At 66.0% G+C, this 56,250-nt stretch carries 53 protein-coding genes and 4 tRNA genes (1 of these 57 only partly in view); 32 read left to right on the top strand and 25 right to left on the bottom strand.

From position 1 onward, the window contains the following. Positions 1-507 carry the 5' portion of a response regulator transcription factor gene (locus J7367_RS19115; protein WP_057663547.1) on the bottom strand. 201 nt of this gene lie to the left of the window's left edge, so the window shows 507 of its 708 coding nt (coding positions 1-507); its start codon is at positions 505-507; its stop codon lies beyond the left edge, outside the window. A 123-nt stretch (positions 508-630) separates the two neighbouring features. Between J7367_RS19115 and J7367_RS19110 the strand changes: the two genes are divergently transcribed. Both J7367_RS19110 and msrA read left to right on the top strand, forming a co-directional pair. Further along, positions 631-1,146 (top strand): SgcJ/EcaC family oxidoreductase, encoded by a 516-nt coding sequence (locus J7367_RS19110; RefSeq protein WP_007965927.1) that lies wholly within the window; start codon positions 631-633, stop codon positions 1,144-1,146. A gap of 95 nt (positions 1,147-1,241) precedes the next feature. Next, the gene (gene msrA / locus J7367_RS19105; protein WP_007971463.1) at positions 1,242-1,892 is read left to right on the top strand and encodes a peptide-methionine (S)-S-oxide reductase MsrA; all 651 of its coding nucleotides are present in this window, start codon (positions 1,242-1,244) and stop codon (positions 1,890-1,892) included. 418 nt (positions 1,893-2,310) lie between these two features. Here the strand turns inward: msrA and J7367_RS19100 are convergent, their stop codons facing one another. The 6 genes from J7367_RS19100 to ahpC form a co-directional block, all read right to left on the bottom strand. Then, positions 2,311-2,880, bottom strand: coding sequence for a type 1 glutamine amidotransferase family protein (locus J7367_RS19100; RefSeq protein ID WP_022558385.1), 570 nt, complete (start codon positions 2,878-2,880; stop codon positions 2,311-2,313). A gap of 358 nt (positions 2,881-3,238) precedes the next feature. Further along, positions 3,239-4,207, bottom strand: coding sequence for a transaldolase (gene tal, locus J7367_RS19095; RefSeq protein WP_057662637.1), 969 nt, complete (start codon positions 4,205-4,207; stop codon positions 3,239-3,241). Positions 4,208-4,260: 53 nt separating this feature from the next. Then, positions 4,261-4,701 carry a nucleoside diphosphate kinase regulator gene (gene rnk / locus J7367_RS19090; protein WP_057662640.1) on the bottom strand — a complete coding sequence of 147 codons (441 nt, stop codon included), beginning with the start codon at positions 4,699-4,701 and terminating at the stop codon, positions 4,261-4,263. 497 nt (positions 4,702-5,198) lie between these two features. Beyond that, positions 5,199-6,140: a LysR substrate-binding domain-containing protein gene (locus J7367_RS19085; protein WP_057662643.1), complete on the bottom strand. Its 942-nt coding sequence runs from the start codon at positions 6,138-6,140 to the stop codon at positions 5,199-5,201. A 91-nt stretch (positions 6,141-6,231) separates the two neighbouring features. After that, on the bottom strand, positions 6,232-7,824 hold the full coding sequence (gene ahpF, locus J7367_RS19080; RefSeq protein ID WP_007965921.1) for an alkyl hydroperoxide reductase subunit F: 1,593 nt from the start codon (positions 7,822-7,824) through the stop codon (positions 6,232-6,234). 185 nt (positions 7,825-8,009) lie between these two features. Beyond that, complete coding sequence (ahpC, locus tag J7367_RS19075) at positions 8,010-8,573, bottom strand: alkyl hydroperoxide reductase subunit C (protein WP_003488826.1); 564 nt, start codon at positions 8,571-8,573, stop codon at positions 8,010-8,012. 200 nt (positions 8,574-8,773) lie between these two features. Here ahpC and prmC point away from each other — a divergent pair, with 200 nt between their 5' ends. Both prmC and pip read left to right on the top strand, forming a co-directional pair. Continuing rightward, on the top strand, positions 8,774-9,634 hold the full coding sequence (gene prmC / locus J7367_RS19070) for a peptide chain release factor N(5)-glutamine methyltransferase (protein WP_057662646.1): 861 nt from the start codon (positions 8,774-8,776) through the stop codon (positions 9,632-9,634). Between the two features lie 241 nt (positions 9,635-9,875). Beyond that, complete coding sequence (gene pip, locus J7367_RS19065; protein WP_007965913.1) at positions 9,876-10,817, top strand: prolyl aminopeptidase; 942 nt, start codon at positions 9,876-9,878, stop codon at positions 10,815-10,817. A 211-nt stretch (positions 10,818-11,028) separates the two neighbouring features. Here the strand turns inward: pip and J7367_RS19060 are convergent, their stop codons facing one another. Genes J7367_RS19060 through J7367_RS19045 form a run of 4 tightly spaced genes read right to left on the bottom strand, consistent with a single transcriptional unit; the run spans position 11,029 to position 13,913 of the window. Continuing rightward, the gene (locus J7367_RS19060; RefSeq protein WP_042675662.1) at positions 11,029-11,814 is read right to left on the bottom strand and encodes an N-formylglutamate amidohydrolase; all 786 of its coding nucleotides are present in this window, start codon (positions 11,812-11,814) and stop codon (positions 11,029-11,031) included. Further along, on the bottom strand, positions 11,807-12,358 hold the full coding sequence (locus tag J7367_RS19055; RefSeq protein WP_057662649.1) for an NUDIX hydrolase: 552 nt from the start codon (positions 12,356-12,358) through the stop codon (positions 11,807-11,809). Before J7367_RS19055 ends, J7367_RS19060 begins: the two co-directional genes overlap by 8 nt. Next, positions 12,355-13,341: a 5'-3' exonuclease H3TH domain-containing protein gene (locus tag J7367_RS19050; RefSeq protein ID WP_057662651.1), complete on the bottom strand. Its 987-nt coding sequence runs from the start codon at positions 13,339-13,341 to the stop codon at positions 12,355-12,357. The genes J7367_RS19055 and J7367_RS19050 overlap by 4 nt, the downstream gene beginning before the upstream one ends. Further along, entirely contained in the window at positions 13,338-13,913 is a 576-nt protein-coding gene (locus J7367_RS19045; protein ID WP_057662653.1) for a nitroreductase, read from the bottom strand. The genes J7367_RS19050 and J7367_RS19045 overlap by 4 nt, the downstream gene beginning before the upstream one ends. Before the next feature lie 130 nt (positions 13,914-14,043). Between J7367_RS19045 and J7367_RS19040 the strand changes: the two genes are divergently transcribed. Together J7367_RS19040 and J7367_RS19035 are read left to right on the top strand one after the other, a co-directional pair. Next, a complete protein-coding gene (locus tag J7367_RS19040; protein ID WP_057662656.1) occupies positions 14,044-16,275 on the top strand; it encodes a DUF1631 domain-containing protein in 2,232 nt (743 codons plus the stop codon). A gap of 222 nt (positions 16,276-16,497) precedes the next feature. Further along, complete coding sequence (locus J7367_RS19035; RefSeq protein WP_022558390.1) at positions 16,498-18,855, top strand: DUF1631 domain-containing protein; 2,358 nt, start codon at positions 16,498-16,500, stop codon at positions 18,853-18,855. 466 nt (positions 18,856-19,321) lie between these two features. Here the strand turns inward: J7367_RS19035 and J7367_RS19030 are convergent, their stop codons facing one another. Further along, the gene (locus tag J7367_RS19030; protein ID WP_007965900.1) at positions 19,322-20,179 is read right to left on the bottom strand and encodes an alpha/beta fold hydrolase; all 858 of its coding nucleotides are present in this window, start codon (positions 20,177-20,179) and stop codon (positions 19,322-19,324) included. Positions 20,180-20,304: 125 nt separating this feature from the next. Here J7367_RS19030 and J7367_RS19025 point away from each other — a divergent pair, with 125 nt between their 5' ends. Together J7367_RS19025 and J7367_RS19020 are read left to right on the top strand one after the other, a co-directional pair. Then, a complete protein-coding gene (locus J7367_RS19025; protein ID WP_022558392.1) occupies positions 20,305-20,904 on the top strand; it encodes a TetR/AcrR family transcriptional regulator in 600 nt (199 codons plus the stop codon). A 610-nt stretch (positions 20,905-21,514) separates the two neighbouring features. Further along, positions 21,515-22,612, top strand: a complete 1,098-nt coding sequence (locus J7367_RS19020) for an NAD(P) transhydrogenase subunit alpha (protein WP_057662659.1) — start codon at positions 21,515-21,517, stop codon at positions 22,610-22,612. 410 nt (positions 22,613-23,022) lie between these two features. On the opposite strand, the gene J7367_RS19015 is transcribed toward J7367_RS19020, so the two are convergent. The 3 genes from J7367_RS19015 to J7367_RS19005 are packed head-to-tail and all read right to left on the bottom strand — an operon-like array spanning position 23,023 to position 24,430. After that, the gene (locus tag J7367_RS19015) at positions 23,023-23,514 is read right to left on the bottom strand and encodes a DUF3106 domain-containing protein (protein WP_005925947.1); all 492 of its coding nucleotides are present in this window, start codon (positions 23,512-23,514) and stop codon (positions 23,023-23,025) included. A 5-nt stretch (positions 23,515-23,519) separates the two neighbouring features. Continuing rightward, a complete protein-coding gene (locus J7367_RS19010; RefSeq protein WP_022558394.1) occupies positions 23,520-23,870 on the bottom strand; it encodes a hypothetical protein in 351 nt (116 codons plus the stop codon). Further along, positions 23,867-24,430, bottom strand: coding sequence for an RNA polymerase sigma factor (locus J7367_RS19005; protein ID WP_003488792.1), 564 nt, complete (start codon positions 24,428-24,430; stop codon positions 23,867-23,869). Before J7367_RS19005 ends, J7367_RS19010 begins: the two co-directional genes overlap by 4 nt. Before the next feature lie 123 nt (positions 24,431-24,553). On the opposite strand from J7367_RS19005, the gene J7367_RS19000 reads away from it, so the two are divergent. Beyond that, entirely contained in the window at positions 24,554-24,859 is a 306-nt protein-coding gene (locus J7367_RS19000; protein ID WP_026006968.1) for an NAD(P) transhydrogenase subunit alpha, read from the top strand. Next, positions 24,856-26,313: an NAD(P)(+) transhydrogenase (Re/Si-specific) subunit beta gene (locus tag J7367_RS18995; protein ID WP_057662662.1), complete on the top strand. Its 1,458-nt coding sequence runs from the start codon at positions 24,856-24,858 to the stop codon at positions 26,311-26,313. Before J7367_RS19000 ends, J7367_RS18995 begins: the two co-directional genes overlap by 4 nt. A gap of 351 nt (positions 26,314-26,664) precedes the next feature. Here the strand turns inward: J7367_RS18995 and J7367_RS18990 are convergent, their stop codons facing one another. Beyond that, positions 26,665-27,084, bottom strand: coding sequence for a hypothetical protein (locus J7367_RS18990; protein WP_007965888.1), 420 nt, complete (start codon positions 27,082-27,084; stop codon positions 26,665-26,667). Between the two features lie 186 nt (positions 27,085-27,270). Here J7367_RS18990 and sufT point away from each other — a divergent pair, with 186 nt between their 5' ends. The 5 genes from sufT to J7367_RS18965 all read left to right on the top strand — a co-directional run bounded on the left by sufT (position 27,271) and on the right by J7367_RS18965 (position 34,726). Then, the gene (gene sufT / locus J7367_RS18985) at positions 27,271-27,825 is read left to right on the top strand and encodes a putative Fe-S cluster assembly protein SufT (RefSeq protein WP_057662664.1); all 555 of its coding nucleotides are present in this window, start codon (positions 27,271-27,273) and stop codon (positions 27,823-27,825) included. A 64-nt stretch (positions 27,826-27,889) separates the two neighbouring features. Then, a complete protein-coding gene (locus tag J7367_RS18980; RefSeq protein WP_007965884.1) occupies positions 27,890-28,975 on the top strand; it encodes a branched-chain amino acid aminotransferase in 1,086 nt (361 codons plus the stop codon). A 308-nt stretch (positions 28,976-29,283) separates the two neighbouring features. Beyond that, positions 29,284-31,017: a S8 family peptidase gene (locus J7367_RS18975; protein ID WP_057662669.1), complete on the top strand. Its 1,734-nt coding sequence runs from the start codon at positions 29,284-29,286 to the stop codon at positions 31,015-31,017. A gap of 260 nt (positions 31,018-31,277) precedes the next feature. Next, positions 31,278-32,687, top strand: a complete 1,410-nt coding sequence (locus J7367_RS18970; RefSeq protein ID WP_057662672.1) for a S8 family peptidase — start codon at positions 31,278-31,280, stop codon at positions 32,685-32,687. Positions 32,688-33,028: 341 nt separating this feature from the next. Then, complete coding sequence (locus J7367_RS18965; protein WP_057662675.1) at positions 33,029-34,726, top strand: S8 family peptidase; 1,698 nt, start codon at positions 33,029-33,031, stop codon at positions 34,724-34,726. A 208-nt stretch (positions 34,727-34,934) separates the two neighbouring features. On the opposite strand, the gene ybaK is transcribed toward J7367_RS18965, so the two are convergent. Together ybaK and J7367_RS18955 are read right to left on the bottom strand one after the other, a co-directional pair. Next, entirely contained in the window at positions 34,935-35,408 is a 474-nt protein-coding gene (ybaK, locus tag J7367_RS18960; RefSeq protein ID WP_057662678.1) for a Cys-tRNA(Pro) deacylase, read from the bottom strand. A gap of 4 nt (positions 35,409-35,412) precedes the next feature. Next, the gene (locus J7367_RS18955) at positions 35,413-35,898 is read right to left on the bottom strand and encodes an asparaginase domain-containing protein (protein WP_007965873.1); all 486 of its coding nucleotides are present in this window, start codon (positions 35,896-35,898) and stop codon (positions 35,413-35,415) included. Positions 35,899-36,411: 513 nt separating this feature from the next. Here J7367_RS18955 and J7367_RS18950 point away from each other — a divergent pair. After that, positions 36,412-37,632, top strand: a complete 1,221-nt coding sequence (locus J7367_RS18950; RefSeq protein ID WP_057662681.1) for a glycoside hydrolase family 30 beta sandwich domain-containing protein — start codon at positions 36,412-36,414, stop codon at positions 37,630-37,632. Between the two features lie 221 nt (positions 37,633-37,853). Here the strand turns inward: J7367_RS18950 and J7367_RS18945 are convergent, their stop codons facing one another. Both J7367_RS18945 and wrbA read right to left on the bottom strand, forming a co-directional pair. Further along, positions 37,854-38,198: a DUF2069 domain-containing protein gene (locus J7367_RS18945; RefSeq protein ID WP_042675653.1), complete on the bottom strand. Its 345-nt coding sequence runs from the start codon at positions 38,196-38,198 to the stop codon at positions 37,854-37,856. Further along, entirely contained in the window at positions 38,195-38,791 is a 597-nt protein-coding gene (gene wrbA, locus J7367_RS18940) for an NAD(P)H:quinone oxidoreductase (RefSeq protein ID WP_057662683.1), read from the bottom strand. The genes J7367_RS18945 and wrbA overlap by 4 nt, the downstream gene beginning before the upstream one ends. Positions 38,792-38,902: 111 nt before the next feature. Between wrbA and J7367_RS18935 the strand changes: the two genes are divergently transcribed. The 4 genes from J7367_RS18935 (at position 38,903) to J7367_RS18920 (ending at position 42,360) form a co-directional block, all read left to right on the top strand. Beyond that, positions 38,903-40,180, top strand: coding sequence for a YihY family inner membrane protein (locus J7367_RS18935; protein ID WP_007965865.1), 1,278 nt, complete (start codon positions 38,903-38,905; stop codon positions 40,178-40,180). Further along, positions 40,177-40,788 (top strand): TlpA disulfide reductase family protein, encoded by a 612-nt coding sequence (locus J7367_RS18930; RefSeq protein WP_007965863.1) that lies wholly within the window; start codon positions 40,177-40,179, stop codon positions 40,786-40,788. The genes J7367_RS18935 and J7367_RS18930 overlap by 4 nt, the downstream gene beginning before the upstream one ends. Further along, entirely contained in the window at positions 40,788-41,054 is a 267-nt protein-coding gene (locus tag J7367_RS18925) for an acylphosphatase (RefSeq protein WP_057662686.1), read from the top strand. Before J7367_RS18930 ends, J7367_RS18925 begins: the two co-directional genes overlap by 1 nt. An 85-nt stretch (positions 41,055-41,139) precedes the next feature. After that, positions 41,140-42,360, top strand: coding sequence for a hypothetical protein (locus J7367_RS18920; protein ID WP_007965861.1), 1,221 nt, complete (start codon positions 41,140-41,142; stop codon positions 42,358-42,360). On the opposite strand, the gene ppk2 is transcribed toward J7367_RS18920, so the two are convergent. The 5 genes from ppk2 to hemA form a co-directional block, all read right to left on the bottom strand. Then, on the bottom strand, positions 42,342-43,124 hold the full coding sequence (gene ppk2, locus J7367_RS18915; protein WP_057662689.1) for a polyphosphate kinase 2: 783 nt from the start codon (positions 43,122-43,124) through the stop codon (positions 42,342-42,344). The genes J7367_RS18920 and ppk2 overlap by 19 nt on opposite strands. 32 nt (positions 43,125-43,156) lie before the next feature. Next, on the bottom strand, positions 43,157-43,675 hold the full coding sequence (gene moaB, locus J7367_RS18910) for a molybdenum cofactor biosynthesis protein B (protein WP_007965858.1): 519 nt from the start codon (positions 43,673-43,675) through the stop codon (positions 43,157-43,159). A 403-nt stretch (positions 43,676-44,078) separates the two neighbouring features. After that, a complete protein-coding gene (locus J7367_RS18905; protein WP_057662690.1) occupies positions 44,079-45,785 on the bottom strand; it encodes a tetratricopeptide repeat protein in 1,707 nt (568 codons plus the stop codon). Beyond that, entirely contained in the window at positions 45,782-46,867 is a 1,086-nt protein-coding gene (prfA, locus tag J7367_RS18900; protein ID WP_017155005.1) for a peptide chain release factor 1, read from the bottom strand. Before prfA ends, J7367_RS18905 begins: the two co-directional genes overlap by 4 nt. After that, on the bottom strand, positions 46,845-48,143 hold the full coding sequence (hemA, locus tag J7367_RS18895) for a glutamyl-tRNA reductase (protein WP_057662692.1): 1,299 nt from the start codon (positions 48,141-48,143) through the stop codon (positions 46,845-46,847). The genes prfA and hemA overlap by 23 nt, the downstream gene beginning before the upstream one ends. Before the next feature lie 65 nt (positions 48,144-48,208). Here hemA and J7367_RS18890 point away from each other — a divergent pair, with 65 nt between their 5' ends. From J7367_RS18890 to J7367_RS18835, 12 genes are all read left to right on the top strand, one after another. Beyond that, a complete protein-coding gene (locus tag J7367_RS18890; RefSeq protein ID WP_057662696.1) occupies positions 48,209-49,897 on the top strand; it encodes a tetratricopeptide repeat protein in 1,689 nt (562 codons plus the stop codon). Further along, complete coding sequence (gene lolB, locus J7367_RS18885; RefSeq protein ID WP_057662699.1) at positions 49,894-50,547, top strand: lipoprotein insertase outer membrane protein LolB; 654 nt, start codon at positions 49,894-49,896, stop codon at positions 50,545-50,547. Before J7367_RS18890 ends, lolB begins: the two co-directional genes overlap by 4 nt. Next, on the top strand, positions 50,529-51,416 hold the full coding sequence (ispE, locus tag J7367_RS18880) for a 4-(cytidine 5'-diphospho)-2-C-methyl-D-erythritol kinase (protein WP_007965850.1): 888 nt from the start codon (positions 50,529-50,531) through the stop codon (positions 51,414-51,416). Before lolB ends, ispE begins: the two co-directional genes overlap by 19 nt. Positions 51,417-51,419: 3 nt before the next feature. Next, a tRNA-Gln gene (locus J7367_RS18875) sits at positions 51,420-51,496 on the top strand. 144 nt (positions 51,497-51,640) lie between these two features. Then, the gene (locus J7367_RS18870) at positions 51,641-52,600 is read left to right on the top strand and encodes a ribose-phosphate diphosphokinase (RefSeq protein WP_003486761.1); all 960 of its coding nucleotides are present in this window, start codon (positions 51,641-51,643) and stop codon (positions 52,598-52,600) included. Between the two features lie 107 nt (positions 52,601-52,707). Next, positions 52,708-53,343, top strand: a complete 636-nt coding sequence (locus tag J7367_RS18865) for a 50S ribosomal protein L25/general stress protein Ctc (RefSeq protein WP_003486759.1) — start codon at positions 52,708-52,710, stop codon at positions 53,341-53,343. A gap of 51 nt (positions 53,344-53,394) precedes the next feature. Continuing rightward, positions 53,395-53,979: an aminoacyl-tRNA hydrolase gene (gene pth, locus J7367_RS18860; protein ID WP_057662700.1), complete on the top strand. Its 585-nt coding sequence runs from the start codon at positions 53,395-53,397 to the stop codon at positions 53,977-53,979. Between the two features lie 74 nt (positions 53,980-54,053). Further along, positions 54,054-55,145, top strand: coding sequence for a redox-regulated ATPase YchF (gene ychF / locus J7367_RS18855; RefSeq protein WP_007968859.1), 1,092 nt, complete (start codon positions 54,054-54,056; stop codon positions 55,143-55,145). 154 nt (positions 55,146-55,299) lie between these two features. Beyond that, positions 55,300-55,385, top strand: a tRNA-Tyr gene (locus tag J7367_RS18850). 29 nt (positions 55,386-55,414) lie between these two features. Next, positions 55,415-55,488, top strand: a tRNA-Gly gene (locus J7367_RS18845). 33 nt (positions 55,489-55,521) lie between these two features. Next, a tRNA-Thr gene (locus tag J7367_RS18840) sits at positions 55,522-55,597 on the top strand. Between the two features lie 46 nt (positions 55,598-55,643). Beyond that, on the top strand, positions 55,644-56,250 hold a 607-nt coding region (locus J7367_RS18835), incomplete at its 3' end, for a GTP-binding protein (protein WP_209028970.1).

The following is a 56,250-nucleotide window of genomic DNA, read 5'->3' as shown; positions in this document are numbered from 1 at the left end:
GTCGTCCTGCAGCGGTTTGCGCCGCCGTGTGGCAACCGGTTTGGCAGGTTCCGCCACCATCGCCGGCAGCAGCAGCGCGAACGCCTGCAGCGCCTGCACGTCGTCATTGCCGGGGGCCGGGCGGCCTTCGCTCCAGGCCACGCACAGCATGCCGTGCGTGGTGCCCAGCGCGTGGATCGGCACCCTGGCTTCGCGGAGATCGGACGGGCGCGGTGGCATCAACCAGGCCGCCTCATGGCCGTCGCCGGCGGCGCTGGCCCCGGGCGGCAATGCACGGCCGCGGCTGGCCAACACTTGCGCGCGCGGGCCGCGCTGCGCCAGCACTGCGCCGTGTTCCAGGCCCAGTAACAGCAGCACCCGCCCGAGGACCGCATCGCAGGCCTGCTCGGGGCTCTGCACCTGGCGCAGCGCAACGGCAGCTTCCCAAAGCGCCTGCCAACGCGCGCTATCGGAGGCCTCGCGGCGCAAGGTCAGGCGCCAATCGCCAGCATTGGTGGGCGTCTCCATGGTTTCGCTCTAGGCCGATCAGCATATTTGAGTATATGCCACTCGGCAGCATTGTTGGGGCTGCTTGATTTCGATACTGAGCCTGCCCGATGAGGCACCCCATCAATCACACGGAGATTCCCCATGCGTCGCACACTCTTCTCTCTGGTTCTGGCTCTGGCTGCCACCCCGGCGCTGGCTGGCGGCGTGATGCATTACACCGACAAGGCCAAGCTGCCGGCCGGCGGCGAAGAGCGCGAAGTCGCTGCGCTGTTCGACACCTGGAACGCGGCGCTGGCCACCGGCAACCCGCACAAGGTGGCCGATCTGTACGCACCGGACGGCGTGTTGCTGCCGACGGTCTCCAATGAAGTGCGCGCCTCGCGCGAACAGATCGAAAACTACTTCGAGATGTTCCTGACCAAGAAGCCGCAGGGCGTGGTCAATTACCGCACCGTGCGCGTGCTCGATGACGACAGCGCCGTGGATGCCGGCGTGTATACCTTCACGCTGACCGACAAGGCCGGCAACAAGAGCAGCGTGCAGGCCCGCTACACCTTCGTGTACGAAAAGCGCGACGGCAAGTGGCTGATCATCAACCACCACAGCTCGGCGATGCCGGAAGTGGATACGCGCGCGGCGGTTGCCAAGGCCAAGTAATGCGGCTCGGGCGACAGGCGCTGGCCGGGCAGGCTTGAAAGTGGCTCTGGCCGGCGCCATCCAGCAGGCAATCCTGACGATTGCGGAGCTGCACCATGCTGGGAATCGGCGCCTTCAAACAACGTATGCCACGCCCGGGCGAAGCACTACCCGGGCGCGAGCAAGCGCTGCCGCTGCATAACACGCACCTGGTCAACGGCCATCCGTTGCGCGGGGAATTCACTGGTCTGGCCCAGGTGCAATTCGGGCTCGGCTGTTTCTGGGGCGCGGAACGCAAGTTCTGGAACGTGCCAGGGGTCTACACCACAGCAGTGGGTTACGCCGGCGGACAGACGCCGAACGCGACCTATTCGGAAGTGTGTTCCGGGCAGACCGGCCACACCGAAGCGGTGCTGGTGGTGTTCGACGAACATGCGGTGTCGTTCGCACAATTGCTGCGCACGTTCTGGGAAAGCCACGACCCCACCCAGGGCATGCAGCAAGGTAACGATGTGGGGACGCAATACCGTTCGGCGATTTACTGCACCACGCAGGCGCAGTACGACGCCGCGCTTGCCAGCCGCGATGCGTATCAGCAACAACTGACCGCAGCCGGTTATGGCGAAATCACCACGGAGATTCGTTTCCCGGCGCCCACGTTCTACTACGCCGAAGACGATCACCAGCAATATCTCGCCAAACACCCCAACGGTTATTGCGGGCTTGGCGGCACGGGAGTGAGCTGCCCGATCGGGCTGGATGCCTGACGGAAAGGCGGGCCGGATTGAAACGCTGTCATCCACAAGATCGTGGCAGCGTGCCGATGGCCGACAGTGACCGGCAGCGTTATCACGATCAGGCACCGCATGGGAGTGCGTGCTAGGCAACTTGAATGGCTGCGTCGGAGACGGCGCGGCCATCTTTTTTGCGGAGGTCGCAACACACGCGGGTGAGGGGGCGATACGTCTGTCAGGTGAATCGGCTCGGCGACGCCGTACAGCGAACCAGTGGTGTGAGTTGTTGCAGCGAGCGCCGCAGAAGACCGGGGCAGCAACTCATCGGAGGCTGCTCAGCGCGGGCAATTACTCCTCGTGATTCGCCGCGAACGGTATGGAGACTCGATACAAGCAATCAACACGGCGAGCCAGGACAGCGCATCCGCCGTACCGGCTTGAATCGGTTGGATTAAACGAATTCTCCGGCAAACATGCCGCGCAACTGAGCAAGCATGTCGGTGCGCTCTGGATGCAATTGCCGCATGCACGCCAATGCGAAACCCACCGGGCTGGTGCCGGGTGCGGTGATGACGCCGTCAGCGCTGACGACCTTTTCGTGGCGATAGTGCGCAGCGCCTGCGTACGGCACGACGTGCTCCTGCAAAAATGCCAGCGCGTTGCTGGTGTGCGCGCGCTCATCGAGCAGGCCGGCATAGGCGAAGGCGAGGGTGGCGCCGCAAATCGCCGCGACCGGGCGCTGCTGCTGCACGCGCTCGACCAGCAAACCGCTCAGCCCTGGAATTTCGCCGGCCTGCCAGCGTTCGCTGCCGGGCAGGATCCACAGGTCGGCCTGCAGTGGCGCCAGATCGGAAAGGGCAAATTCCGGCGTGATGCGCAGGCCACCGATGGACTGCAGCGGTTGCCCGTCGATACTGGCAATGGCGACCTGGTCGCCGAACCATTCGCGTGCTGCCGGCAGCACCACGCCGATTTCCCAATCGGCCACGCCGTCGACCATCACCACTGCAATGTTTGCCATTGTCCGTTACGCCAGTTGAGGGAATCCGGATTCTAGGCAGTGCGCGCGCCGCGGGTGTAAGCGATATGTGGAGAGCAGGGCGTTTGGTCCAAGCGGCACACGGCGCAGGTGTGGCTTTGCTGGGCCGCGGTCTTCTGTCTGTCGTACAGACGCGCTGATATGCGGCCGCCGTTGATCCCCGGCAAAGCCGGCTGCGGAAGCGAAAATTCCCACATTCACGAGCTGCCCGCATCCGTACCCGTTATCGCGACGTAGACCCGCTTGGCCGCACATCCCCATCTAAACCAAGCTCCAAAAACAACACCGCCCGCAGCCGAGCAGCTGCAGGCGGTGCGTGCAGAACAGGCTCGCTGCGTGATCAGCCAGTGAGTTTGTCGGCAATGGTCTTGCGCAGGGCCTGCAAGTCCTTGGCGAACGTGTCGATGCCGCCGGCCAGCTTCTCGGTGGCCATCGGGTCGGCGGCCAGGCCCGAAGCGAAGCTGTCGCTGTCGATCGGGGTGAACTGGGCATTGTCGGCCTGGGCGGGCGAGAGCTTGCGCGGCAACTCGCCGTCCTCGGCGTCGAGCTTTTCCAGCAGGTCCGGCGAAATGGTCAGGCGGTCGCAACCGGCCAGCGCTTCGATCTGGGCGGTGGAGCGGAACGAGGCGCCCATGACCACCGTGGACGAGCCGCGCTGCTTGAACTCGTTGTAGACGGTGCGCACGAACACCACGCCCGGGTCTTCGTCGATGCTGGCCGGGGTCTGCCCCTGCGCCACGTAGTAGTCCAGGATCCGGCCCACGAACGGCGAAATCAGGAACACGCCGGCTTCGGCACAGGCCAGCGCCTGCGAGCGGTTGAAGATCAGCGTCAGGTTGCAGTCGATGCCTTCTTTCTGCAGCTGACGGGCGGCTTCGATGCCTTCCCAGGTCGCGGCGATCTTGATCAGGATCTTGTCCTTGGACACGCCGCGCTCGGCGTACATCGCAATGAACTTGCGCGCCTTGGCGATGGTGGCCTGGGTGTCGTGCGCCAGATCGGCGTCGACTTCGGTGGATACGCGCCCCGGCACCAGTTCGGCCAGCTTGACGCCCACGCCGATGGTCAGGCGATCGGCGACTTCGTTGACGGTGGCGGTTCGATCGTCGCCGCCGTGCTCGCGGCCCCAGGCCAGCTCGCGTTCGATCAGGTCGGCATAGACCGGCAGGTCCAGCGCCTTCTTGACCAGGGTGGGGTTGGTGGTGCAATCGACCGGCTTCAGGCGCTTGATGGCGTCGTAATCGCCGGTGTCGGCGACAACGACGGACAGCTCACGCAGTTGGGCAAGCTTTGAGGGGGATGCAGTCATGCAGGTTCTCTCGAATCGTGGAACGGGTCGGGGATAGGACGCAGCGCGCTACGTTAGCGCGCTGCGCGCCGGAAGTCGCCCGCCGCTGCGGGTTGGTCGTGCACGGCAGTCACGCGCAGGCGCAGGTCGCGTCCGTCCGGCGTGCGCCAATCGATGCTCTGGCCAATCGATAGGCCGAGCAGCGCGCTGCCGACCGGCGCAAGCACCGAGATGCGGCCGTGCTGCACATCGGCTTCATGCGGATACACGAGGGTGAGCGTGTGCCGTTCGCCATGCAACTGGTCTTCGCATTCGATGCGTGAGTGCATGGTGACGACATCGCCGGGAATCTGGTCGGGCTGCAGCACACGGGCGCGGCCCAGTTCGTCGCTCAGCGCAGCGGCAGCGGGATGCTTGTTGAAGGTTGGCGAATCGAGCAATGCCTCAAGCCGGGCAAGGTCGTGGCTGGATACCAGAATGGATGGCGGCAAGCCGCTGTGGTGTTGCGAAGTCATGGCAGTCTCCTGACGAGTACGGCTTGCCGACATGGCAAGCGTGGTTGACAAGATGAGGGCGCCGGCGGCTGATCGCAATGCATGGACGTTGCGGACACAAGGCACCGGCAAGGGCCGCCACGCAGGTGCTGCAGGTCTGGTGCAGCGAGCAGGCGCTGCAGTTGAGACAATCGGAAGGGGAGGGCATAACCGCCGCTGCGAACGAGCCTGCTCACACCGCATGCCGCAAACACCGCACGATCAGTCTCAAGCGAGCGAACCAAGACACTGCTCGCAAATCGCATGGTCGCGTGGGCAGCGTGCTGCCGCCAGCCGCGTCCGGCAGACAGCGGCGGATTGATGCGCAGCCAACCTTCGGGCAAGACTGCTGCGCACAAACAAACAAAAAGCGACGCTCGCGCGCCGCCCAATTCCAAGCCTCCAACCGGCAGTCAAAGCGACCGCAACCGCAATACGCTTTTACGATTCCCGATTCCCGATTCCCGATTCCCGATTCCCTAAGCCGCCACCGCCTTCGGTCCTGTCGCAGGCTGATCCAGCGTGAACAGGCTCTCTGGCAATTCCTTGAACAGCTGCGACAGCTGCTCCAAAAACGTGGTCATTGCCGAACTGCGCCGCCACGCCATCGCAATGCGGCGGCTAGGCTGCTTGTCTTCACGGAAGCGGATCAGGCGGATGTTTTCCGAGCGCGCGACAGGAGGCTTGACCGCCAGCAGCGGCAGCAAGGTCACCCCGACATTGGCCGCGACCATCTGGCGCAGGGTTTCCAGACTGGTGGCCTGAAATTCGGATTTTTCCAGCGCGCCGGCCAGGTGGCAGACATCCAGTGCCTGGTCGCGCAAACAGTGGCCATCTTCCAGCAGCAACAGGCGCTGCTCGGACAAATCGTCCAGGGTCATGCTGTCGTGGCGCGACAGCAGGTGGCCTTCCGGCACTGCCAGCACGAAGGGCTCCTCGAACAGGAATTCGGCATGCAGCTGGTCATCCTGCAATGGCAATGCAAGCAAGGCGGCATCCAGGCGACCTTCGCGCAGCTGGTGCATCAGCTGATCGCTCTTTTCTTCGATCAGCAGCAGTTCCAGACGCGGAAAGCGCTGGCGGATGCGCGGTACCACATGCGGCAACAAGTACGGGGCCAGGGTGGGGAAGATGCCCAGACGCACCGTGCCCGCTTCCGGGTCCTGGCTGCGGCGTGCGGCTTCCTTCATCTGTTCCACCTCGGCCACGATGCTGCGTGCACGCACGGCGGCTTCGCGGCCGGCCGGGGTCAGCATGACCTTGCGCGGTGCACGTTCCACCAGCGACACGCCGAGCTCGTCTTCGAGTTTCTTGATCTGGGTGGACAGCGTTGGCTGGCTGACAAAGCAGGCGGACGCCGCGCGGCCGAAATGCTTGTGGTCGGCCAGGGCTACCAGATATTTCAGGTCACGCAGATTCATATACAGCAGCCTTCATTGCGGTGACGGGGAACGACTGGCGCGTGTTGCAAGCTTAGCGCCCGGGTTGGCCGGGCGCTAAGCGGGCGCTCGCTTATGCGGCCTGGGCCACACTGTCGGCAGTGGCCGGTGCGCTGGTGCGGATCAGATGGTCGAATGCACTCAGCGCCGCCTTGGAACCTTCGCCCATTGCGATCACGATCTGCTTGTACGGCACCGTGGTGGCGTCGCCAGCGGCGAACACGCCGGGTACATCGGTCTGGCCACGGTCGTCGACGATGATTTCGCCGCGCGGCGACAGCGCCACCGTGCCGCGCAGGAACTCGGTGTTGGGGAGCAGGCCGATCTGCACGAACACGCCTTCCAGCTCGATGTGCTGGATATCGCCGCCGGTGCGGTCCTTGTAGACCAGACCGGTGACCTTCTGCCCGTCGCCGAGTACTTCAGTGGTCTGCGCGCTGGTGATGATGCGTACGTTGTGCAGGCTGCGCAGCTTGCGTTGCAGCACTTCGTCGGCGCGCAGCTTGTCGTCGAATTCCACCAGCGTGACATGCGCCACGATGCCGGCCAGATCGATCGCCGCTTCCACGCCCGAGTTGCCGCCGCCGATCACCGCCACGCGCTTGCCCTTGAACAGCGGGCCGTCGCAGTGCGGGCAATACGCCACACCCTTGTTCTTGTACTGGTCTTCGCCAGGCACGTTCATCTGCCTCCAGCGCGCACCGGTGGACAGGATCACGGTCTTGCTCTTGAGCGAGGCGCCATTGGCCAGCCTGATTTCGATCAGGCCATCGGCACCGGCCGGGATCAGCTGCTCGGCACGCTGCAGATTCATGATGTCCACGTCGTACTGGCGCACATGCTGCTCCAGTGCGGCGGCCATCTTCGGGCCTTCGGTTTCCGGCACGGAAATGAAGTTCTCGATGGACATGGTGTCCAGCACCTGGCCGCCGAATCGTTCGGCCGCCACACCGGTGCGGATGCCCTTGCGTGCGGCATAGACCGCCGCCGCCGAGCCAGCCGGGCCACCGCCCACCACCAGCACGTCGAACGCTTCCTTTGCAGCGATTTTCGCAGCGTCGCGCTTGGCGGCATTGGTATCGAGCTTGGCGACGATCTGCTCCAGCGTCATGCGGCCCTGGTCGAACAGCTCACCGTTCAAGTACACGGTGGGCACCGACATGATCTGGCGGGTTTCCACTTCGTCCTGGAACCAGGCGCCATCGATGGCCACGTGCTTGATGCGCGGATTGAGCACGGCCGCCAGGTTCAGCGCCTGCACCACGTCCGGGCAGTTCTGGCACGACAGCGAGAAATAGGTTTCGAACCGGTAGTCGCCTTCCAGGTGCTGCACCTGCTCGATCAGTTCGGCAGCGGCCTTGGACGGATGGCCGCCCACCTGCAGCAGCGCCAGCACCAGCGAGGTGAACTCATGGCCCATCGGCAGCCCGGCAAAGCGCAGCGAGATGTCCTGGCCCGGCGTGGTCAACGCAAACGAGGGCTTGCGCTGGTTGTCGTCGCGGTGGATGTCCAGGCTGATCTTGTCCGACAGCAGGACCAACTCTTCCAGCAGGTCGAGCATTTCGCGCGAGCCGGCACTGTCGTCGATCGAGGCGTTGATTTGAATCGGCCGCGTCACCCGTTCCAGGTAGGCGGTCAGCTGGGTCTTGAGATTGGCATCCAACATGGAGAACTCCTGGGAATGGGCAAGGGGAGGGCATGGCGTCGCTGCGCTGAGGCAGGTCGCCGGGGAGGAAGGGAGTGAACCGCAGCCGGCGCGAGGTCGGGGTGCGTGCTGGCGGCGGCTGACGGGCAGCCCGGCACCGGCTCCGGTTCACCCCCGGCCCGAGTGGGCCGGAGATGACAGCCGGCTTAGATCTTGCCGACCAGGTCCAGCGACGGAGCCAGGGTCTTGGCGCCTTCCTTCCACTTGGCCGGGCAGACCTGGCCAGGATTGTTGGCCACGAACTGTGCAGCGGTCAGCTTGCGCAGCGTCTCGGTGACGTCGCGGGCGATGGAGTTGTCGTGGATTTCCAGGGTCTTGATCACGCCTTCCGGATTGATGATGAAGGTGCCACGCAGCGCCAGGCCTTCTTCTTCAATATGCACGCCGAACGCGCGGGTCAGCTTGTGGGTCGGGTCGCCGATCAACGGGAACTGCGCCTTGCCCACGGCCGGCGAGGTTTCGTGCCACACCTTGTGCGAGAAATGCGTGTCGGTGGTGACGATGTAGACCTCGGCGCCAGCCTTCTGGAAGGCGGCATAGTTGTCGGCGGCGTCTTCCACTTCGGTCGGGCAGTTGAAGGTGAATGCGGCCGGCATGAAGATCAGCACCGACCACTTGCCCTTCAGGCTGGCTTCGGTGACTTCGATGAAATTGCCGTTGTGGTACGCATTGGCCTTGAACGGCTGGACCTGGGTGTTGATGAGAGACATTGAGTTTCCTCGTGCGATGAAAGGGGGCGGGGATGGAACAGGCACCATGGTAGGCAGGATCGATAGATTCCTCAAATCGATTAATGGAATTACATAGATAGTCTTTGGCTATCGACTCGTCAGATGGCATCTGGCGCAATCGCGGTGCACGCCATCGTCGATAATGGTCAGCCGATGTTGCGTGTAGGTGAATAGCCCGTATGTCCGACGATCTCGCTGCCATTCCCGCCGATCAGCTGCTTCGCCGCGCCGGCGGGCGGATCGAGCGCTGCGATGCCGAGGCACTGCTGCTGCACGCGCTGGGTCGCGATCGCGCCTGGTTGTTCATGCACGGGCGCGATGCGGTGCCTCTATCGGTCGCGCAGGCCTTCGATGCCTTGGTGCGGCGCCGTGAGGCCGGCGAGCCGGTGGCCTATCTGACCGGGGCACGCGGATTCTGGACGCTGGAGCTGGCGGTCTCGCCGGCCACGCTGATCCCGCGCGCCGATACCGAAACGCTGGTCGAGCTTGCGCTGGAGCGCCTGGACACCCTGCCAGGCCGGCGTGTCGCCGATCTGGGGACCGGCAGTGGCGCGATCGCGCTGGCCATTGCCAGCGAACGTCCGCAGGCGCAGGTGATCGCCACCGATGCCAGCGCGGCGGCGCTGGCGATGGCCCGGCGCAATGCAGACAGCCATGGCCTGCACAATGTCGAGTGCCGCCTGGGCAGCTGGTTCGCGCCCTTGGCTGGCGAGACCTTCGACCTGATCGCCAGTAACCCGCCGTATATCGCCGCGCACGACCCGCACCTGCAGCAGGGCGATCTGCGCTACGAACCGGCCAGTGCGCTGGCCTCCGGCAGCGACGGGCTGGACGATATCCGCCTGATCGTGGCCGATGCGCCTACGCATCTGCGGCCGGGCGGCTGGTTGCTGCTCGAACATGGCTGGGACCAGGGGGCGGCGGTGGCCGAACTGCTGGTTGTGCGCGGTTTCGCTGCGGTGGCCACGCATCAGGATCTGGAGCAGCGCGATCGGGTGAGCTTGGGGCGCTGGTTGCCAGCTGCGGCCCAGGGCGGCTGAGCAACTGCCGGCGGGCTAGTGTCGGCAGACGCGGGGCCGCGCGTTCCGAAGCGGAGTACGCGCCTTCGATAGAGCGGTTGCGCGTATCGAGTGCGCGCTCGCCCGCCGGTCAGCGCAGAAGGTTGGGTGCGCTCTTCCGGGCTTGGCCCATCACGGCGAACCCTTCTCTTCGAATCGCATGGCGCTGCCCGTGTGCGTGCGCAGCTGCCGATACACTAGCGGTTTCCCGCAGGACCGACGCATGCGCACGCTCTATCCCGAGATCACGCCCTACCAGCAGGGCAGCCTGAAGGTCGACGACCGCCACACGCTGTACTTCGAGCAGTGCGGCAATCCGCAGGGCAAGCCGGTGGTGATGTTGCATGGCGGCCCCGGCGGCGGATGCAACGACAAGATGCGGCGCTTCCACGACCCGGCCAAGTACCGCATCGTGTTGTTCGATCAGCGCGGTTCCGGCCGCTCTACGCCGCATGCCGATCTGGTGGACAACACCACCTGGGATCTGGTGGCCGATATCGAACGGCTGCGCACGCATCTGGGGATCGATCGCTGGCAGGTCTTCGGTGGCAGCTGGGGCTCCACCCTGGCGCTGGCCTACGCGCAGACCCACCCGCAGCAGGTCACCGAACTGGTGCTGCGCGGCATTTTCCTACTGCGTCGCTTCGAACTCGAATGGTTCTACCAGGAAGGTGCCAGCCGCCTGTTCCCGGATGCGTGGGAGCATTACCTCAACGCGATTCCGCCGGTGGAGCGCGCCGACTTGATGTCTGCATTCCATCGCCGTCTCACCAGCGATGACCAAGCCACGCGCCTGGCTGCGGCCAAAGCCTGGAGCGTGTGGGAAGGCGCTACCAGCTTCCTGCATGTCGACGAGGATTTCGTCACCGGGCATGAAGACGCGCGCTTTGCCCTGGCGTTCGCACGCATTGAAAACCATTACTTCGTCAACGGCGGTTTCTTCGAGGTCGAAGACCAGTTGCTGCGCGACGCGCATCGCATTGCCGACATTCCCGGCGTGATCGTCCATGGCCGCTACGATGTGGTCTGCCCGCTGCAAAGCGCCTGGGACCTGCACAAGGCGTGGCCGAAGGCGCAGTTGCAGATCAGCCCGGCATCGGGGCACTCAGCGTTCGAACCGGAAAACGTCGATGCATTGGTACGTGCCACCGACGGGTTTGCGTAAGCGCGTGCATGCACATTGATCAGAGTTCGCTTTGGTCGATGTGCATGATCATTCTGCGGGACGCGCTGAGGTGCGATGACATACGCATGACGTGTAGGAGCGCGCTTGCGCGCGACGCGGCGTTACCGGCAACGCTCCATCGCGCGCAAGCGCGCTCCTACAGATTGCAGATGTTCAGCGCGGCTGCGATGCAGCCGCCAAACGCTGTTGCTCAACGCAGCAGCAAGGCATGCGCCAGCGGCGGCAGAATGCGCGCCAGGCGCGCTGCCCAGGCCTGTTGCCCGGCCGCGTCGGCAATCAGGTCCTGGCGGATTTCCAGTTCCACATGCAGCAGGCCGCGGCCTTCGCCATATACCGGAATGGCGTAATCGGTGGCGTCGCTGACCGCATACGGCTGGTTGTCGCCCACCACCAGATCGGGTTCTTCACGCAGCGCCTGCAGCAGGCGATGCGCCAGCCGCGTATCGCGGTGGTAGAGCACGCCGGCATGCCAGGGCCGCGCGTTGCCGGCCATGACGGGGGTGAAGCTGTGCATCGACACCAATACTGTCGGCTGATTGCGCTGTGCACGCGCCTCCAGTTCGGCCGCGATACGTGCGTGATACGGCGCGAAGATCGCATCGATGCGCTGCTGCCGGTCGCTGTCGGTCAGGTGCTGGTTGCCCGGAACCAACGTGCCGTCGCTGACCACAGGCATCAGGCTGGGTGCATCGTGCGGGCGGTTGCAATCGATCACAAGGCGCGAATAGGTCTGTGCGATGGCGAACGCATCCAGCGCCTCGGCCAGCAGGCGGGTGACCTGCGCAATGCCGATATCCCAGCCGATATGACGGTCCAGTTCGTATTGCGGCAGGCCCAGGTCGGCCAGCCGGGCCGGCACGCGCTGGCCGGCGTGGTCGGCGATCAACAGCCACGGCGATGCGGCCTGCGCGTTGTGCACGGTGAACGGCGCCGGGTCGTCGGTACCGAGCAAGGGTTCCATGGCTGCGTCAGCCACGCGGGGTGCCGTCCAATGCATGATCGACCAGATACAGGCCGGCCCACAGCTTGGGGTCCATCTGGTAGCCCTCGGCCATCTTCTGTACCAGCCAGGCGCCGACCTGCGCGCGCGGGATTGCGTGCACGGTGATGTCTTCGCTGGCATCGCCGCCACCGTCGCCGACCTTGCGCAGACCGGTGGCGCGCACGAACGCGATCCTCTCGCTGCTGGCACCGGCCGAGGTGGGGCCGATCATCAGCACTTCGGCGTGTTCGGCGGTCCAGCCGGTTTCTTCTTCCAGTTCGCGAATGGCCGACAGTTCAATCGACTCGTCGGCATGCACATCGCCCACCAGCCCGGCCGGCATTTCGATGGTGCGCGCCTGCAGCGGCACGCGGAACTGTTCGACGAACAACATCGCATCATCCGGCGTTACCGCCACGATGATCGCCGCCAGGCCGCCGGCATGCACACGTTCGGAATACTCCCAGGTGCCACGCACGACCATGCGCTGGTACTTGCCTTCGTAGACCACGGTGGGCGGGGTGTCGGGTCGGTTCATGGGCGGGGACCTTGTGCCAGGGAGACGGGAGGAAACGGTGCGGGGGCGCCGGTGCTGGCGGCCAACAGGCGGCGCCGGGTGAGCGGGCCGAAGCGCAGGCTTTCGCACAACCCGGCGAGCATGTCCGCATCGGCGTGGGCACGCGTGAAGCCGGCCTCGGTGAGCGCCAGCGGCGCGTCGAGCGCGATGGTGGTGAGCTGACGCCACAGCAATGCGTGTTCGCGCTGTTCGCGCAGCCGCACCGCCATTTGCGCCGCGCCGCGCAGGCGCAGGAAGGGAATTTCGTCGATGCGCTCCAGCAGCGCATCCAGGCTGCCGAAGTGCGCCAGCAGCACGGCCGCCGATTTGGCGCCGATGCCGGTCACGCCGGGAATGTTGTCGATGGCATCGCCGCATAACGCCAGGTAGTCGGCGATCTGGTGCGCATGTACGCCGTGGCGCGCCTTGACCCCATCCATGCCCCAGCGCTGGTTGCGCGCGTAGTCCCACTGCTCGTCATGCTCGAGCAATAACTGCGACAAGTCCTTGTCGGCCGACACGATCACCCCGCGCAAGCCGTGCGCCCGCACGCTGTGCAGCGCGCTGCCGATCAGGTCGTCGGCCTCGTAATCGCGGTGGGCCAGCACGCTCAGCCCGAGTGCTGCGCACAGCGCCTTGCAATGCGCGAACTGGCGTCGCAACGCATCCGGCGCGGGCGTGCGGTTGCCTTTGTAGGCCGGGTAGATCGCATGCCGGAAGCAGCTGTCCAGGGCTTCGTCAAAGGCGATGGTGATGTGCTGCGGATCTTCGCGTTCGAGCAGGTCCAGCAGAAACCGCGCAAAGCCGTGCACCGCATTGGTGGGCCACCCCTGCGCATCCTGGAATTCGTCCGGGATGGAGTGCCAGGCACGGAACACGTACAGGCTGGCATCCACCAGATACAGCGGGGACGGGCGCTGGATGGCCAGCGGCGCAGCGTCGAGCGGGTTGGTCGGTGTGGTCACGGCGTCCAGTCGCGCAGCAACGCACGCGGGTCCGGGCGCTCGCGTTCGGGCACCTGCATGCGCGGCGTGCCGATATGGATGAAGCCGGCGATGCGTTCGTTGTCTTGCAGGCCCAGGTAGCCCGTCACCGCCGGGTCGTAGGCCATCCACGCGCTCAACCACTGCGCGCCGAAGCCGTGCGCCTGGGCAGCCTGTAGCAACGCGAAACAGACGCAGCCGGCGGTGAGCAGTTGCTCCTGCACGGGTACCTTGTGCTCCGGGCGCAGCGAGGCGATCACCACGATCACCACCGGTGCGTCGCTGAAGCGTCCACGTTCCTTGGCAAGGGTGGCCGGCGATGCCAGCGGGTCGGCGGCCAGGGTGCGCTCGGCGAGGAACTCACCCAGCGCAGCGCGCGCGGCACCGCTGATGCGCAGAAAGCGGAACGGCACCAGTTTGCCGTGGTCGGGCACGCGCACCGCCGAGGTAAGCATGCGCAGCAAGGTGTCTTCATCCGGCCCGGGCGCGCCGAGTTGTTTGGAGGGAACCGAACGGCGCGCGTCCAGCGCCTGGAGCGAATACGGTGCGTGCATAAATCCGGGTCGGGGCAACGAAGCGTCCAATTATAGACGTGCCCTTCCCAACGCCCGCCGCATTATGGCCGGCCGGGGCCAGCGGCCCCTATGCGATTCAACCTCCCGTGCCCGTCCAGTGCGTTGTCCAATGACCCAGTTTGTTGCTACCGAACCGCTGCCCAGCCGCAATCCGGACCTGCTCGATCAGGTCCGCGAGGTGGTGCTGGTGCCGTTGGCCGACGCGTTTATGGATGTGCAGGACGCGCTGGCCGAGGCGTTGTTCCGGCTGGCGGCCGACGCGGGCGCGGCGCAGAACGATTTCATGGAAGCGATCCAGGCCCTGCGCCAGCAGCGCGAACCGATCACCGCACGCTTTCGCGGCCATCTGGCCAAGGCGTGGCAGGGGTTGGAATCCGGACGTCCGCTGTCGGCCGAGCGCACCCTGGCACGCGGCGCCACCGGCCTGACCCTGCTGCCGGAGCAGGACCTGGACGTGCGCCTGGCGGTACGCAACCTGGCCGGCGCGCTGCAGCACCAGTGGCGGCCGGAGCTGATGCGGCTCAATCGGTATCTGGGTTTCATCGCCGGTGGGCTGCGCATCGATGGCGACAGCAATCCGTTTGGGCCGGAGCATCTGGGCGTGGCGCTGTACGAGGCGTTCCAGGGCGTGACCCTGGCCCCCAAGGTGCATCTGGCGGTGATCAAGGTCTGCGAGCAGCAGCTGATGGCGCGGGTCGGCCAGCGCTACGACGAGCTGGAACAGGCGCTGGCCCAGGTCGCGCGGCTGCGCGAGCTGCCGCAGGCACGCCAGCGTCAACGCGGTATTCCGCGCCAGGACGCCGCCGCCAGCGACGAGAGCGCCGATGCGCCGGACTGGATCGCACGCTTCTTTGCAGACTGGTCGGGCGGGCAGGGCGCACTGGTCGGCGCACAGGTGATCGATGTGCATCTGCGCAGCGACCGCGAGGTGCTGCCGGCGGGCCTGCACCAGCTGCTGCAGCACGCACGCCGCCAGCGCGAGCCGGATGCCGCCACGTCGGCATCGGGGCAGCAGCGGCTGCTGTCGCCGCGCGAGGTGATGTCGGCGCTGTCACTGCTGCAGACCATGCCCGGCGCCGGTTTCGAGGTCATCGACGGCACCCATCTGGGCCTGGCGCGCGGTTTGCGCCAGCAGTTGATGCGCGCTGCCGCCTCGCTCGGCGTAGACCCGGCCACCACCCGGCTCAACCCCAGTGACGAAGATGCACTGGATCTGATTGCGCTGCTGTTCGAGGCCATCCTGCTGCAGAGCCATCTGTCGCGGCAGCAACGCGACATGCTCGGCCAGTTGCTGGTGCCGGTGGCCAAGATGGCGATGCTCGACGGCCACCTGTTCGTGCGCGATGGCCATCCGGCCCGGCGCCTGCTCAACCTGCTGGTGGATGCCTGCGACGGCAATGGCGGCGAAACCGCTGCCGAACAGGCCCTGCTCGCCCAGGTTGCGGCAGCGGTGGACACCGTGGTGCGCGACTTCGACGAGCATCCATCGGTGTTCCTGGCGCTGGAAGCCGAATTCGGTGCGCAGTACGAGCAGTACCGGCGCCGGGTCGAAATCGCCGAGCGGCGCGCCAACGAATTGCAGCGTGCCGAAGAACGCCGCGAGCGTGCGCGCAGCATCGCCGCGCAGGCGCTGGCCGAGCGCCTGGCGCGCGGGCCGTTGCCGCCGGTGGTGGAACACTTTTTGAGCCGTGTGTGGCATCCGTGCGTGCAACAGGCCGCGTTGCGCGCCGACGGCGCCGGCCCGGCCCTGGACGCCGCGCTGGCGCTCGGCGACGCGGTGCTGCTGCAACTTGGCCGCGTGCACGGCGATGCCGCACTGGAAGCGCATCGTCCCCAGCTGCTACAGGCCTTCACCCTGGCCGGACTGGGGCAGCGCGAGGCCGAACAGGCCCTGCAGGAACTGCAGCGCGCGCTGCTGCCGACCCAACCTGCGCCCGCTCCGGAAGCACTCGCGCCGACCCTGACCGCGCTGACGCTCGCGCCCAGCCCAGCCGACCCGGTGGCAGAGCCGCTGACGCCGATGCTGGATGCCAACGCACAGGTGGAATTCGACCGTATCACTGCAGATTTCTTCCGCGTCATGGCAATCGGCACCAGCCTGGACTTCATCGACCGCGAGGGCCGCGTGCAGCCTGGCAAACTATCGTGGATCAGTCCGATTTCCGGGCGCCTGATGTTCGTCAACCGGCGTGGTGGGCGGCTGTGCGTTTCATCGCCGGAAGAACTCGCGATGATGGTGTGGCTGGACCGCCTGCGCCTGCACCGCGACGACGACGCCTTCTATAGCGCGATGCAGGACGTGGTGGACGGGCTGGATGCGCCCGCGAAGCTGAAGGCTTAACACCCGCGGGCGCAGAATGATGGCCGGCAAGCTCCACCGCGATGTTGCGAGCTAGGATGGCCGCTTGACACGCAAACCCTGGGCGGTCACGAGTAAAGTGAGTAAAATGTCACACTTAACGGATGCGCGAACCGCCTACCATGCACAGGCGGAATTTGGGGCCGCGTCTGTTTTTTCTCGTTCGAAAATTTTCACGCCTGCAGAGGCGGGGAGCCTTTGCGCATGACTTTTCAGCCCAGTCCGTCGGGACACCCGGGCCGTGACCAACGCTTGCTCGAGCAGGCGCACGACGTGTTCGTGCCGGCGCTCGCGCAGGTCTTTGCTGCAGCGGTCGCGCATTTCGACGATGTGCTGTTCGACCGTGCCGAATCCGCTGGCGCGTCGCAGTTGCTGTTTCTCGATGGCATGCGCGAATTGCGTCGCAAGCGCGAAGAGGTCGCCCGCCAGTTCCGCCAACAGCTGGAAGACGGCTGGCAGGCGTTGGTGCTCGGCACGCCGTTGTCGGCCGAAGTGGTGCTGGCCGGCGACATGGGCACCGGCCCGCTGAGTCTGGTGCCCGAGCACGTGCTCGAATCGCGGCTGGCAGTGCGCAATCTGGCCACGGTGCTGTTGCGCGATTTCAAACAGGTGCTGGCACGGGTGGACCGCCGCCTGGGCTGGATCGCCGGCGGGCTGGAGCTGATGGCCGACACCAACCCGATTGGCCCCGAACATCTGGGCGTGGCGATCCACGAAGCCTTCGCCACCTGCGACCTGGCGCCGGAAGTGCGGCTGGTGCTGATCAAGCTGTGCGAGCGCGATCTGGCCGAGCCGATCGGCAAGTTGTACGCACGCCTGGACGAAACCCTGGCCAAGGCCGGGGTGATGCCGGAAATTTCGCAGGCCAAGCGCGCCCCGCCGCGCATGCAGTCGCGTGGCGAGATGCCGGAAGAGCGCGCCCAGGCCGAGGCGCAGGGCGCTCACGCCGAGAGGGGCGGCGACGACCAGGGTGATCAGTACGCACCGGCCTGGGCCAACCGTTTTCTTGACCGCTGGGCACATAGCCGCGGCCGCATGCAGGCCGCAACGCAACGCGGCCATGCCGATGGCGGCGGGGATGGCGGCATGGACGGCGAGGCCGACCATCCCGGCGGCAGCCAGGGCATGTTGCTTGAGGCACTGCACGAATTGCTGCAACAGACCCGCAGCGTGCGCGACACCGCCGCGTCTGCCGCCACCGTCGCGGTAGGGCAGCAACGCCCGTTGAGCCAACGCGAAATGATGTCGGTGCTGTCGCTGCTGCAGGCCACGCCCAGCGCGACGCTGCAGGCGGCCATCGGCGACGACACCGAATCGCTTGCGCAGCGGTTGAAGAACGAGGTGCTTTCCAGCGCCACGCGACTGGGCGTGGACCCGGCCACCGCAAAACTCGACCCGATGGACGAAGATGCCATCGACCTGGTCGGCATGCTGTTCGATGTAATGCTGGACGAGCGCGATCTGGAAAATCGTTCGCGCGAAATGATCGGCCGCCTGGTGGTGCCGTTCGTCAAGGTCGCACTGCTGGACCGCAAGATGTTCGTGCAGAAGACCCATCCCGCGCGGCGCCTGCTCAACTCGCTGGCCGAGGCCTGCGAAGGCAACAACGGCGACAGCGCTGCCGAGCGCGTGCTGATGGGCAAGGTCGAAGAAATCGTCGACCGCCTGGTGGCCGAATTCAACGAAAATCTGGCGATCTTCCTCACCCTGGAAGAAGAATTCCGCGACTTCCTGTCGCAGCACCGGCGCCGGGTGGAAATTGCCGAGCGTCGCGCCACCGAAACCCAGCGCGGGCAGGAAAAGCTCGAACTGGCGCGCAGCCGCGCCCTGTTGGAACTGGAGCAGCGTGCGCCCGAAGGCGCGGGCCTGCCCAAGGCGGTGGATGACTTTTTGCGCCAGCCGTGGCTGCATCACCTGACCATGGCGATCCTGCGCGACGGCGAGGAAGGTCCCGGCACCATCGAGGCCCTGGCGGTGGCCGACGGCGTACTGGAAGAACTGGCCGAAGCGCGCCGCCATATCGTCGGCAAGCCATGGCTGCAGGTCTGGCAGCCGGCGTTGCACCGCGTGTTCGCAAGCGTAGGCCTGCACGGGGATGCGGTGGTGGTGGCGATCACCGCCTTGCACGACACCTTGCAGGCGATCGCCGAAGCACGCCCGGAACTGGAAAAAGCCCTGCCGGAACTGCCGCAGGTCAATCTGCCCCCACCGGCTGCCGAAAGCGTCAGCGTGGTGCTGGGTGCCGAAGCGGTCGCGCAGAGCATCGACAGTGCCGATGCCGAACGTTTCCGCGCGATGGATATCGGCACGTGGCTGGATTTTGTCGACAAGGACGGCAAGGTGCAGGCCGGCAAGCTGTCGTGGGTGAGCCCGATTTCGCAGCGTCTGCTATTCGTCAATCGACGCGGCGTGCGTTTCTGCGTCGCCTCGCCAGAAGAACTGGCGGTGATGGTGCGCCTGGGCCGCCTGCGCGAGCACATCAACGACGGCGCTTTCGACAGCGCGATGCAGGGTGTGATCGATCGTCTGGATCCGTTGCAGAACAACAGCACGGTGCACTGAGCTGTTCCACGCGCGTATGCGGTTAACGGCCGTGCGCCTTCGACGCTGCGGGGTGCAGGGCGCGAGTGCTGGACCCATTGCCGCATAACCGCGGCGCGGTGTGTTGAGCGATTCAAAGCGCGTGTGCGGCCGCCAGGCCGCTCGCTTCCCACAGCGCGATGCAGGCTGTGACCGACCTGCAGGCCCGATTACTTGGCGATGCAGTGCACTGGGCGATCCGGCGTGTGTGCATTTGCCGAGCGGCGCGATGGAACAGGGAAAGCACGTTCTGCGGTGCGAGGCCTTGCCACCGAGTCCATGCTGCTGAGGTGCTGCGCTCGGAGGCGGCTCGCTCGCAGGACAGACACAGCAATGACATAAACGCGCTGCGTCGCTTGTTTGCCCAAGACCTCATCGATGCGCGCTGCGATGACTGCTGCCTCGGGCTGCGGCCACAATCGCAGAGTTTCTCGTATGTTTCTTCAGATCATGCCGGCCCGATGAACTGCATCGCCCGCTCGATCACCGAGGTGTGATCGACCATGCGGTTATGGCCTAGCCCTTCGGTGGTGAACAGTTGCGCGCCCGGCCACAGGCTGGCGAAACGCGCGCCTTCGTCCCACGGCGTTTCGCGGTCGCGACGGTCGTGGATGATCAGCGCCGGGCGATCGAACTGCGGCAAGCGCGGCGTCGCATCGAAATCGGAAAAGCGCTTGCCCGTGAGGTCTGCCAGCCAGTTTTCGAACGGTGCGAACGCGGCAGGCGCAATGCCGAATGCGCGAAACTGGCGCTGCGCACTGGCGGCCGGCGCCAGCAACGGTGCGATCAGCACATAGCGCGCGGGGCGCCAGACCGGGTCGTCGGCAAATACCACCGAGGCCGCGCCGAGCGAGTGGCCGATAAATGCGGCCGGGCGGCCGAAGCGGCTGCCGATGACACGCAACATTTTCACGAAATGCGGCATATAGCTGATTCGTCCGCCGCTCAAGCCGTGCGCTGCCTGGTCGAACGCCACGACCGCATAGCCGAGTGCGCGCAACTGCGGCACCCAGGCCGCAAAGCGCAGCGCATAACTGGCCCAGCCATGCGACAGCAGCACATACGGCTGCTGCGCCGGATCGCCCCACTGATACATGGCGATGTCGATGTCATCGATCCGCAGCGTGTGACGCTGCATGTCGGTCAATGTGGCCGCGATCGTGGCCGCCTGCCGGCGCCCAAGCGCTGCCGGGGTGACGAAGCGACGTGCCAGATAGCGGCCGGTGGGTCCAGGAGCCAACCGACTGGCGCCGGCCAGGGAGCTGCGTAACAGGCGCGTGCGCAGCGTGGCGATGGATGAGCTCAAGAGGCATGTCCTGCGAAGAGAAGCGGTATCTAGTCGATGACAAGATGTGCCATCAGTCTGGTGCGCATATCTTGTCAACGTCAAGATGGTTTGATCCACTGCTGTTGCCATACTCGAAGCTGCCCATGCCGACCTCGTCCACCACCGCTGCCTACCACCACGGCGATCTGCCGGCCGCGCTGCGGCGGGCGGGCTGGGACTTGCTGGGCGAGTCCGGTTTGCGCGGGCTCACCTTACGTGCCTGCGCGCGCCGCGCCGGTGTGTCGCACGCCGCCCCCGCGCACCACTTCGGCTCGCTGGATGGGCTTTTGGCGGACGTGGCGGCTGACGGTTACGAGCGCATGCTCGCGCGCATCCTCGCCACGCAGCGTGAGGTGGACGACCCGTTGATGGGCTGCGGGCTGGGCTATATCCGGTTTGCGCTGGAGTTTCCGCAGCATTTCCGGCTGATGTTGGGCCTGGATGTGCGTGCATTGCGCTGGCCACGCTTGACCGAAGCCAGCGCTGCGGCGATGGCGTGCCTGCGCGAGACGGTGCGTGCGCAATGGATTGCCCGGCACGCTACCGACCCGGGTGCCGCGTTGCTCGAGCAGCGCACCGTGCTTGCTTGGAGCGCCGTACATGGTTACGCCTCTCTTGCCATCGACGGGAAGCATGAGGCGTTGCTGGGCGTTGCCCCCGAGCTGGTGTTTGCGCCGCTGCTGAAAGGGTTGTTTGAGCCCTAGTGCGCCCTCTTCGACGTTTCGGAGCATCGACGGTCATGCCGGGACTGCATGCGCTAGGAAAATGGCTGGGAGCGCGATGAGGCATGCGTTCAACGTCGGCATTGCCTGCACCTGCACAGCCGCACGGGTCTGGAATGCGATCTGACGCCGGCATGACGTGTTTTGAAGCGGAATACGCATTCGATGCGGAATACGTGCCGGTTGCGGTCTTGTATGCGGCAGCCGGCCGCCGTTTCCCAGCGAGCGGCTGCGGCCGCGCGGCCGTTGATTTGCAGGGCAGGGCGATTACGCGTGCGTGTTGACGCCGGAATCAGCGCCGTGCCGCAGGCAACATCCATGATCTGCGTATCGTCCCGTTGGTGTGTCGCGCAGTGCAGCTGCTGCGCCGTCTTCCAGAACGATTCTGCGAGTTGCCTCGGGTAACTCCTCGAAACTCGTCATCCAGCTCACGGGTGCCACCAAGCCAAATGCGCGCTGGACCGATGCGTCAGCGGCAGCTCACCCTCAGCCACTGACGCTCTCGCCGAGAGAATGCTCCAAGCTTCGCCACCTGCGCGCGCACCGCGCTCTGCTAGCATCGCCGCGACTGGGCGCAAGACCGGAGCAACGCATGGCTATGCAGGTGCTGGTGCTGAAAGAACGGGCCGCCGGCGAACGCCGTGTGGCCGCGACGCCGGAAACGGTCAAGAAACTGGTCGCGCTCGGTGCCGGCGTGTGGATCGAACCGGGGGCCGGCCAGGCCAGCAGCATGGACGATGATGCGTATCTGCAGGCCGGTGCGCAGCCTGCCGGCGCCGACGCCGTGGCGCAGGCCGAGATGGTGCTGTGCGTGCAGGCGCCTTCTACCGACACGTTGCTTCGGTGCCAGCCGCACGCGGTGGTGATCGGCATGCTGGCGCCGGATGCAGACCCTGCGCGTGCCCAGGCGTTTGCCGCGCGGCAATTGATTGCGTTTCCACTGGAGCGCCTGCCGCGCACCACGCGCGCGCAATCGATGGATGTGTTGAGCTCGCAGGCCGGCATGGCGGGCTACAAGGCAGTGCTGATTGCCGCGCAGCTGGCGCCGCGCTTTTTTCCGATGCTGACCACCGCGGCCGGCACCATGCGCCCGTGCAAGGTGTTGGTGATCGGCGCGGGCGTGGCCGGCCTGCAGGCGATCGCCACTGCCAAGCGGCTGGGCGCGCAGGTGGAAGGCTTCGATGTGCGGCCGGAAACGCGTGAGCAGATCGCCTCGCTGGGTGCGCGATTTGTGGACCTGGGCGTGAGCGCTGCCGGCGAAGGCGGCTACGCGCGCCAGCTCAGCGACGACGAACGCGCCGAACAGCAGCGCCGTCTGGCCAAACACCTCACCGGTGTGGATGTGGTGGTGTGCACTGCTGCGGTTCCGGGCCGGCCGGCACCGAAGATCGTGACCACCGGGATGGCACGCGGCATGCGCGCCGGCAGCGTGATCGTGGACCTGGCGGCGGAAACCGGCGGCAATTGCGCGGCCACCCGCCCGGGGGAGACCTATGACCTCGACGGCGTGGTCATCGCTGGCCCGCTCAATCTGGCCAGCCAGGGCGCAGTGCATGCCAGCGAGATGTTCGCGCGCAACGTGTACGCCTTCGCCGCCTTGTTGATCAAGGACGGTGCGTTGACGCTCGACTGGGACGATGAGTTGCTGGCGAAGACGCGGTGGTCGGCGCCGGTCGCAACCACCGCCTAGGCGTCGCAGAAAGTTCGGTGCGCGCAATCCAACAAGGACAGCGCGCTAGCGTATCGCAAGCCGTCGTCAATCCGGCGCTGGCGACCGATGCGCCAGGCAGGTTGAGGCGTGGCGCGGTCAGTGATTTCGTCGTTGTCACTGCAACCAACGACGTAGCGAAGCCATCGATGCAACACGGGTGTTGGCGCGCGAGTCGGTTGCTGCGACATGTTGCAGCTGCGTGCGCTACCAAACTTACGCCACCTCGCGCGCGGGTACGCGGGGTGCGCAGTCTGCGCGTCGCTGCAGTGGGTAGCCTTCGCGTGCTGCAAGATGCCAGGCGCGACGGCTGATCAATGTCCATCGCCCATCGCAACCATGCGCGGCGCTTGAACAGGCGCCATCATCCGCCGGGCAATTTCTGGGAAACGTCAGTCCTCGACCGGCGGATGCTCGCGTAACCAAGCGCTGCGTTCGGCCGGGCTCATCTTCTGCCAGCGTTGCTGCAGTTCGTTGCGCTGTTGCGGGTTGAGCGTGCGCATGCGGTCGAACAAGGCCTTGGCCTCGCGGCGTTGCTCCGGACTCATGTTGCGGAAGCGGTCCATGCCGGCTTTAGCCTGCTTGCGCTGCTCGGGCGTCATGTCCAGCCAGCGGCGGGCGTGCCGGTACATCCTGGGGCGTTCTTCGGGCACGTCGTCCCAGCGCTCGCGCAGCGCATCGATCATGACCTGGCGTTGCTGCTTGGTCAGTTGGTCCCACTCGGGCATGGGCGTCTCGTCACGGGGCCCCTGGCCGCGTGGGCCAGGCGCGTCCATGGGCGGACCCGGTGGAGGAGGTCCGGGCGGGCCGTCCTGAGCCAGCGTGGAGGCGCATGGCCCGGCGCTCAGCAACAGGGTCAACAGCAGGCGGGTGGTGTGGGTCATCGTGCTTATTCCATGGCCAGGGCGGTGTCGGAGCCGAGCCAGACATACAGGTCCGGGTTCTGGGCCAGCAGGTCGTCTGTCTCGGTGGTGGCGCTGGTGCTGGCAACCGGCGAGGTCGACGCGGCGCCAGATGAGACGCTTTGGCTGGGGTGCAGCTGCAGGCCGATGCCGATTGCCAGCAGGCCCGAGCACGCGGTGGCCAGCAACCAGTAGCCACGTCGGCTGCGCGTGGGTGCCGAGGCATGGCGGGCCTGGCGCAGGCGCGCCAGTGTCTGCGGCGGCAGGCTGGTCAGCGCGGTGGCATGCAGCTGGCGCAGCTGCGCATCCAGCCGGGCGGTGTCGTGGGAGCGGTTCACAGGAAATCCTCGAACTGTTTTTGCAACGCGTCGCGCGCGCGCGACAGGTGGGTTTTGACCGAGCCTTCGGAGCAGCCCATCGCCTTGGCAGTGGTGGCCACGTCCAGGTCTTCGAGCACGCGCAGGGTGAAGGCTTCGCGTTGGCGCGCCGGCAGTGTGCGCAATGCATCGACCAGCCGTTGGTAGGCCTGTTGATGCTGTTGTTCGTCGACCGGTCCGGTGCCGGGGTCGGCCCAGTCGATCGGGCCTTCGTCGTCGGCGCGCTCGGCCGGTGCCCAGAACTTCAGGCGAAAGCTGCGTCGCCGCTGCAGGTCGATGATGCGGCTGCGCAGGATGCTCCAGAACAGCGGCGTCCATTCCTCGGCTGGCCGTTCGCGATAGCCCAGCAGCTTCACCATGGCGTCCTGCACGGCGTCCAGCGCATCTTCGCGGTGCCGCAGGCCGGCCTCGGCAAAACGGAACGCACGCGGCCCGATGCCGGCCAGAAAGGCGTCCAACGACACCGGCGCGGTGGCGGCCGGTGCGGTAGCTTGCGGATCGAAAGGAGTTCCCACCAGCACAGCGTAGCTTCCGCGGAGACGATACGACGTCAACGGGCGAGCGCGGATTCGGTTGACAGGCGCCCGCACGGGCGTGGCGTGGGTATGATCGGCGGGCCGCACCGACCAGTGGAGCCAGAGACGATGAGCGACGGATTCGTAGCGCTGTACATCTTCATGCTGGCGGCCATCGCCGGCCACGTGATCATCTCGCGGGTGCCGGTGATCCTGCATACGCCGCTGATGTCCGGTTCCAACTTCATCCACGGCATCGTGCTGATCGGGGCGATGGTGGTGCTCGGGCATGCCGACACCACGTTGGAAAAAGCGCTGGGATTTGTCGCAGTGGCGTTAGGTGCGGGAAACGCGGCGGGGGGCTACGTGGTCACCGAGCGAATGCTGGAGATGTTCAAGTCCAGCAAGAAGCCGCCTGGCGGGGATAGGTCATGAACGTCTCCACTGCCGAGTTGCTGTCGTGGGTGGTCAAGTCCAGTTACCTGGTTGCAGCCACCTTGTTCCTGCTTGGTCTGCAGCGGATGGCGTCTCCATTGAGCGCGCGCAGCGGCATCCGTTGGGCCGGGCTGGGCATGTCGATTGCCACGGTGGCCACGTTTTTCCTGCCCGAGTTGCACAACGTGCCGTTGATCCTGGCGGCGTTGGCGATCGGCACCGGCGTGGCGTGGTGGTCGGCCAGGAAGGTCGCCATCACCGACATGCCGCAAATGGTGGCGCTGTACAACGGTATGGGCGGCGGCTCGGCGGCGGCGATCGGCGCGGTGGAACTGCTGCGGTTTTCGTTCTTCGCCAATCGCGACACGGCGCATTGGAGCGCCCAGGCGATTGCAGAGCTGGCGGCGCGGCAGCCGGACACCACCACGGTGCCGCTGGCGGTGATCGGCTCGGCGATCGGGGCGGTGGCGTTATCGGGGTCGATCATCGCGTGGGCCAAGCTCGATGGCCGGCTGGACCGGCGGGTAACCTTTCCGGGGCAGCAAGCCTTCAATCTGGTGGTCGCAGTGGCGGTGCTGGCCCTGGCCATCTGGGCGGCGAGCAGCCTGCAGCCGTTGGCGATCATCGCGTTCTTCGTGGTGGCGTTGGCCTTGGGCGTGCTGATGACGCTACCGATCGGCGGTGCCGACATGCCGGTGGTGATTTCGCTCTACAACGCGTTTACCGGGTTGGCGGTGGCGTTCGAGGGGTATGTCCTCGGCAACGAGGCACTGATCATCGCCGGCATGATGGTCGGCGCGGCCGGCATCCTGCTGACGCGGTTGATGGCCAAGGCGTTGAATCGGCCGATCAGCGGGGTGCTGTTTTCCAACTTCGGCGGTGGCGCGCAGGTGCAGGAAATCAGCGGTGTGCAGAAGCCGATCGAGGCCGGCGATGTGGCGGCGATGATGGCCTTTGCCGAGCGGGTGGTGATCGTGCCCGGCTATGGCATGGCAGTGGCGCAGGCACAGCACAAGATCTGGGAGCTGGCGCAGCGCTTGATGGCGCGCGGTGTCAAGGTGAAGTTCGCGATCCATCCGGTCGCCGGGCGCATGCCGGGGCACATGAACGTGCTGTTGGCCGAGGCCGGTGTGCCCTACGATCTGATCGCCGACATGGACGACATCAATCCGGAATTCGCCAGCACCGATGTGTCGTTGGTGATCGGTGCCAACGACGTGGTCAATCCGGTCGCCAAAACCGATCCGGCCAGCCCGATCTACGGCATGCCGATCCTGGACGTGGTCAATTCCCGCAACACGGTGGTGATCAAGCGCGGCAAGGGAACCGGTTTTGCCGGCATCGAGAATGCGCTGTTCTACGCCGACAACACGCGCATGTTGTACGGCGATGGGGCAGAAGCCGCCGGTGCGCTGGTGAGTGAATTGAAAGCGCTGGATGGCGGCGGGCATTGAGTGTTGGTGTGTCGCCAGCCGCGCTCAAATGCTTAAGGCAACGCAGGGTCGGTCGTGTCCTGTCGCGTTACCGGGGGGCTTACACGCGCGGATCAAAGCCGGGTTAGTCGAAGGCGCGGCGCCCTCACCGCTTGCGGGACACGCCGTAAATCCGTCTCTGGAGGCTCGATGGCGGCACCCATGCCGCCATCGGTCCCGCAAGCGGCAAGGGCCCTGCTGCAAACGCGCAGCGCTTTCCCATGTATCTCTGAGAGCGATGGCGTTTGACGAGCCGCGGCGCACGAATCTGTGCAGCTGACGCATCAGCTGCAGCGACGTCCGACGTTGGCTACCGAAACAATCGCGCCTGACTCAACGCGCCGCCCACCAGGCCACGAGCAGTGCCGCGACGTAACACAGCAGGTCGAAGCCGTTGTTGGCCAGTTGCAGCAGCGTCCAGGCCAGGCCGGTGCCCATCTTCTGAGCCGAGGTCCACGGGTCCAGGCCCAGCGGTCCGCCCAGTTGGGCCGAGGCGATGCCCCAGTTGGCGCCAGCGATGATCAGCGCGGTCGCCACGACGGCAATGCCGATGCGTAACCGACCGGCGCGCAGGGTGCCCAGGCGCAGCATCCAGACGATCTCCAACGCCACGACCACAGCCATCCAGCCGGCCTGGTTGCCCAGGGCCAGGGCGATGAGCAGCCAGGCGATGAGGGCGGTGACGCATCCCAGCAGCAGGAGCGGGGGCCAGAGCCAGTGGGCAGTTCTGGCGGACGCGGTGGTGGGCGGCATTGGAGCTCCTGACAGTGCGCACATGATAGTGCGCGGGCCGGCCTTTGCGAGGGGCGGCACGCCACGGCAGTGCGGCCGATGGAATGCAGCGTCGTCCCCGGCTGGCACGGTGGCCGGCGGCGGTGGCGTCGTGGTCGGCTAGAATGGCCGACTTGCGCGCGACCTGCGCGGCCCCATATCCAGCCCATGTATTCCCGTAGCAGCGAACCCGTCCAGTTCGAACGCGATTGCGATGCCGTCATGGTGCCGCAGGGCGATTCGGTGACCCTGCCCGCAGGCAGTTACGGCTATATCACCCAGGCGCTGGGTGGCAGCTATACCGTCTTCGTCGAAGGCAACCTGTTCCGCATTGCCGGCAAGGATGGCGATGCGATCGGCAAGGAGCCGCCGCCGGGGCTGGAATTGCCCGCCAATGCCAGCGACGAAGAGGTGGAAGCGCTGGTGTGGCAGCAGTTGCGCACCTGTTTCGACCCGGAAATTCCGTTCAATATCGTCGACCTGGGTCTGGTCTACGAGGCGGTGGTCAGCCATCGCGAGGAAGACGATCAGCGCCGGGTCGACGTCAAGATGACGCTGACCGCGCCCGGTTGCGGCATGGGCGAAATCCTGGTCGACGATGTGCGCGGCAAGGTCGAAATGATCCCGACCATCGCCGAGGCCGACGTCGAGCTGGTGTTCGACCCGCCGTGGGGCCGGCATATGATGTCCGAAGCGGCCCGTCTCGAGACCGGCATGCTCTGACCGTCCCGCGCCATGTCCACGATGTGGCGCTGCGTCCTTTCGCCCGCCATACAGGAATCTCCCGGTGTCCGTGTCCTTCGCTTCCACCCGTTCTCCGTCGCCGCGCAGCGCCGACGAACTGTCCGTGATCCTGGCCGCACCCGGTTTCGGGTTGCATTTCACCGACCACATGGTCGCCATCTCCTGGAACAACGAGCAGGGCTGGCACGACGCGCAAGTGCGCGCCTACGGCCCGCTGCAACTGGATCCGGCAGCGTCGGTGCTGCATTACGGCCAGGAGATCTTCGAAGGCATCAAGGCCTACCGGCATGCCGACGGTTCGATCTGGACCTTCCGTCCGCAAGCCAACGGCGAGCGGCTGCAGCGGTCGGCGCGCCGTCTGGCGCTGCCGGAACTGCCGGTGGACCTGTTCGTCGAATCGCTGCGCCAGCTGGTTGCCGTGGATGGCGGCTGGGTGCCGTCGGCACCGGAAACCAGCCTGTATTTCCGCCCGTTCATGATCGCCGACGAGGCCTTCCTGGGCGTGCGCGCGGCGCACAAGGCCTCGTATTACGTGATCGCCAGCCCGGCTGGCCCGTATTTCGCCAAGGGCGTGGCGCCGGTGTCGATCTGGTTGTCCACCGAGTACGCACGTGCGGCCAAGGGCGGCACCGGTGCGGCCAAGTGCGGCGGCAATTACGCCGCGTCGCTGTTGCCACAGCAGAAGGCCTACGCCCAGGGCTGCTCGCAGGTGTTGTTCCTGGACCCGGTGGAAGGCAAGTACATCGAAGAACTCGGCGGCATGAACGTGTTCCTGGTCTACAAGGACGGCACGTTGGTGACCCCGGAACTTTCCGGCAGCATCCTGGAAGGCATCACCCGCGACAGCATTCTGCAACTGGCCCGCGACCGTGGCATGCAGGTGATCGAGCGCAAGGTCGCGATCGACGAATGGACGCAGGGCGTGGCCTCCGGCGAGATCACCGAGGTGTTCGCCTGCGGTACGGCGGCGGTGGTGACCCCGATCGGCGAGCTGAAGGGCGAGGGGTTCGCGGTGGGCGATCTGTCCGCACCAGCAGGCGAGGTGACCATGTCGCTGCGCCAGGAACTGACCGATATCCAGTACGGCCGCGTGCCGGACCGCCACGGTTGGTTGGTGCGTTTGTCGTAAGCGGACATACTTCGCCAAACAAGGGCCTCCGTGTGTCAGCACGGGGGCCTTTTTGTTTGCGCAACAGCAAAAAGAACGTTTTTCGACTGTAAACCAGTCGAATTCAGCATGAGTAAGATGTGATTTGCATCACGCAATTGCATTTTGATTTCGAAAATTACCAACTCCGTATTGTCCAGTCCGGTTTCTTTGAGATAGATTCGCTGAACGGATCGATAACAGGGGCGGTCCGGGGCACTGGGGAAGTCGCCATCGCGACGGTTTCGGAACTACCGCTTCGGTGGTTCTCTTGACTGGAAGGGAATTCGATTTCTAACGCGTCGCTTCGTCCGCGCCACCGAGCGCTCGGCATCCTGGGTGCTTCGGCCCTTACCTCGCTGCTGCTGGCAACGCCGGCGTTTGCCGGTGATGTCTACCTGGGTGGCCTGGCCACCGCGCAGACCCACCAGAAGTTCATCGTGACCTACAAGGACGGCAGTAGCGCCCTGAGCAGCCCCAGTGTGTTGACGACCTCGTTGCGCACCGCTGCACGTGCGTTGCCGGCCAAGGCCGGCAAGTCGCTGGGCCTGAACAGCGTGCGTCGTCTGGCAGTGGGACCGGAGCTGGTTCAGGCCGACCGCGCGCTGGATCGCGCCGAAGCCGAAACCCTGATGCGCCAGCTGGCCGCCGACCCCAACGTGCAAAGCGTGGAAGTGGACCAGATGCTGTACCCCACGCTGACCCCCAACGACAGCCGCCTGTCCGAGCAGTGGGCCTTCGGCACCACCAACGCAGGGCTCAACATCCGCCCGGCCTGGGACAAGGCCACCGGTGCCAACGTCGTGGTTGCGGTGATCGACACCGGCATCGTCAGCCATCCCGACCTGGACGCCAACATCCTGCCCGGCTACGACTTCATCAGCGATGCCACCGCCGCGCGCGACGGCAATGGGCGCGACAACAATCCTGCCGACGAAGGCGACTGGAACTCGACCAGTGGATGCGCCACGTCCAATTCCAGCTGGCACGGGACCCATGTCGCCGGCACGGTGGCGGCGGTGACCAACAATACCACCGGCGTGGCCGGCACTGCGTTCAACGCCAAGGTGGTGCCGGTCCGCGTGCTGGGCCGGTGCGGTGGTTCGCTGTCGGACATTGCCGATGCCATCATTTGGGCCTCCGGCGGGACCGTGAGTGGTGTGCCGGCCAATCCCAACGCGGCCGAAGTCATCAACATGTCGCTGGGCGGAGGCGGCACCTGTTCGTCCACGATGCAGAGCGCGATCAACGGCGCAGTCTCGCGCGGTACCACGGTGGTGGTGGCGGCCGGCAACAGTGCCGCCAACGTGTCCGGTTCGTTGCCGGCCAACTGCGCCAATGTGATCGCAGTGGCGGCCACGACCTCGGCCGGTGCCAAGGCCAGCTATTCCAACTACGGCAGCGGGATCGACGTCTCCGCGCCAGGGTCGGGGATCCTGTCCACGCTCAACAGCGGTACCACCACGCCGGGCAACGCCAGCTACGCTTCCTACAACGGCACCTCGATGGCGGCGCCGCATGTGGCCGGCGTTGTTGCCCTGGTGCAGTCGGTTGCGCCCACCACGTTGACGCCTGCCGCAGTGGAAACACTGCTGAAGAACACCGCACGCGCCTTGCCGGGTGCCTGTTCGGGCGGTTGCGGTGCGGGCATCGTCGATGCCGATGCGGCAGTGACGGCGGCCATCGCCGGCAGCAGTGGCGGTGGCGGTGGCGGAACCGGCAACACCTTGACCAACGGCACGCCGGTGACCGGCCTCGGCGCGGCCACGGGCGCGGAGTTGAACTACACCATCACGGTGCCGGCCGGCAGCGGCACGCTGACGGTCACCACCAGCGGCGGCAGCGGCGATGCAGACCTGTACGTGCGGGCCGGTAGCGCGCCGACCGACACCGTCTACGCCTGCCGCCCGTATCTCGATGGCAATGCCGAGACCTGCAACATCACCTCGCCGTCGGGAACCTATTACGTGCGGATCAAGGCTTACAGCACGTTCTCCGGCGTGACGCTGACCGCCAGCTACTAAACGCTGGATCGCTGCACGCGTTCCCTGGCATGACGCCAGGGGACGCTGCCTCCTTCGCTTCAACCCCATCTGCGATACCTCGCCCAGGTCTGCCGTTTCGGCAGGCGCAGGCGATGCGTTGCCGCTTGGCCGGAATGGACGCCGGTCAGTCGCTCCGACGGGTCTGGCGCCCGTGCAGTTTCCGGCCCCGAACCGCAGCCTGCGGCAACGGGCCGGCCCTCTCGCCGCAGCTGCGGCACCTCTCCAATAAGGAACGATCGATGTCCAATGTGTCGCAACGTCGTGCGCCCACGCGCGCGCTGGTAGTCCTGGGTGTTTCCGCGTTGACCTCGCTGCTGGCCGTGCCGGCATTCGCCGGTCAGGTCAATCTGTCCGGTTTGGATGCGCAGCCCACCCTGGACCGCTTCATCGTCAAATACAAAGACGGTTCCAGTGCCGCGGTCAGCCCCACCTCGATGCGCGCATCGCTCAATTCCGTTGCCGGTGCGATGCCGGCACGCGCCGGCCGTGCGCTGGGCCTGAACCACGTGCGCCGCACGGCGCTGGGTTCGGAAGTGCTCAAGACCGACCGTGGCCTGGACCGCGCGGACGCCGAAACGCTGATGCGCCGTATTGCTGCCGACCCCAGCGTGGACTACGTGGAAGTCGACCAGATCATGTACCCGGTACTGACCCCGAACGACACGCGCCTGTCCGAACAGTGGGGCTTCGGCACCTCTTCCTCCGGCATCAACGTGCGCCCGGCCTGGGACACCGCCACCGGCACCGGCGTGGTGGTGGCCGTGATCGACACCGGCATCACCAGCCATCCGGACCTCAACGCCAACGTGCTGCCGGGTTACGACTTCATCAGCGATGCCACGCGTGCACGCGACAACAACGGGCGTGACAGCAATCCGGCCGACCAGGGCGACTGGACCACGGCCAATCAGTGCTTCTCCGGTTCGTCGGCCGCCAATTCCAGCTGGCACGGCACCCACGTAGCCGGCACCATCGCGGCGGTCACCAACAACAGCACCGGCGTGGCCGGTACCGCATTCAACGCGCGCATCGTGCCGATCCGTGCGCTGGGCGCCTGCGGCGGCGCCACTTCCGATATCGTCGATGCGATCGTGTGGGCCTCGGGCGGCACCGTGTCCGGCGTGCCCGCCAATGCCAACCCGGCCGAAGTGATCAACATGTCGCTGGGCGGCAGCGGCAGCTGCTCGAGCAGTTATCAGAACGCCATCAACAGCGCGGTGTCGCGCGGCACCACCGTGGTGGTGGCGGCCGGCAACAGCAATGCCAACGTGGCCAACTTCACCCCGGCCAGCTGCGCCAACGTGATTTCTGTGGCATCGATCACCTCGGCCGGGGCGCGTTCGAGCTTCTCCAACTTCGGCACCGGCATCGACATCTCCGCGCCGGGTTCGGCGATCCTGTCGACCTTGAACAGCGGCACCACCACGCCGGGTTCGGCCAGCTACGCCAGCTACAACGGCACCTCGATGGCGGCCCCGCACGTGGCCGGCGTGGTGGCGCTGGTGCAGTCGGTCGCCAGCCGTCCGCTGACGCCCGCTGCGGTGGAAACGCTGCTGAAGAACACCGCACGTCCGTTGCCGGGCGCCTGCTCGGGCGGCTGCGGCGCGGGCATCGTCAACGCGGCCGGCGCAGTCAGCCAGACCCCGTAAACCTGCGCCGACGACCGCAATGCCGGCGCGCAGCCGGCATTGCGTCGGGCCTTTCCCGACACCCGTGTCGGTGGTTTGAAACCTGCACTGCCCCGCTCTACGCGGGGCAGTGTGCGTTCGGGCAGCGGCAACTGCCGCACCGCCAGCCAGGGCCGGGCAGCGATGGCTGAATGAAACGCCCGCCAGCACGGCATGGCCGCTTCAGCGCACCGGTGGCACGCCGATAGCCACCCCACGTGAGGCATGCAACATCTGCATGCACGCGCATCGGGCACGGCGCAGCGCACTGGCGTCAGCGCGTTGCCAACCGGGTTGCCAGATCCTTGGGGAGGGATGGAGTCATGCCGTATCACTCAATAGGCGCACTGCGCCGCGTTGCATTCGTCTGTGCGTTGTCATGCACGTTTCATGCCGCTGCTGGCGAGGTCAATCTGCAAGGATTGAATTCCAGCAATACCCATCAGCGCTTCATCGTCAGCTACAAGAACAGCGTCGGCAGCAGCCGGGCGACCGGGTTGTCTGCGCCATGGGGCGACATCGCGCGTGCCGTGCCGCAAGCGCGCGGGAAGGCGCTGGGCCTGTCGGCCATGCGCCGGCTCAGTGGCGGGCCGATGTTGCTGGTGGCAGACCGCAAGCTGGACCGCGTGGATTCGGAAAGCCTGATGCGGCGCCTTGCCGCCGACCCGGCGGTCAAACGCGTGGAAGTGGACATCCTGATGCGGCCATTGCTGGTTCCCAACGACCCGGGCGTGCCGCAGCAGTGGGCGATGGGCGCGACCGCCGCCAGCCTCAACATCCGTCCGGCCTGGGACCGTTCCACCGGCAAGGGCATCGTGGTGGCGGTGATCGACACCGGCATCACCAATCATCCGGACCTGGCAGCCAATGTGCTGCCCGGCTACGACTTCATCGTTGATCCGGCCACTGCGCGCGATGGCACTGCACGCGACGCAAACGCCGCCGACCAAGGCGACTGGGCCGCGGCCAACGAATGCGGGCCTGGAGCGTCGGCGTCCAATTCCAGTTGGCATGGCACGCACGTGGCCGGCATCGTGGCGGCGGTGGGCAACAACGCGATGGGCGTGGTCGGTACCGCGTTCAACGCCAAGATCCTGCCGTTGCGGGTGCTGGGCCGCTGCGGCGGCTACATGTCCGATATCGCCGATGCGATCGTGTGGGCGTCCGGCGGCAAGGTCAACGGCGTGCCGGCCAACCCGAATCCGGCCACGGTAATCAATCTGTCGTTGGGTGGCGCGGGCACCTGCTCGGCGACGTTGAACAATGCCATCACCGCAGCCGTCACGCGCGGCAGCGCGGTGGTCGTGGCCGCCGGCAACAGCAATATGGACGTCTCCACCAGCGTGCCGGCCAACTGCGCCAACGTGATCGCCGTGGCGGCCACCACCTCGGCCGGCGCCAAGGCCAGTTTTTCCAACTTCGGCAAGGGCGTGGATATCGCCGCGCCCGGGCAATCGATCGTGTCCACGCTCAATACCGGAACCACGGCACCGGGCAATGCGGCATATGCGGTGTATAGCGGCACCTCGATGGCGGCGCCGCACGTGGCTGGCGTGGTGGCGCTGATGCAGTCGGCGGCCCTGAATCCGCTGACGCCGGCAACAGTGAAAGCCCTGCTCAAGGCCAGCGCGCGACCCATGCCGGTGGTCTGCACGCAGGGGTGCGGGGCCGGGCTGGTGAATGCCGATGGCGCGGTGGCGGCGGTGATCGAGTCGACCACCTTGAGCAGGAATGTGGCACGCACCGGGCTGAGCGCAGCGCTTTCCGATTCGCTGTATTACCAGGTCAATGTGCCGGCCGGCACCCGTTCGCTCAAGGTCACGCTCGCCGGCGGCAGCGGCAACGCCGACCTGTCGGTACGGGCCGGAGCGTTACCGACCGACGCGGCGTACAGCTGCCGCAGCATGTTGCGGGGCAACGGCGACAGCTGCACGCTGGCCGCGCCGGCTGCGGGGGTCTATTACGTGCGCTTGAAGGCAACGCTGGGCTTTTCCGGAGTCAGCGTCACTGCGGCGTATTGAGTGGTTCCGGCACGGTGGTGCTGCCGTGCTGCCGTGCCCAGAGGCGCTGCTGCCTGCTCTAGTGCGGCAGTGCTGCATGCGTGCAATGCGGAGACATCGGTGGAAGATCGAAATCAATGCAGGCGATCCGCCGAGAGCATCGCGTGAGTCCAGTCCCAGATGCGTAGCGCGCATACCGTCCGATACGCGCGGCATCGCGTTTACGCGTTCACTCGCACAGCGCACAAGCGCTTGCGGCGAGTGCATGCACCAGCTGGGTGCCGGGCAATTCCAGCAGCAGTCCCCGCTGGCCGGCGTTGATCCACAGCGCCGGTGCGTCCAACGCCGTGATTTCGACCAGCACCGGCACCTGCCGTTGCTGGCCGAGCGGGCTGATACCGCCGACCTTGTAACCGGTGCGCCGCTCGGCATCGGCCACGTCCATCATGCGTGCCGACTTGCCGCCGTAGGCGCTGGCCAGTCTCTTCAACGACACCCGGCGGTCGCATGGAATCACCACGCACACCGCCTTGTCGTCGACCCATGCCATCAGCGTCTTCAACACGGTATGCGGCTGCAGGCCCAACGCATCTGCGGCTTGCAATCCCTTCGCATCGGCATCGGCCTGGTAGTCGTAAGGATGCAACACATACCCTACGCCGGCCGCGTCCAGCGCCTTGGTGGCGCGTGTGGCCTTGCTCATGCGCTCAGACCGATTCGAAGCGGTTTGCAGCCACGTTCTTGCGCACCTTTTCCGGATTCCAGATGCGGCCGTTCATGGCGATATAAACGCCTGCCGGCAGCGATTGCACTGCACCGACAGCGCAACCGATATTGAATTCGGCATCCGAGCCGCGAAAGCGCGCCGGATTCAATGCGCCGGTCATCACGATGGTCTTGTCGGCGATGGTCTGCAGCACCTTGCCGGTTTCCACCATCGAATCGGTGCCGTGGGTGATCAGCACGTGGCGGGTGGGCTGGGCGGCGATGGTGGCGCGGATCAGTTCGCGGTCGGCATCGGTGATGTGCAGCGAATCCTTGCGGATGATCGGAATCACCGAAAAACGAAACGTCACGCCCAGTTCTTTCAGAATCTGACCGATCTGCGGGTCGCCGATCTGGTAGTCCGATTTGTCGTCGAAGTAGATCTTGTCGATCGTGCCACCGGTGGTGACGATCAGGAGGTCTTCCATTGCTGCGGATCCTGTAGGGCTAACGCGGCGCAGGCCGCGCGCGGGCCGCCATGATACCGCCCGGCCAGGAGACTGGCAGTAAGGTAGCCATCGCCATAAACCAGCGTGGTCGAGACTTGCGCTCGGTTGCCGAATGTGTGGCGGCGCTGCATCCGATTGAGATGGTGTGGCGCAGGCGCACGCCGGCACGCGCAAGGGTGACTGCAGGTTCGAGGCGCAGCGATTGTTGTGACCCCGGGGCGTATCCCTGCCCCATGTGGTGCTTGCGCGACGTCAGCTTGCAGCCGGCGCTAGGGTTGAACGCGTTGCCTCGGCGTCGCCGGTGCCCAGCCTCCACATGCGGCAGCGCAAAACGCAGTGTGATCCACGCACCACTCCGCTGCGCTACGCGCGTGTGCTACGTCACGGACTCAATAAAGAGAAATTACTGAAATTGACTTGACATTCATGCGGTCGATAGTCGGCGAGTCGTCGGTGCAGCGTTGCCGTCGCCATCCCCTCCCGGAGAGCCTCATGAACAAGTCCATGTCGATGTTGCGCGCGCTCACCTGCGCGATGGCTGTGCTGCTGGCGGGCCACGCCGCCGCGCAGACGGTGACGATCACGCCCACGCAGACCTACCAGACGGTGCGCGGGTTCGGCGGTATGAATGGCGCCGGCTGGATCAACGACCTGACACCCGCACAGGTGGATCTGGCTTATGGCAGCGGCACCGGGCAGATCGGGCTGTCGATCCTGCGCATGCGCATCGACCCCTCCAGCTCAGGCTGGGCGACCCAGGTGCCGACGGCGACGCGGGTGCGTGCGCTGGGCGGGCTGGTGTTCGCAACCCCATGGACGCCGCCGGCTTACATGAAGTCCAACAACAGCCTGATCAATGGCGGCAAACTGCTGCCCAATTACTACGGCGCCTACACCCAGCACCTGCTGGATTTCGCTAATTACATGTCGGGCAAAGGCGCGCCGCTGTATGCGATTTCCCTGCAAAACGAGCCGGATTGGCACCCGGATTACGAATCGGCCGACTGGAGCGGCAGTGACTTCGTCAACTATCTCGTGAGCGAAGGCAGCAAGTTCGGTAGCCTCAAGGTCATCGTCGGCGAGTCGGTGGGGTTCAACTTCTCCATCACCGACCCGGTCCTCAACAACACCGCCGCCAATCAGGCCACCTCCATCGTGGCCGGCCATCTGTATGGCGCAAAGCCGCGCGACTATGCCTTGGCGCGCAGCAAGGGCAAGCAGGTGTGGATGACCGAGCATTACACCGACAACACCGATGGCAATGCATGGCCGTCGGCATTGGGAGTGGCCAGCGAACTGCATGCCAGCATGGCGGCCAATTTCAACGCCTACATCTGGTGGTACATCCGGCGCAGCTACGGGCTGATCAGCGAAAACGGCGCAGTGAGCAAGCGCGGCTATGCGATGTCGCAGTTCGCGCGCTTCGTACGGCCAGGGTCGGTGCGGGTCGGCGCCACCGAACACCCGTATAGCGATGTCTCGGTGACCGCCTACCGCACGCCGGACAACAAGCTGGTGGTGGTGGCGGTCAACACCGGTACCGGCCACCAGCGGCTGGACCTGACACTACCGTCCGGCACTGCCACGCAGTTCGCCAAATACAGCACCTCGGGCACGCTCAATGTCGGGTTCGGCGGCAACTACAGCGTGGTCAACGGCAAGACCTCGCTGTATGTCGACCCGCAGAGCGTGGCCACGCTGGTCGGAAACTGAGCGGAAACCGAAACGCCGCAAGTCCTCGTCAGGTGGCGTGGACGGCGCGCAGGGATCGGCGTGGAGGCGTGTGCACGCCACCCTGAGCCCCGGCTGCGCCCGCCTGACGATGATCGAACTTGGTTGAATGGCTGCGTTGGGTGGCTGCGGTTGACGCCTTCAAGCGGACGCATGCCCAGTTGCATCGCGCAGCTGCGCACGCGGTTTGTTCGATCTGCCGGTCAACGTGGCGGGCGCGTCCTGCCCAAGCGCGCCGCCATGCCGGGGCCGCCGACCAGGCCCACGACCGCCAGGGCGAGCAGCAGTTCCAGCCACGCCATTCCACGTGCCTGCGGCTGGCTCCAGGCGGCCATGACGCCGTGGCTGAACCAGCCCAGCGCGAACACGCCGGCCCAGAAGCGGGCACGCGCACTGCGCACTGCCAGCACGCCGGTCAGCGCGGCCGGCAGCACGAACACGATGAGCGCGGCCAGTGGGCGCGGGTCGTCGTGAAACCACACCGCAAACAACGCCGCCAGCGCCAGCAGCGCGGCGCTCAGCAGCCAATGCATGGCGCGCACGCTCACGGGGTTGCCAGCCGCCGCGCGATATCGGCCACCCTGCGGCCCAGCGCACGCGCCAGCAGTGCTTCGTCCTCGCTCGGTTGCGGGTCGCCGCCGGCACCGGAGACATGGCTGGCGCCATACGGCGTGCCGCCGCTTGTAGTGTGGCTGAGCGCGGCTTCGGTAAACGGAATCCCCACGATCAGGCAACCGTGATGCAGCAGCGGCAGATGCATCGACAGCAGGGTGGATTCCTGGCCGCCATGCATCGAGGCGGTGGAGGTGAACACGCCGGCCGGCTTGCCGGCCAGGGTGCCGCTGGCCCATTCGGCGCCCAGGCTGTCGAGGAAGTGCTTCATCGGTGCGGCCATGTTGCCGAAGCGGGTGGGGCTGCCAAGCAGCAGGCCGCTGCACTCGGCCAGATCGGCGCGGTCTACATAGGGCGCGCCTTCGTCCGGCACCGGCGGGGCGCTGGTCTGGGTGACCGCAGCCACCGGTGGAACGGTGCGCAGCCGCGCGCTCATGCCGGGCACTTCGCCGATGCCGCGCGCGATCTGCCGCGCCAGCCGCGCCACCGAACCGCCCCGGCTGTAATACAGCACCAAAATCTCTGCCATCGCGCATCCACCGCCTGTATGAATTGCCGCAGTATCGGCCAAGCCAGCCTGCTGCTGCACGCCGCAGTTGCGGCAAGGCCGCGATGACGGCGCATCGGGTACCCTTGCGCGATGTCGCGTGTGAACAAACTCCACCAATGGAAAGAACGTCTACGCGACCGCGCGCGGACGGTGAGCTTCGGGCGCTTTCTGTGGCGCCGCTTCCTGGACGACCGGTTGTTCCAGGCGGCTGCCTCGCTGGCATACACCACCGTGTTCGCGCTGGTGCCGCTGGCGATCGTGGTGTTCGGCGTGCTCTCGGCGTTTCCGGCCTTCAACGAGTGGAAGGACGCGCTCACCGACTTCATCTTCAACAATTTCGTGCCCGGCGCGGCGCGCTCGGTGCAGAACTATCTCAACCGCTCGCTGGAAGACCTGGGCAAGTTCACCGTGGCCGGCATGGTCGCGCTGGTGGCCTCGCTGCTGATCACCCTGCACAGCATCGAACAAACCTTCAACAGCATCTGGCGGGTCGCCGCCGCGCGCCCCAAGGTGACGCGCTTCCTGATCTACTGGACGGTGCTGACGCTGGGCACGATGCTGGCCGCCGCCTCGATGGCGATGGCGGCCTACGTGTTCGCGCTGCCGCTATTCCGCACCACCGAAGGCCAGTGGCTGGCCGAATTTGCCTGGCGGCTGGCGCCGATGGCGGTGGAGTTCGTGTGCATCGTGCTGATCTACCGCGTGGTGCCGCAGCACGTGGTGCGGCTGCGGCATGCGCTGCCGGGCGCGCTGCTGGCGGTGATCCTGATGGAAATCGTCAAGTGGGGCTTTGGCTTTTACCTCGGCAATTTCCAGACTTACCAACGCATCTACGGCGCGCTGTCGGCACTGCCGATCCTGTTGTTGTGGATCTACCTGAGCTGGGTGTCGGTGCTGCTGGGCGCCTCGCTGGCCTCGTCGATGTCCGCGTTCCGTTACCAGCCCGAGGCCATGCGTCTGCCGCCGGGCTTCGAGATCTACGGCCTGCTGCGTCTGCTCGGCCGCTTCAGCCAGGCGCGCGTCCACGGCAATGGCCTGGACGAAGACCGCATCCTGGCGCTGGAGCCGATGCTCACCGACACGCTGATGCAGGAACTGCTGTGCGAGCTCAAGCGTATCCGCCTGCTGCGTCGCGACGAGCGCGGGCAGTGGCTGCTGGCGCGCGATCTGGATGTGGTGCCCCTGGCCGAACTCTACGAAAACTGCCAGCTGCGCGTGCCGATCGAAGACCGCCCATTGCCGTGCCGCGACGATGCATTCGGCCAGGCCGCCGCCGCGGCGCTGGAACAGCTGCGCCAACCCTTGCGCAGCGTGCTGGCGCAGCCGGTCGGCGACCTTTACACCCACCTTCCCGGAGATCCTCCATGACCGTGCGTCTTGTCCGCAGCGCCTGTGCGCTGCTGTTGCCATTGTTGATGCTGACCGCCTGCAAGCCCACGGGCGAAGGTACACCTGCTGCCGGCAACGGCACCGCGCCTGCCACCACCACCCAGACGCCGACTGCACCGGCCACGCCCGCCGACCCGGCCGCACCTCCCAACAGCTCGGTGGTGCAGCAGACCGCCCAGATGCCCAAGCTCTCGCTGCCGACCGTGACCGGCGAGACCTACGACCTGGCCGCGCACCGCGGCAAATGGGTGGTGGTGAATTTCTGGGCTACCTGGTGCGCGCCGTGCCTGAAGGAAATGCCCGAACTGTCGGCGCTGCACACCATGCGCGACACCGTCGAGGTGGTGGGTCTGGCCTACGAAGACATCACCAGCGCCGACATGCAGGCATTCTTGAAGGACCACCCGGTGTCCTACCCGATCGCCATCCTCGACCCGTACCAGCCGCCACAGGACTTCGCCACCCCGCGCGGCCTGCCGATGACCTACCTGATCGGCCCGGATGGCAAGGTCGCCAAACAATTCCTTGGGCCGGTGACCGCACGCGATATCGAAGCGGCCGTCGGCATCACCGGCAAGGCGGGTTGATGCAGGCCGCGCGTTTTGTGGTGAGCGGGATGGTGCAGGGCGTGTATTACCGCGCTTCCACCCGTCAACGCGCACTGGCACTCGGTCTGGTCGGGCATGCCCGCAACCAGGCCGACGGCAGCGTGGACGTGGTCGCCGCCGGTAGCGCGGCGGCGCTGGACGCTTTGGAAGCATGGCTATGGCAGGGCCCGCCGGCCGCCACGGTCGCGGCGGTCACGCGCACGGTCTGCGCGGTTCTGCCGACTGAAGACTTTGTAACTGGGTGAGCGTGCGCTACTGAAGCGGGGCAACAGAGTTGGGTTGCCTCGCCGATAACCCTGTCAACGCGATCAGGCGTGCACGGGGAATGTAATGGCCGCTCCATCTCAAGACCGCAACGACGGGCACGACCTGCCCGCGCATCGCCGCAACCGCCAGCTGGCGCCGTGGCTGTATCTCGGTGTCCTGCTGGGCAGCGGCTGGTTGTTGTTTCTGCACCCGCAAACTCGCGTGCTACAAACCGGACAGGCGGCAACCAGCTGGCTGCTGGCCTGGGTCTTTAGCGGCATCGTGATCGGCGCAGTGGTGTGGAGCCTGCGTCTGGCACGCCAGGGGCTGGTTCAGCCCTCGGCAAGCTACCCGCTGTCGGCGCGCTTGCCCGATTCGTGGGCCGATGCCTACGCCGCACTCCTGCGCCCGGCCACCGCAACGCCCGTGGCCGCGGCCAGACCGGACCCGGCCGGCGCCCAGCGTGGCGCAGCCTGGCACCGCTTCGGCGGCGGCATGCTCAGCGCGGAAACCTTCGACCCCAACGACGCCACCCGCGCACCGTGGGACGGGCTGGATGCGCAGTCCTGCATCGTGCGCCTGGACGATGTGCGTCAGGCCTGGCACAACGCCGCCGCCAACCGCACGCTGCAGCAGGAACGCCGCTACTGGCTGGATGTGGTGCTGTCGCTGCTCGACCACGGCGTGATGCGCCCACTGCAGGACGGCTATCTGCCCGACACCGCGGCCCTGCGCACCGAACGTTTTCTGCTCGGCGCCGATGCCGGCCCGATCGTGCTGTCCGAGGTGCCGGCGTTGTTTGCGCGGCGTCTGGCGCTGGCCATCGAGACCATGCCGACCGCCCAACGCGAGGCCGCCGGCGTGCAATGGCGCCTGCTGCAGCAATTGCATGCACTGGTCGCCGAAGGTCGCATGCTGGACGAGCGTTCGCAGGTGATCCAGGTGCTGGCATGGAACCCGGATGTGGACCTGGACCAGGTCGAAGTGGCCTACATCCTGGCCGCCGAGTACCGCGAAGGCATGCGCGACTGGCTCCGCCGCGCCGCACTGGTACGCCTGCCCGACAGCGCGTTGCGCCTGGACGAAGTGCTGCTGTCGTCCTGCAGCCCACTCGGTGCGCAGGCCGACGATGTGGACTACATGGAAGCGATGCGCCCGCTGCATCGCGGTTTCATGCAATTGTTCAGTCAGCGTCTGAGCCAGCTGGTGCTGCAGGCCGAGCAGGTCGAACGTCAGGCCGGCCTGCACCCGCTACCGCGTGCCACGGCCGCCAGCGACGAAGTCTCTCAGGACTGGGCGGCGTAATCGTCAATCGGTTCCAGTACGCCATAGCGTTCCTTGTGCAGCTTGCCGGGCAATGGCGGCAGCTGCACCAGCGCATCGGGCACAGCGGTGTCCGGTAGCCGGTCCAGCAGATCGCGGATCAGGCTCAAGCGGCCACGCTTCTGGTCGTTGAAATCCACCAGCGTCCACGGTGCCTCGGGCGTATGCGTCGCCTCCAGCATGCGTTCGCGCGCGGCGGTGTAGTCGTCGTATTTGGTGCGTGACTGCAGGTCCACCGGCGACAGCTTCCAGCCCTTGAGTGGGTCTTCGCGGCGTTCGGCAAAGCGCTTTTCCTGCTCGGCCTGGTCCACGCACAACCAGTACTTGAACAGCAGGATGCCGTCGTCGACCAGCATCTGTTCAAAGCGTGGCGCCTGCTCCAGGAACAGGTCGTATTGCGCGTCGGTGCAATAGCCCATCACCTTCTCGACGCCGGCGCGGTTGTACCAGCTGCGATCCATCAGCACCAGTTCGCCGGCGGCCGGCAGGTGCGTGACGTAGCGCTGGAAATACCACTGCGTGCTTTCGCGGTCGTTGGGCTTGGGCAGCGCCACCACGCGACACTGCCGTGGGTTGAGGTGGCTGGCGATGGTCTGGATGACGCCGCCCTTGCCGGCGGTGTCGCGGCCTTCCACCAGGACCAGGGCACGCTGGTTGGTGTGGCGCAACCAGCGCGCCATGTCCACCAGTTCCAACTGCATTGGCGCCAGCAATTTTTTATAAGCCTTGCGTTTCAAGTGCGACATGCGCGTTCCAGCAGCGGTGGAAAGCGCGCAGGCTATTCGCCCAAGCGTGGACGCAATGTCGCCAGATTGCAGGGCTTGGTGCGCGCATCCAGCTGCGCGCGCACGATCTTTTCCCAGGCCGTGCGGCAGGCCGAGGTGGAGCCGGGCAGGCAGAACACGAAGCTGTGATTGGCCAGCCCGGCAAAGGCGCGCGACTGCAGTGAGGAGGTGCCGATTTCTTCCACGCTGATCGCGCGGAACATCTCGCCGAAGCCAGGCATGACCTTGTCCAGCAACGGGGTGATCGCTTCCGGGGTGCTGTCGCGACCCGTAAAACCGGTGCCACCGGTGATCAGGATCCCATCCACCTGCGCATCTGCGATCCAGCCGGAGACGATCGCACGCATCCGGTAACGGTCGTCCGGGCACAGTGCACGTTCGTGCAGGACGTGGCCTTCATGGGTAAGGACATCGGCCAGGTAATCGCCGGAGCGGTCCTCGGCCAGGGTGCGGCTGTCGGACACCGTCAGCACACACAGGCGCAAGGAAATGAAGTCGAGAGTGGAAGGCATGCCTCAAGCCTAGCGAGCCGGGGCGGCCGGGTACAGCACCACGGCGTGAAGCCGCACAACTCAGCTGCTGGCTTCGGTCAGTGCGATAGCGCGGCCGGGGATCGGCTCCTCGGCTCGGCAGACATCCGTCTGATTCGCCGTCGCGGCAGATCCGTGTGCCGCTCTGTGCCAAGCCCCGGCCATGCTGCGGCCTCGGCAGGTTGTTTCCATGGCCTGAAAAGGTCTCGAAGAAATTCAATGACGCTTTTAAACCGCTCTCCCGCCCGGGGCGAGGAGGTACGGCCTGCGCGCCATGGGCGCACGTGCCTTGAGCGCCCGCGCCGCAAGCGCGGGCCAGGGCAAGGCGCGGAAGTTGAGGTCAGGGTACGGCGGCAGACGGCGATCCATAACGTAGAGGCCGTTGCTAAACCCCTAACCAACCATGCGTTCCCGCGACCCCACGCATCAATTCTCCGAATGCATCCGCAAACCCATCCATATTGAACACGCCCGACTCGCGCCGACGCTCCGCCACCCGTGCACGCAACGCACTCAGTGCCGCCGGGTCACTCGCCAACGCTACCGCCGTGGCCACGAATGCAGCGTCATCGGCCACATTCATTTCATCCAGCCCCAGATGATGATTCAGGCTGCCGGCCACACGCGCGGCAAACGTCTGACCAGGTGTGGTCAAGACCGGGCAACCTGCCCATAACGCATCGGAGGCGGTGGTGTGCGCGTTGTACGGATGCGTATCCAAAAATAGGTCCGCATGTCGATAGCGCGCCAGATACTGCGGATGCGGCAGTTTCGGCATGAAGACCAACCGCTGCGCGTCCACGCCCTGTGCCTGCGCTGCTGCACGCATTCGCGCATCGGCCTGGCCCGGGCCGGACAGCAGCCACAGCACGCTGCCGGGCACCGCGCGCAGCACCGCCAGCATGCGCGCCATGCTGCGTGGATTGAGCTTGTAACTGTTGTTGAAGCAGCACAGCACCACAGCGTGATCCGGCAGCCCGCACTGCGCGCGCGATGGCGCTTCGGCCACCGTGCGCGAGGTGTCCGATGGTTGAAATGCGCGCGGCAGGCGCAGCACCCGTTCGCTGTAGAACGGCTCCAGCGACGTCGGCAACGCGATGGCGTCACCAAGCACATAATCCATCCACGGCGCGCCAGATGTGCCCGGATACGCCAGCCAGTTGAGCTGCACCGGTGCCGGCCGCAATGCGAAGACTTCCGGTCGTCCGCCACCGCCCCAGCCGCGCAGATCGAACAGCAGATCGATGCCCTGGTTGCGGATATGTTGCGCGGTTGCCAGATGCCCCAGCGCGGTGACATCGTGCATGCGCGTTGCCTGCGCCAGGCGCGCGCGAATGTCGCTGCCATCGTCCGGGCTGGTTGCAAACAATTGCACCTGCAGGTCCGGCTGGCGTCGCTGCAACGCTTCGAACAAGGCCACCGTCAGTAAGCCCGTCGGGTGAGCGCCAAAGCCGTTGGACACGAATCCGAGTTGCAGCGTGCCGCGGCTGCGCAGCGTTGCCGCTGGCAGCGGGCGCACGGAAGAGGCAATCGCCTGCGCGCGGGTGCGGGCGCACGCCAGCTGCTCCGCAGCGCTGGCGTCCTCGCTCAGGAACGCGAAAGGCTCCACGGCCGCTTCGCCTTGCGTGACTGCGGTGCGCACCTGTGCAGCCAGCGATTCCAGTTCGCGCCAATCGCATAAGCGGCGTCGCCAGTTGAGCAGTTGTGCGGTGATATAGGGCTCGTCGGGCAGCAGCTGATGGGCGCGCGTATAGGCGGCCGCGGCCTGTTCCGGTTGGCCTGCATCTTCGAGCGCGTGCCCAAGCCACAGGGCGATCCCCGGATGCTGCGGGACCAGGTCCGAGGCCTGTTGGAGCAGCGTGGCCGCTTCTGCATGGCGCTGTTGCGCCCAGCGCACCCGTCCCAGCCGCGCCACCGCTTCTGGATGGCCCGGATGCAGCGCCAGCGCGCGCTGCACGGCAGTCTCGCCGGCAGCGGTGACGCCCATGCCCAGCTCGGCATCGGCCAGCATCAACCAGGCGACGAAATCGCCGGGCTGGCGTCGCACGTGCTCGCGCAGCTGTAGCAGCTCGCGCGGGAACTGCGCACTCACGGGCTATCGCTCAACCGTGCCAGTTCGTCGGCTTGATGTTCGTGCAGCAGCCTCCCGATCAATGCATCCAGATCGCCTTCGATGATGTTGGGCAGGTCGTACAAGGTCAGCCCTTCGACGCGATGGTCGGTGATGCGACCCTGCGGAAAGCTATAGGTACGAATGCGCTGGCTGCGGTCGCCGCTGCCCACCTGCAACTTGCGCGTCTGCGCTTCGGCCGCTGCCGCCTTGCTGCGTTCGGTGTCCAGCAACTGCGCCTTCAATCGCTTCATCGCCTTGTCGCGATTGGCATGCTGGCTGCGCTCGGTCTGGCATTCCACCACCACCCCGCTGGGCACGTGGGTGATGCGGATCGCCGATTCGGTCTTGTTGACGTGCTGGCCGCCCGCACCGGACGAGCGAAACGTGTCCACTTTCAGATCGGCTGGATTGATCGTGATCTCTTCCACGTCGTCGGCTTCGGGAATGATCGCCACCGTTGCGGCCGAGGTGTGGATACGGCCTTGCGATTCGGTTGCCGGTACGCGTTGCACGCGATGGGTGCCGGATTCGAACTTCAGGCGCGAATACGCACCGCGCCCGACCACCCGCGCCACCACCTCCTTGTAGCCGCCGTGCTCGCCGGGACTGTCGGATTCGATTTCCACCTTCCAGCCCTGGCGCTCGGCGTAGCGTGCGTACATGCGGAACAGGTCGCCGGCAAAGATCGCCGCTTCGTCACCGCCAGTGCCGGCGCGCACTTCCAGGAACAGGTTGCCGTCGTCGCGTGGGTCGCGCGGTACCAGCAGCGCGGCCAGCTGTGCATCGAGGTGTTCCAGGCGCGCCTGTGCAGCGGCCATTTCCTCTTCGGCCAGCTCGCGCATCTCCGGGTCGTTGCGCAGCGCCTCGGCCGTGGCCAGGTCGGCCTTGGCGCGCGCCTCCTCTTCCAGCGCCACCGCCACCGGCTCCAGTTGCGACAGTTCGCGCGAAAGCGTACGGAACGTGTCGTTGTTGCCCACCACATCGGGGTCGGAGAGCAGGTGCTGCAGTTCTTCGCGGCGCTCGGCCAGCGCTTCGAGCTTACGGCGCAGGGTCGGCGTCATCGGTCCTCACGATCGGGGTAGCTATGGGGGGATGTTGGTAACCCGGTTTTTCCGGAAACAGCCGGTCGGCCGCAGTGGTCAATTCCAGGTCGTTGTTGAGCGCCGCATCGCGTAGTGCGGCGGTGGGCGGATGCAGCAGGCGGTTGGTCAGCGCATGCGCCAGCTGCTCCAGCACTTCGTCGGCCGGTTTGCCGTTGTGCAACTGCTGGCGCGCCTTGGCCAGCAGCTCGTCGCGGGTGCTATCGCCGAAGGCGCGCAGCCGCTTGAGCGGTGCCTGGCGCGCGTTGGCCTGCAAGGTTTCGACATAGCGCGCCACTTGCAGGTCGATGATGGCTTCGGCCTGGTCGGCCGCTTCGCGGCGGCCACGGCGGTTGTCTTCGACCGCGCGTTCCAGGTCATCCACCGTGTACAGGTAGGCGTCGCTCAACTCACCCACCGAGGCCTCGATATCGCGCGGCACTGCCAGGTCGAACAGCAGCATCGGCTTGCGCTTGCGTGCGCGCAATGCCTGTTCCACCTGTGCGCGTGTCACCAGCGGCTCACGTGCAGCGGTGGCCGAAAACACCACATCCGCCTCGGCCAGGTGGCGTTCCAGATCGGTCAGCGGCAAGGCGAAGCCGCCGTGCTGGCTGGCGAGCGTCTGCGCGTGGGCGAGGGTGCGGTTGGCGATCAGCAGGCGGCGCACGCGGCCTTCGCTCAGATGCTTGGCCGCCAGTTCGATGGTTTCGCCGGCACCGATCAGCAACACCGTCGATTCGTTGAGCCGGGCAAACGAGTCTTGTGCCAACCGCACCGCCGTGGATGCGACCGACACCGGATTTGCGCCCACGCGGGTGTCGGTACGCGCGCGCTTGGCCACCGAAAAGGTCTGTTGGAACAGCCGGTCCAACCCGCTGCCCAGCGCGCCGTGCGCCCGCGCCACTGCCCAGGCGTCCTTCACCTGGCCGAGGATCTGGGGTTCTCCCAATACCATCGAATCCAGCCCGGTGGCGACGCGGAACAGGTGACGCACCGCCTCGGCTTCCTGGTGCTGGTACAGATAACCGCTCAGCCCGGGCGCGTGGGTTTCCAGCCAGGTGACCAGGCTGTGCGCCTCCTCGGCCATCGCATACAACTCGGTACGGTTGCAGGTGGACAGCAGCGCGGCCTCGCTTACCTGGGGCAGCGCACGCAGCGATTCGAGCGCGCGCGGCAGCGCATCACCTGCGAACGCCGCGCGTTCGCGCAGGTCCACAGGTGCGGTCTGGTGATTCAGTCCGAGCACCCACAACGTCATTGTTCAGTTGCTTGCGATAAGCTGGCGGCCATTCAGGGCCCCATTTTACGGCCCGGTTGCCCCCGATGCCTGTACCGATTCGCATCCTGTGTGTTCTTCTGCTGGTCGCAGTCTCCGCCAGTGCCACCGCAGCACCCAAGAAAGCCCCGCCCGCTCCGCCGCCAAGCAGTGCCGGCGCCTCGTCGCTGGAACCCGTGCTCGCCGGCGAATTCGCCTTGCAGGCTGGGCAACTGGACGATGCCGCGCGCGCCTACCTGGACGCCGCCAAGGCCGAAGCCGGCGATGCCGGGCTGGCCGAGCGCGCCGCCCGCATCTCCATGCTGGCCAACGACGACCCGCGCGCGATCGAGGCGCTGGCGTTGTGGCGCGCCCGCGCACCGTCGTCGATGTCCATGCGCAGCACCGAGGCCTCGCTGGCCCTGCGCCGCAACGACCTGCGCACCGCACGCCGCGACCTGCTCGGCCTGCTCAAGGAGCCCGATCCGCGTGGCTGGCGCTTTGCGCTGATCGCCCTGGCCAACGGCGGTCGCGAGCCGGAAGCCTCGGCCGACGTGCTCGAAGACCTGGTCAAGGCCGGCGCCATCCCGAATCAGATCGAAGCCTGGCAGGAATTCGGCCGGCTCGCGCTGCGCATGGAGCGCCCGGCGCTGGCCAAGCGCATCGTCGACGAGGTGGTGCGCCGCTTCCCCGAAGAGCCGCGCGTGGCCTTGCTGCATGCCACCCAGTTGCAGCAGGAAGGCAAGAACGACGAAGCGCTGACGCTGTTGAAGAACATCGAACCGCAGGCGGTCAAGGATTCCGAGCTGCGCGGCGCGCTGGCGTTCGCCTACGACGCCATGGGCCAGACCGAAGCTGCTGCACGCGTGCTCTCGACCGGGCCGCAGGACACCCAGACCTATGGCTTGCGTGCCTCGATGCTGGCCAAGGAAAAAGACCGCAGCTCGCTGGAGGCGCTGTACGCCGAGCTCAAGAGCAACGCCACCAAGCCCGATCCGGACCGCCGTCTGCTGCTGGGCAAGATCGCCGAATTCCTCAAGCGCTACGACGAGGCGGTGGAGTGGTATCGCGGCGTGCCGGGTGGTCCGCAACTCAGCGAGGCGCGTCTGCGCGCCGCCAGCGCCTTGTACGAACTGGGCCGCAAGCCCGAAGCGCTTGCCGAAGCCCGCGCCCTGCAGGGCGACGCCAGTGCCGACGATGACGCGCGCCGCGACGCCTACGTGCTCGAAGCCGAGCTGCATCAGCGGGCCGACGATGCACCTGGCGAACTGGACGCGTTCGAACGTGGCCTGGCCGCCTACCCGGACGATAGCGCGTTGCTGTACGCCCGCGGGCTGGCCTGGGAGCGACGCGACGATGTCCCGCGTGCCGAGGCCGATCTGCGCAAGATCCTGGTGACCGAACCGGAAAACGTCGCAGCCCTGAACGCGCTGGGCTACACCCTGGCCGACCGCACTACCCGCTACAAGGAAGCGTTGGCGCTGATCGACCGCGCCCGCACCGCCGACCCGGACAACCCGGCCATCGTCGATAGTTATGGCTGGGTGCTGTACCGGATGGGCCGCACCAAGGAAGCCCTGGTGCAACTGCGCCGCGCCTGGGCGCTGGTCAAGGACCCGGAAATCGCGGCCCACGTGGGCGAAGTGCTGTGGGTCAGCGGCAAGCAGGATGAAGCACGTCGCTACTTCGATGAAGCGCGCCGTCTCGACCCCGACAACCGTGCGCTGCAGCGTGCCGTGGAGAAGTTCGGGCTATGAGCAAGATGGTCCGAACGCTGGCCCTGGGCGGGCTGGTGCTGGTCGGGCTGTCGGCCTGCGTCAGCGTGCCGCGCGGGCAGGGCAGCGGGGCGGCGGTGGTCGATCACGTCTCCGACAGTGCGCGCCAGGCTGAAGCCGCTCGCCAGGCCTGGTTGCAGGCGCATCCCCACTGGTCCTTCCAGGGCCGGGTGGCGATCAGCAAGGACCGCAACGGCGGCAGCGGCCGCATCGACTGGCAGCAGGACGGCCCACGCTACCGCGTGCAACTCAGCGCGCCGGTCACCCGGCAAAGCTGGGTGCTCACCGGCGACACCACCAGTGGCGCCGGCCGGCTGGAAGGGCTGGATGGCGGTCCGCGCAGTGGTCCCGATGCCGAGCAGGTGCTGCTGGAAGCAACCGGCTGGACCATCCCGGTCAACCAGATGCCGGACTGGGTGCGCGCGCTGCGCATCGCCGATGCGGGCGCCGCACGCGTCGACCTGGATGCCGCCGGGCGCCCGCGCACCGTGCAGCAGGACGGCTGGACGATCGACTTTCTGGCCTGGACGCCAGCCAGCGCCGAGCAGCCCGCGCTGCCGCAGCGGATCGAAGCCCGTAACGGCGAGGCCAAGGTGCGCCTGCTGGTCGACCAATGGACCGTATCGCCCTGATGGACGCGCCGGGAAGCGATTGGTCGGCCTGGCCCGCGCCGGCCAAGCTGAATTTGTTTCTGCAAATCACCGGGCGCCGGGCCGACGGCTACCACCTGCTGCAGACCGTGTTCCGGCTGCTGGACTGGGGGGATACCGTTCATCTTCGCGTGCGTCGCGGCGGCCAGATCCGCCGCGCGGGCGAGAGTTTGCCCGGTGTGGCCGAAGACGATGACCTGGTGATCCGCGCCGCGCGCCTGCTGCAGTCGGCAACCGGCACCCAGGCGGGCGCGGAGATTCGGGTCGACAAGCGCATCCCGGCCGGCGGCGGGTTCGGCGGCGGCTCCTCGGATGCGGCGACCGTGCTGGTGGCGCTCAATGCCTTGTGGGGCCTGGGTCTGGCGGCCGATGCGCTGGCCGAGCTGGGCTTGCAGCTGGGCGCAGACGTGCCGGTCTTCGTGCGCGGCCACAATGCCTGGGCCGAAGGCGTGGGCGAACAACTGACCCCGATTTCCCTGCCGGAAGCGGCTTATCTGCTGGTCGATCCCGGCGTTCACGTGCCGACACCAGCGTTATTTCGATCACAGGAATTGACGCGGGATGCCGCGCCCGCGAAAATAGCGGACTTCGCTTCCGGTTCTCTGCTCGACAATGCGTTCGAGCCGGTTCTGCGGCGCCGCGAACCCGCCGTCGAGGCCGTGTTCCAGGCGCTTTCTAGGGTCGGTACACCGCGGTTGACCGGGTCGGGAAGTGGCTGTTTCGTCGAATTCGCCACGCGCGCTGCTGCAGAGCAGGCGCTGGCGCAGTTGCCGGGCGGCCTGCGGGCGTGGGTGGCGGAGGGTGCATCGCACTCGCCGTTGCTCGACGCACGGGACGCGAGACAAGTTTGATGCAGGGGCGTCGCCAAGAGGCCCAAGGCACCAGGTTTTGATCCTGGCATTCGTAGGTTCGAATCCTACCGCCCCTGCCAGTTTGTCGAGAAAGGCAGGTCCGCCTGCACTAGGTTTCACTGCAGATCCGTCTGCAACACCTCGAACGAAAGCCCGGCATTGGTTCGGCTTTGTCCTGCTCCACCATCGATCCGCACGCTCTTCGCCGCCGCCCGAGAGATCTCATGCAAGACCAACGTAATCTGCTGGTGTTCTCCGGCAATGCCAACAAGCCGCTTGCCCAGAGCATCTGCAAGGAACTGGGCGTTCGCATGGGCAAGGCGTTGGTCACGCGTTTTTCCGACGGCGAAGTGCAGGTGGAGATCGAAGAAAGCGTGCGTCGGCAGGAAGTGTTCGTCATCCAGCCGACCTGTGCGCCCAGCGCCGAAAACCTGATGGAACTGCTGGTGCTGATCGACGCGCTCAAGCGCGCCAGCGCCCAGTCCGTTACCGCGGTGATCCCGTATTTCGGTTATTCGCGCCAGGACCGTCGTATGCGCTCCTCGCGCGTGCCGATCACCGCCAAGGTGGCTGCCAAGATGATCTGCGCCATGGAGGCGGACCGCGTGCTGACGGTCGACCTGCATGCCGACCAGATCCAGGGTTTCTTCGATGTGCCGGTCGACAACGTCTACGCCTCGCCGCTGCTGCTGGCCGACATCTGGCGCGCCTACGGCACCGACAACCTGATCGTGGTGTCGCCCGACGTGGGCGGCGTGGTGCGCGCGCGCGCCGTCGCCAAGCGTCTGGACGATGCGGATCTGGCCATCATCGACAAGCGCCGTCCGCGCGCCAATGTGGCCACCGTGATGAACATCATCGGCGACGTGCAGGGCAAGACCTGCGTGCTGGTCGACGACCTGGTCGACACCGCTGGTACCTTGTGCGCCGCTGCCGCAGCGCTGAAGCAGCGCGGTGCGCTCAAGGTCGTGGCCTACATCACCCACCCGGTGCTCTCCGGCCCGGCGGTGGACAACATCAACAATTCGCAGCTCGACGAGCTGGTGGTCACCGACACGATTCCGCTGAGCGAAGCGGCGCGCACCTGCGCCAAGATTCGTCAGCTGAGCGTGGCCGAACTGCTGGCCGAGACCATCCGCCGTATCGCCTTCGGCGAATCGGTCAGCTCGCTTTACGTCGACTGATGCCCCATTCGGTGCCCGATTCCCGGGTGCCGCCACACGTCTCACCTGGTCGCGGGTGAGACGCTTCATCGCCGCGAGGCGGTGTTCCAACCAGGTAGTGAAATCCAATGGCAAAGACTCATGAAATCAAGGTCGAGCGCCGCGCTGACGAGGGGAAGGGTGCGAGCCGCCGCCTGCGTCACGCTGGCGTCATTCCGGCCATCGTGTACGGTGGCGAACTCGAGCCGGTCAGCATCCAGCTCAACCACGAGCAGATCTGGCTCGCCCAGCAGAACGAGTGGTTCTACTCGTCCATCCTGGACCTGAACCTCAATGGCGACGTGCAGCAGGTGCTGCTGCGCGACATGCAGCGCCATCCGTTCAAGCAGCTGATCATGCACATCGACTTCCAGCGCGTTAGCGCCAACGAGAAGCTCAGTGCTGCCGTGCCGCTGCACTTCATCAACGAAGCATCCTCGCCGGCCGGCAAGTCGAGCGAAGTGGTCGTCACCCACGAACTCAACGAAGTTCAGGTGGTTTGCCTGCCGAAGGATCTGCCGGAGTTCATCGAAGTGGACCTCGGTGCACTGGAAGTGGGTAACGTGATCCACCTGTCCGAAATCAAGCTGCCGGCCGGTGTCGAAATTCCGGAGCTGAAGCTGGGCAAGGAACACGACGTGGCCGTGGTTGCTGCCAAGCACGTGCGGATCGAGGAAGACGACGCTGCCGGCGAAGAAGGCAGCGAAGGCGCCGAGACCAAGTAATCCGTCGGCCGATCCCTCGCATTGCGCGCGGGATCGGCTGCGGTCACTGGCATGTCTGCACTCCGCCTGATCGTCGGGCTCGGTAATCCCGGTCCGGAACACGCGCAAACCCGGCACAACGCCGGGTTTCGTTTCGTCGATGCCCTCATCGAGCGCGGTGGCGCCCGCTGGGCATTGGACAGCAAGCTGTTCGGCGAGACCGCCAAGGTCGAGATCGCGGGACAGCCGGTTTGGCTGCTCAAGCCGGCCACCTTCATGAATCTCAGTGGCAAGTCGATCACTGCCGCATTGCGGTTCTGGAAGATCGAGCCCGAACACCTGCTGGTCGCCCATGACGAACTGGATCTGGCGCCCGGTACCGCGCGGCTCAAGTTCGACGGCGGTCACGGCGGGCAAAACGGCTTGCGCGACACCATCCGCCTGCTCGGGCACGGCAAATTTCACCGTCTACGCGTTGGCATCGGTCATCCCGGCCATAAGGACCGCGTGGTGCCCTGGGTGCTGGGGCGGGCAGGGCGCGAGGACGATGCGGCGATCGGCGCTGCGGTGGACGCCGCCATCAATGTGCTGCCGCTGGCGATGGAAGGCAATTTCAACGAAGCGATGAAACGCCTGCATACCAGCAGGGATGCGTGATTGGGGATTGGGGATTCGCGGCCATGTGGCATGACGAATCTCCAATCCCGAATCCCAAATCCCGGATGTGACCCATGGGTATCAAATGCGGCATCGTCGGCCTGCCCAACGTCGGCAAGTCGACCCTGTTCAATGCGCTGACCAAGGCCGGCATCGCTGCGGCCAACTTCCCGTTCTGCACCATCGAGCCGAACGTCGGCATCGTGCCGGTGCCGGATCCGCGTCTCAATCAGCTGGCTGACATCGTCAAGCCGCAAAAGCTGATTCCTACCGCGGTCGAGTTCGTCGATATCGCCGGCCTGGTGGCCGGCGCGGCGAGCGGCGAAGGTCTGGGCAACAAGTTCCTGGCGCACATCCGCGAAGTCGATGCGATCACCCACGTGGTGCGTTGCTTCGAGAACGACGACGTCATCCACGTCAACAACAAGGTCGACCCGATCGCCGATATCGAAACCATCGATACCGAGCTGGCGCTGGCCGATCTGGACAGCGTGGAAAAGGCCCTCAACCGTGCCGAACGCAGCGCCAAGGGCGGCGACAAGGATGCAGCGGCGCGCAAGCCGGTGCTGGCCAAACTGCAGGCCGCGTTAGCGGACGGCAAGGCGGGTCGTGCCGCCGGTCTGGACGAGGAAGAAAAGGCGCTGGTGCGCGATCTGTTCCTGCTGACGCTCAAGCCGGTGCTGTACATCGCCAACGTGCTGGAAGACGGCTTCGAGAACAATCCGCACCTGGATGCGGTGCGCGCGCATGCGGCTGCCGAAGGTGCCGAAGTGGTGCCGGTCTCGGCGGCCATCGAAGAAGAGCTGTCGCAGCTGGACGATGCCGATCGCGACAGCTTCCTGACCGATCTCGGTCTGGAAGAGCCGGGCTTGAATCGCGTCATCCGTGCGGCCTACACGCTGCTGGGCCTGCAGACGTATTTCACTGCAGGGGTCAAGGAGGTGCGTGCCTGGACGGTCAAGGCCGGTTCGACCGCGCCGCAGGCTGCTGCCGTGATCCATACCGATTTCGAAAAGGGCTTCATCCGCGCCGAAACGATTGGTTTCGATGACTTCATCAAGTACCGCGGCGAAACCGGCGCCCGCGATGCCGGGCGCCTGCGCCTGGAAGGCAAGGAATACCGTGTCCAGGAAGGCGATGTGCTGCACTTCCGCTTCAACGTGTGATCGGCTGTGCGTGGCGCCCGACGCCGCGTGTCGTTGAGAGTGAAGGATTGCTCAAAATTTTTGTTGACACTGCATGCGTCCCACAACAAAATAACGGGCTGCTTCACCCCGAACCGAATTCGCCTCGCGGCGCACAGGTCCGGTAGTAAAAGCTGGAGGGATACCCAAGCGGCCAACGGGGGCAGACTGTAAATCTGCTGGCTTACGCCTTCGGTGGTTCGAATCCACCTCCCTCCACCAGTTTCACGTTGTGGCATGCAGTTCCCGGCGCGGGAGTAGTTCAACGGTAGAACCTCAGCCTTCCAAGCTGATGGTGCGGGTTCGATTCCCGTCTCCCGCTCCATTGAACGCAAATGCATGGCATAATGCAAAACTCGCTCACGTAGCTCAGTCGGTAGAGCACCTCCTTGGTAAGGAGGAGGTCGAAGGTTCGATTCCTTTCGTGAGCACCATTACTCAATCGTCTTCAACTCCAAACGATTACCGAGACACGCACCCATGGCAAAAGCTAAATTCGAGCGCACCAAGCCGCACGTGAACGTCGGCACCATCGGTCACGTTGACCATGGCAAGACCACGTTGACCGCTGCGCTGACCAAGATCGGTGCCGAGCGTTTCGGTGGTGAGTTCAAGGCGTACGACGCGATCGACGCGGCGCCGGAAGAGAAGGCGCGCGGCATCACGATTTCGACCGCGCACGTCGAATACGAATCCCCGACCCGCCACTACGCGCACGTCGACTGCCCCGGCCACGCCGACTACGTCAAGAACATGATCACCGGTGCGGCGCAGATGGACGGCGCGATCCTGGTGTGCTCGGCCGCTGACGGCCCGATGCCGCAGACCCGTGAGCACATCCTGCTCTCGCGTCAGGTCGGTGTGCCGCACATCGTCGTGTTCCTGAACAAGGCCGACATGGTCGACGACGCCGAGCTGCTCGAGCTGGTCGAGATGGAAGTGCGCGAGCTTCTGAGCAAGTACGACTTCCCGGGCGACGACACCCCGATCATCCACGGTTCGGCGCGTCTGGCGCTGGACGGCGATCAGAGCGACATCGGTGTGCCGGCGATCCTGAAGCTGGTTGAAGCGCTGGATTCGTTCATTC

Source organism: Xanthomonas sp. D-36-1, from assembly GCF_017746155.1.
Taxonomy (GTDB): domain Bacteria; phylum Pseudomonadota; class Gammaproteobacteria; order Xanthomonadales; family Xanthomonadaceae; genus Xanthomonas; species Xanthomonas cissicola.
This window is presented reverse-complemented; position numbering and strand designations above follow the sequence as displayed.

Excerpts from the sequence above, each read along its gene's own strand:
- J7367_RS18955 (WP_007965873.1), bottom strand. The coding sequence starts at position 35,898 with ATGGAAGACCTCCTGATCGTCACCACCGGTGGCACGATCGACAAGATC.
- J7367_RS18870 (WP_003486761.1), top strand. The coding sequence starts at position 51,641 with ATGCAAGACCAACGTAATCTGCTGGTGTTCTCCGGCAATGCCAACAAG.
- J7367_RS18925 (WP_057662686.1), top strand. The coding sequence starts at position 40,788 with ATGCAGGCCGCGCGTTTTGTGGTGAGCGGGATGGTGCAGGGCGTGTAT.
- rnk (WP_057662640.1), bottom strand. The coding sequence starts at position 4,701 with ATGACTTCGCAACACCACAGCGGCTTGCCGCCATCCATTCTGGTATCC.
- msrA (WP_007971463.1), top strand. The coding sequence starts at position 1,242 with ATGCTGGGAATCGGCGCCTTCAAACAACGTATGCCACGCCCGGGCGAA.
- J7367_RS19085 (WP_057662643.1), bottom strand. The coding sequence starts at position 6,140 with ATGAATCTGCGTGACCTGAAATATCTGGTAGCCCTGGCCGACCACAAG.
- J7367_RS19035 (WP_022558390.1), top strand. The coding sequence starts at position 16,498 with ATGACTTTTCAGCCCAGTCCGTCGGGACACCCGGGCCGTGACCAACGC.
- tal (WP_057662637.1), bottom strand. The coding sequence starts at position 4,207 with ATGACTGCATCCCCCTCAAAGCTTGCCCAACTGCGTGAGCTGTCCGTC.
- prmC (WP_057662646.1), top strand. The coding sequence starts at position 8,774 with ATGTCCGACGATCTCGCTGCCATTCCCGCCGATCAGCTGCTTCGCCGC.
- ahpF (WP_007965921.1), bottom strand. The coding sequence starts at position 7,824 with ATGTTGGATGCCAATCTCAAGACCCAGCTGACCGCCTACCTGGAACGG.
- ybaK (WP_057662678.1), bottom strand. The coding sequence starts at position 35,408 with ATGAGCAAGGCCACACGCGCCACCAAGGCGCTGGACGCGGCCGGCGTA.
- sufT (WP_057662664.1), top strand. The coding sequence starts at position 27,271 with ATGTATTCCCGTAGCAGCGAACCCGTCCAGTTCGAACGCGATTGCGAT.
- J7367_RS19040 (WP_057662656.1), top strand. The coding sequence starts at position 14,044 with ATGACCCAGTTTGTTGCTACCGAACCGCTGCCCAGCCGCAATCCGGAC.
- ppk2 (WP_057662689.1), bottom strand. The coding sequence starts at position 43,124 with ATGTCGCACTTGAAACGCAAGGCTTATAAAAAATTGCTGGCGCCAATG.
- lolB (WP_057662699.1), top strand. The coding sequence starts at position 49,894 with ATGAGCAAGATGGTCCGAACGCTGGCCCTGGGCGGGCTGGTGCTGGTC.
- pth (WP_057662700.1), top strand. The coding sequence starts at position 53,395 with ATGTCTGCACTCCGCCTGATCGTCGGGCTCGGTAATCCCGGTCCGGAA.
- J7367_RS18890 (WP_057662696.1), top strand. The coding sequence starts at position 48,209 with ATGCCTGTACCGATTCGCATCCTGTGTGTTCTTCTGCTGGTCGCAGTC.
- prfA (WP_017155005.1), bottom strand. The coding sequence starts at position 46,867 with ATGACGCCGACCCTGCGCCGTAAGCTCGAAGCGCTGGCCGAGCGCCGC.
- J7367_RS18950 (WP_057662681.1), top strand. The coding sequence starts at position 36,412 with ATGAACAAGTCCATGTCGATGTTGCGCGCGCTCACCTGCGCGATGGCT.
- J7367_RS19110 (WP_007965927.1), top strand. The coding sequence starts at position 631 with ATGCGTCGCACACTCTTCTCTCTGGTTCTGGCTCTGGCTGCCACCCCG.
- J7367_RS18965 (WP_057662675.1), top strand. The coding sequence starts at position 33,029 with ATGCCGTATCACTCAATAGGCGCACTGCGCCGCGTTGCATTCGTCTGT.
- ispE (WP_007965850.1), top strand. The coding sequence starts at position 50,529 with ATGGACCGTATCGCCCTGATGGACGCGCCGGGAAGCGATTGGTCGGCC.
- wrbA (WP_057662683.1), bottom strand. The coding sequence starts at position 38,791 with ATGGCAGAGATTTTGGTGCTGTATTACAGCCGGGGCGGTTCGGTGGCG.
- J7367_RS18995 (WP_057662662.1), top strand. The coding sequence starts at position 24,856 with ATGAACGTCTCCACTGCCGAGTTGCTGTCGTGGGTGGTCAAGTCCAGT.
- ahpC (WP_003488826.1), bottom strand. The coding sequence starts at position 8,573 with ATGTCTCTCATCAACACCCAGGTCCAGCCGTTCAAGGCCAATGCGTAC.
- J7367_RS19045 (WP_057662653.1), bottom strand. The coding sequence starts at position 13,913 with ATGCACGCACCGTATTCGCTCCAGGCGCTGGACGCGCGCCGTTCGGTT.
- J7367_RS19015 (WP_005925947.1), bottom strand. The coding sequence starts at position 23,514 with ATGACCCACACCACCCGCCTGCTGTTGACCCTGTTGCTGAGCGCCGGG.
- J7367_RS18935 (WP_007965865.1), top strand. The coding sequence starts at position 38,903 with ATGTCGCGTGTGAACAAACTCCACCAATGGAAAGAACGTCTACGCGAC.
- J7367_RS18920 (WP_007965861.1), top strand. The coding sequence starts at position 41,140 with ATGGCCGCTCCATCTCAAGACCGCAACGACGGGCACGACCTGCCCGCG.
- J7367_RS18970 (WP_057662672.1), top strand. The coding sequence starts at position 31,278 with ATGTCCAATGTGTCGCAACGTCGTGCGCCCACGCGCGCGCTGGTAGTC.
- J7367_RS18930 (WP_007965863.1), top strand. The coding sequence starts at position 40,177 with ATGACCGTGCGTCTTGTCCGCAGCGCCTGTGCGCTGCTGTTGCCATTG.
- J7367_RS18990 (WP_007965888.1), bottom strand. The coding sequence starts at position 27,084 with ATGCCGCCCACCACCGCGTCCGCCAGAACTGCCCACTGGCTCTGGCCC.
- hemA (WP_057662692.1), bottom strand. The coding sequence starts at position 48,143 with ATGACGTTGTGGGTGCTCGGACTGAATCACCAGACCGCACCTGTGGAC.
- pip (WP_007965913.1), top strand. The coding sequence starts at position 9,876 with ATGCGCACGCTCTATCCCGAGATCACGCCCTACCAGCAGGGCAGCCTG.
- J7367_RS19055 (WP_057662649.1), bottom strand. The coding sequence starts at position 12,358 with ATGAACCGACCCGACACCCCGCCCACCGTGGTCTACGAAGGCAAGTAC.
- J7367_RS19025 (WP_022558392.1), top strand. The coding sequence starts at position 20,305 with ATGCCGACCTCGTCCACCACCGCTGCCTACCACCACGGCGATCTGCCG.
- moaB (WP_007965858.1), bottom strand. The coding sequence starts at position 43,675 with ATGCCTTCCACTCTCGACTTCATTTCCTTGCGCCTGTGTGTGCTGACG.
- J7367_RS18865 (WP_003486759.1), top strand. The coding sequence starts at position 52,708 with ATGGCAAAGACTCATGAAATCAAGGTCGAGCGCCGCGCTGACGAGGGG.
- ychF (WP_007968859.1), top strand. The coding sequence starts at position 54,054 with ATGGGTATCAAATGCGGCATCGTCGGCCTGCCCAACGTCGGCAAGTCG.
- J7367_RS19020 (WP_057662659.1), top strand. The coding sequence starts at position 21,515 with ATGGCTATGCAGGTGCTGGTGCTGAAAGAACGGGCCGCCGGCGAACGC.
- J7367_RS19000 (WP_026006968.1), top strand. The coding sequence starts at position 24,554 with ATGAGCGACGGATTCGTAGCGCTGTACATCTTCATGCTGGCGGCCATC.
- J7367_RS19100 (WP_022558385.1), bottom strand. The coding sequence starts at position 2,880 with ATGGCAAACATTGCAGTGGTGATGGTCGACGGCGTGGCCGATTGGGAA.